General features: G+C 63.8%; 47 protein-coding genes, 1 tRNA gene and 1 pseudogene. 36 read left to right on the top strand and 13 right to left on the bottom strand.

Going from position 1 to position 46,814, the window contains the following annotated elements; translation table 11 throughout:
- A partial coding sequence (locus IVB32_RS10040) for an adenylate/guanylate cyclase domain-containing protein (RefSeq protein ID WP_247410276.1) occupies positions 1-1,001 on the top strand: 1,001 nt, incomplete at its 5' end.
- 114 nt (positions 1,002-1,115) lie between these two features.
- Here the strand turns inward: IVB32_RS10040 and IVB32_RS10045 are convergent.
- Positions 1,116-2,360, bottom strand: a complete 1,245-nt coding sequence (locus IVB32_RS10045; protein ID WP_018458389.1) for an MFS transporter — start codon at positions 2,358-2,360, stop codon at positions 1,116-1,118.
- A 167-nt stretch (positions 2,361-2,527) separates the two neighbouring features.
- Here IVB32_RS10045 and IVB32_RS10050 point away from each other — a divergent pair, with 167 nt between their 5' ends.
- Positions 2,528-3,880, top strand: a complete 1,353-nt coding sequence (locus tag IVB32_RS10050) for an Nramp family divalent metal transporter (protein ID WP_018458388.1) — start codon at positions 2,528-2,530, stop codon at positions 3,878-3,880.
- A gap of 121 nt (positions 3,881-4,001) precedes the next feature.
- Here IVB32_RS10050 and IVB32_RS10055 read toward each other — a convergent pair whose 3' ends face one another.
- The 3 genes from IVB32_RS10055 to hemB form a co-directional block, all read right to left on the bottom strand.
- Complete coding sequence (locus IVB32_RS10055; RefSeq protein ID WP_018458387.1) at positions 4,002-4,778, bottom strand: arginyltransferase; 777 nt, start codon at positions 4,776-4,778, stop codon at positions 4,002-4,004.
- A 163-nt stretch (positions 4,779-4,941) separates the two neighbouring features.
- Positions 4,942-5,481, bottom strand: coding sequence for an RDD family protein (locus IVB32_RS10060; protein ID WP_039800407.1), 540 nt, complete (start codon positions 5,479-5,481; stop codon positions 4,942-4,944).
- A 345-nt stretch (positions 5,482-5,826) separates the two neighbouring features.
- Positions 5,827-6,888: a porphobilinogen synthase gene (gene hemB / locus IVB32_RS10065; RefSeq protein ID WP_018456862.1), complete on the bottom strand. Its 1,062-nt coding sequence runs from the start codon at positions 6,886-6,888 to the stop codon at positions 5,827-5,829.
- Positions 6,889-7,010: 122 nt separating this feature from the next.
- Between hemB and IVB32_RS10070 the strand changes: the two genes are divergently transcribed.
- The 16 genes from IVB32_RS10070 (at position 7,011) to IVB32_RS10145 (ending at position 22,436) form a co-directional block, all read left to right on the top strand.
- On the top strand, positions 7,011-7,508 hold the full coding sequence (locus IVB32_RS10070; RefSeq protein ID WP_247369760.1) for a DUF6163 family protein: 498 nt from the start codon (positions 7,011-7,013) through the stop codon (positions 7,506-7,508).
- Positions 7,509-7,914: 406 nt separating this feature from the next.
- Positions 7,915-8,433, top strand: a complete 519-nt coding sequence (locus IVB32_RS10075) for a MarR family winged helix-turn-helix transcriptional regulator (RefSeq protein WP_018456861.1) — start codon at positions 7,915-7,917, stop codon at positions 8,431-8,433.
- 202 nt (positions 8,434-8,635) lie between these two features.
- A complete protein-coding gene (locus tag IVB32_RS10080; RefSeq protein ID WP_026233256.1) occupies positions 8,636-8,872 on the top strand; it encodes a hypothetical protein in 237 nt (78 codons plus the stop codon).
- Positions 8,873-8,909: 37 nt separating this feature from the next.
- The gene (locus IVB32_RS10085; protein WP_018456859.1) at positions 8,910-9,131 is read left to right on the top strand and encodes a hypothetical protein; all 222 of its coding nucleotides are present in this window, start codon (positions 8,910-8,912) and stop codon (positions 9,129-9,131) included.
- A gap of 247 nt (positions 9,132-9,378) precedes the next feature.
- Entirely contained in the window at positions 9,379-10,677 is a 1,299-nt protein-coding gene (gene glyA / locus IVB32_RS10090; RefSeq protein ID WP_247369763.1) for a serine hydroxymethyltransferase, read from the top strand.
- Positions 10,678-10,707: 30 nt separating this feature from the next.
- Positions 10,708-11,190, top strand: coding sequence for a transcriptional regulator NrdR (nrdR, locus tag IVB32_RS10095; RefSeq protein ID WP_007603426.1), 483 nt, complete (start codon positions 10,708-10,710; stop codon positions 11,188-11,190).
- Entirely contained in the window at positions 11,187-12,335 is a 1,149-nt protein-coding gene (gene ribD, locus IVB32_RS10100) for a bifunctional diaminohydroxyphosphoribosylaminopyrimidine deaminase/5-amino-6-(5-phosphoribosylamino)uracil reductase RibD (protein WP_247369764.1), read from the top strand. The genes nrdR and ribD overlap by 4 nt, the downstream gene beginning before the upstream one ends.
- Entirely contained in the window at positions 12,335-12,958 is a 624-nt protein-coding gene (locus tag IVB32_RS10105) for a riboflavin synthase (RefSeq protein ID WP_018456855.1), read from the top strand. The genes ribD and IVB32_RS10105 overlap by 1 nt, the downstream gene beginning before the upstream one ends.
- Positions 12,959-13,030: 72 nt before the next feature.
- Positions 13,031-13,522, top strand: coding sequence for a 6,7-dimethyl-8-ribityllumazine synthase (ribH, locus tag IVB32_RS10110; protein ID WP_018456854.1), 492 nt, complete (start codon positions 13,031-13,033; stop codon positions 13,520-13,522).
- A 2-nt stretch (positions 13,523-13,524) separates the two neighbouring features.
- Positions 13,525-14,022, top strand: a complete 498-nt coding sequence (gene nusB / locus IVB32_RS10115) for a transcription antitermination factor NusB (protein ID WP_007611091.1) — start codon at positions 13,525-13,527, stop codon at positions 14,020-14,022.
- A 176-nt stretch (positions 14,023-14,198) separates the two neighbouring features.
- On the top strand, positions 14,199-15,197 hold the full coding sequence (gene thiL, locus IVB32_RS10120; RefSeq protein ID WP_247410278.1) for a thiamine-phosphate kinase: 999 nt from the start codon (positions 14,199-14,201) through the stop codon (positions 15,195-15,197).
- 235 nt (positions 15,198-15,432) lie between these two features.
- On the top strand, positions 15,433-17,553 hold the full coding sequence (locus tag IVB32_RS10125; RefSeq protein WP_247369766.1) for a sodium-translocating pyrophosphatase: 2,121 nt from the start codon (positions 15,433-15,435) through the stop codon (positions 17,551-17,553).
- 653 nt (positions 17,554-18,206) lie between these two features.
- Complete coding sequence (locus IVB32_RS10130) at positions 18,207-19,115, top strand: class I SAM-dependent methyltransferase (RefSeq protein WP_247369768.1); 909 nt, start codon at positions 18,207-18,209, stop codon at positions 19,113-19,115.
- Complete coding sequence (locus IVB32_RS10135) at positions 19,112-20,662, top strand: amino acid adenylation domain-containing protein (RefSeq protein WP_247369770.1); 1,551 nt, start codon at positions 19,112-19,114, stop codon at positions 20,660-20,662. Before IVB32_RS10130 ends, IVB32_RS10135 begins: the two co-directional genes overlap by 4 nt.
- Before the next feature lie 35 nt (positions 20,663-20,697).
- Positions 20,698-22,176 carry a hypothetical protein gene (locus IVB32_RS10140; RefSeq protein ID WP_247369772.1) on the top strand — a complete coding sequence of 493 codons (1,479 nt, stop codon included), beginning with the start codon at positions 20,698-20,700 and terminating at the stop codon, positions 22,174-22,176.
- Positions 22,173-22,436: an acyl carrier protein gene (locus tag IVB32_RS10145; protein ID WP_085353407.1), complete on the top strand. Its 264-nt coding sequence runs from the start codon at positions 22,173-22,175 to the stop codon at positions 22,434-22,436. Before IVB32_RS10140 ends, IVB32_RS10145 begins: the two co-directional genes overlap by 4 nt.
- A gap of 79 nt (positions 22,437-22,515) precedes the next feature.
- On the opposite strand, the gene IVB32_RS10150 is transcribed toward IVB32_RS10145, so the two are convergent.
- Together IVB32_RS10150 and bamE are read right to left on the bottom strand one after the other, a co-directional pair.
- Entirely contained in the window at positions 22,516-23,517 is a 1,002-nt protein-coding gene (locus IVB32_RS10150; protein WP_026233252.1) for a tripartite tricarboxylate transporter substrate binding protein, read from the bottom strand.
- A gap of 85 nt (positions 23,518-23,602) precedes the next feature.
- Complete coding sequence (gene bamE / locus IVB32_RS10155) at positions 23,603-24,088, bottom strand: outer membrane protein assembly factor BamE (protein ID WP_085383900.1); 486 nt, start codon at positions 24,086-24,088, stop codon at positions 23,603-23,605.
- Positions 24,089-24,186: 98 nt separating this feature from the next.
- Here bamE and IVB32_RS10160 point away from each other — a divergent pair, with 98 nt between their 5' ends.
- The 10 genes from IVB32_RS10160 (at position 24,187) to IVB32_RS10205 (ending at position 31,595) form a co-directional block, all read left to right on the top strand.
- Positions 24,187-24,738, top strand: coding sequence for a ubiquinol-cytochrome C chaperone family protein (locus IVB32_RS10160; RefSeq protein WP_085383899.1), 552 nt, complete (start codon positions 24,187-24,189; stop codon positions 24,736-24,738).
- Positions 24,735-25,298, top strand: coding sequence for a DUF177 domain-containing protein (locus IVB32_RS10165; protein WP_247410280.1), 564 nt, complete (start codon positions 24,735-24,737; stop codon positions 25,296-25,298). The genes IVB32_RS10160 and IVB32_RS10165 overlap by 4 nt, the downstream gene beginning before the upstream one ends.
- 297 nt (positions 25,299-25,595) lie before the next feature.
- Complete coding sequence (plsX, locus tag IVB32_RS10170; protein ID WP_018456843.1) at positions 25,596-26,657, top strand: phosphate acyltransferase PlsX; 1,062 nt, start codon at positions 25,596-25,598, stop codon at positions 26,655-26,657.
- Complete coding sequence (locus IVB32_RS10175) at positions 26,654-27,634, top strand: beta-ketoacyl-ACP synthase III (protein WP_026233249.1); 981 nt, start codon at positions 26,654-26,656, stop codon at positions 27,632-27,634. Before plsX ends, IVB32_RS10175 begins: the two co-directional genes overlap by 4 nt.
- A 133-nt stretch (positions 27,635-27,767) precedes the next feature.
- Positions 27,768-28,109 carry an integration host factor subunit alpha gene (locus IVB32_RS10180; RefSeq protein ID WP_018456841.1) on the top strand — a complete coding sequence of 114 codons (342 nt, stop codon included), beginning with the start codon at positions 27,768-27,770 and terminating at the stop codon, positions 28,107-28,109.
- Positions 28,110-28,136: 27 nt separating this feature from the next.
- Positions 28,137-28,715, top strand: coding sequence for a MerR family transcriptional regulator (locus IVB32_RS10185; RefSeq protein ID WP_007611070.1), 579 nt, complete (start codon positions 28,137-28,139; stop codon positions 28,713-28,715).
- Positions 28,716-28,826: 111 nt separating this feature from the next.
- A tRNA-Pro gene (locus IVB32_RS10190) sits at positions 28,827-28,904 on the top strand.
- A gap of 164 nt (positions 28,905-29,068) precedes the next feature.
- Positions 29,069-29,731 carry a hypothetical protein gene (locus IVB32_RS10195; RefSeq protein ID WP_247369826.1) on the top strand — a complete coding sequence of 221 codons (663 nt, stop codon included), beginning with the start codon at positions 29,069-29,071 and terminating at the stop codon, positions 29,729-29,731.
- 832 nt (positions 29,732-30,563) lie between these two features.
- A complete protein-coding gene (locus IVB32_RS10200; protein WP_018455146.1) occupies positions 30,564-30,911 on the top strand; it encodes a hypothetical protein in 348 nt (115 codons plus the stop codon).
- Between the two features lie 234 nt (positions 30,912-31,145).
- A complete protein-coding gene (locus tag IVB32_RS10205) occupies positions 31,146-31,595 on the top strand; it encodes a hypothetical protein (RefSeq protein WP_247410283.1) in 450 nt (149 codons plus the stop codon).
- A gap of 284 nt (positions 31,596-31,879) precedes the next feature.
- Here the strand turns inward: IVB32_RS10205 and IVB32_RS10210 are convergent, their stop codons facing one another.
- Positions 31,880-32,119: a hypothetical protein gene (locus IVB32_RS10210; protein ID WP_162496319.1), complete on the bottom strand. Its 240-nt coding sequence runs from the start codon at positions 32,117-32,119 to the stop codon at positions 31,880-31,882.
- A 330-nt stretch (positions 32,120-32,449) separates the two neighbouring features.
- Here IVB32_RS10210 and IVB32_RS10215 point away from each other — a divergent pair, with 330 nt between their 5' ends.
- The 3 genes from IVB32_RS10215 to IVB32_RS10225 all read left to right on the top strand — a co-directional run bounded on the left by IVB32_RS10215 (position 32,450) and on the right by IVB32_RS10225 (position 35,866).
- Positions 32,450-33,358, top strand: a complete 909-nt coding sequence (locus IVB32_RS10215) for a dihydrodipicolinate synthase family protein (RefSeq protein WP_247369828.1) — start codon at positions 32,450-32,452, stop codon at positions 33,356-33,358.
- A gap of 142 nt (positions 33,359-33,500) precedes the next feature.
- A complete protein-coding gene (locus IVB32_RS10220) occupies positions 33,501-34,472 on the top strand; it encodes an SDR family NAD(P)-dependent oxidoreductase (protein WP_247369831.1) in 972 nt (323 codons plus the stop codon).
- Positions 34,473-34,747: 275 nt separating this feature from the next.
- On the top strand, positions 34,748-35,866 hold the full coding sequence (locus IVB32_RS10225) for an alpha/beta hydrolase (RefSeq protein ID WP_247369833.1): 1,119 nt from the start codon (positions 34,748-34,750) through the stop codon (positions 35,864-35,866).
- 10 nt (positions 35,867-35,876) lie between these two features.
- Here IVB32_RS10225 and IVB32_RS10230 read toward each other — a convergent pair whose 3' ends face one another.
- Positions 35,877-36,383 carry a MarR family transcriptional regulator gene (locus IVB32_RS10230; protein ID WP_007611061.1) on the bottom strand — a complete coding sequence of 169 codons (507 nt, stop codon included), beginning with the start codon at positions 36,381-36,383 and terminating at the stop codon, positions 35,877-35,879.
- A gap of 406 nt (positions 36,384-36,789) precedes the next feature.
- Here IVB32_RS10230 and IVB32_RS10235 point away from each other — a divergent pair, with 406 nt between their 5' ends.
- Positions 36,790-38,346: a porin gene (locus tag IVB32_RS10235; RefSeq protein WP_247369835.1), complete on the top strand. Its 1,557-nt coding sequence runs from the start codon at positions 36,790-36,792 to the stop codon at positions 38,344-38,346.
- 302 nt (positions 38,347-38,648) lie between these two features.
- Here the strand turns inward: IVB32_RS10235 and IVB32_RS10240 are convergent.
- The 3 genes and pseudogenes from IVB32_RS10240 to IVB32_RS10250 all read right to left on the bottom strand — a co-directional run bounded on the left by IVB32_RS10240 (position 38,649) and on the right by IVB32_RS10250 (position 40,534).
- Positions 38,649-39,121 (bottom strand): annotated as a pseudogene (locus IVB32_RS10240) (GcrA family cell cycle regulator).
- A gap of 73 nt (positions 39,122-39,194) precedes the next feature.
- Entirely contained in the window at positions 39,195-39,392 is a 198-nt protein-coding gene (locus IVB32_RS10245) for a hypothetical protein (protein WP_007603456.1), read from the bottom strand.
- Between the two features lie 200 nt (positions 39,393-39,592).
- On the bottom strand, positions 39,593-40,534 hold the full coding sequence (locus IVB32_RS10250) for an acetamidase/formamidase family protein (protein WP_018455138.1): 942 nt from the start codon (positions 40,532-40,534) through the stop codon (positions 39,593-39,595).
- Positions 40,535-40,716: 182 nt separating this feature from the next.
- On the opposite strand from IVB32_RS10250, the gene IVB32_RS10255 reads away from it, so the two are divergent.
- Genes IVB32_RS10255 through IVB32_RS10265 form a run of 3 tightly spaced genes read left to right on the top strand, consistent with a single transcriptional unit; the run spans position 40,717 to position 43,496 of the window.
- Positions 40,717-41,466, top strand: a complete 750-nt coding sequence (locus IVB32_RS10255) for a YdcF family protein (RefSeq protein WP_247410286.1) — start codon at positions 40,717-40,719, stop codon at positions 41,464-41,466.
- Between the two features lie 54 nt (positions 41,467-41,520).
- Positions 41,521-42,303, top strand: a complete 783-nt coding sequence (locus IVB32_RS10260; protein ID WP_018455136.1) for a DUF169 domain-containing protein — start codon at positions 41,521-41,523, stop codon at positions 42,301-42,303.
- A 14-nt stretch (positions 42,304-42,317) separates the two neighbouring features.
- Positions 42,318-43,496: a saccharopine dehydrogenase NADP-binding domain-containing protein gene (locus IVB32_RS10265; protein WP_204511369.1), complete on the top strand. Its 1,179-nt coding sequence runs from the start codon at positions 42,318-42,320 to the stop codon at positions 43,494-43,496.
- Between the two features lie 158 nt (positions 43,497-43,654).
- Here IVB32_RS10265 and IVB32_RS10270 read toward each other — a convergent pair whose 3' ends face one another.
- On the bottom strand, positions 43,655-44,851 hold the full coding sequence (locus IVB32_RS10270; protein WP_247410288.1) for an FAD-dependent monooxygenase: 1,197 nt from the start codon (positions 44,849-44,851) through the stop codon (positions 43,655-43,657).
- 146 nt (positions 44,852-44,997) lie between these two features.
- On the opposite strand from IVB32_RS10270, the gene IVB32_RS10275 reads away from it, so the two are divergent.
- Positions 44,998-45,474, top strand: a complete 477-nt coding sequence (locus IVB32_RS10275) for a MarR family transcriptional regulator (protein ID WP_247370030.1) — start codon at positions 44,998-45,000, stop codon at positions 45,472-45,474.
- Here IVB32_RS10275 and IVB32_RS10280 read toward each other — a convergent pair.
- Positions 45,443-46,699, bottom strand: coding sequence for an O-antigen ligase family protein (locus tag IVB32_RS10280; protein WP_247369842.1), 1,257 nt, complete (start codon positions 46,697-46,699; stop codon positions 45,443-45,445). The two genes, IVB32_RS10275 and IVB32_RS10280, sit on opposite strands and share 32 nt — an antisense overlap.
- Positions 46,700-46,814 lie beyond the last annotated feature (115 nt).

A 46,814-nucleotide genomic window follows, 5' to 3' on the forward strand; every position in this document is an offset into this window, starting at 1 on the left:
GGCGCCGGTCGGTTTTCTATCATTTGCTCGAGCACGGTCACGACGAGATGGTGATCGACCTCGCCGACGCGCCCTCGCTCGATTTTTCGCAAATCGGCGAGCTCGCCGAAACCGGTCATCGCCATTTCCTGGCCTTTGTGCACCGCTTCGGGGAGACCGGAGCGCTGGGGCAGATGGACTGCCTCTACTCCTCCTGGACAACGCGACGCGACAGCGGCTTCGCCGACGCCGAACTCGCCGCGCTGCGCGATCTCGTGCCGGTGCTGGGGCTCGCGATCAAGTCGGCGCAGCAGGTCGACATCGCGCGCACGCTCGGCCGCGTCTATCTCGGCCGCGATGCGTCAGAGCAGGTCTTGAGCGGACGTATCTCGCGCGGCGTCACCGAGCGCATCAACGCCGTGCTGTGGTATTCGGATCTGCGCGGCTCGACCGGAATCAGCGAGAGCATCGGCCCCGACGAGATCATCCCGTTCCTCAACGACTATGCGCAGGCCGTGATCGACGCGATCCACGACGCCGGCGGCGACGTGCTGAAGCTGATCGGCGACGGCGTGCTTGCGATGTTCACCGGTGAAGACATGGCGCATGCCCGGCGCGCGGCGCTGCGCGCCGAGCATCTGTTCCGCAAGAACGTCGCTGCGCTGAACCTGAGGCGGGGCGCGGAGGGCCGTCCCACCACGTCCGCCTATATCGGCCTGCATGTCGGCGAGGTCTTCTACGGCAATATTGGCAGCGAGGACCGGCTCGACTTCACCGTGGTCGGTCCGACCGTGAACGAGGTCAGCCGCATCGCCTCGATGAGCCGTTCGGTCGATCGCGAGCTGCTGGCATCGGCAGAATTCTACAAGGGCCTCGACGCCGCCGGCCGCCGCTATCTCGTCTCCACAGGCCGCTACGCGCTGCGTGGCATCGGCCGTGCGCAGGATCTCTACACGCTTGATCCGGAGGTGGACGCGAGCGAGCCGGTGACAGGCAGCTACGAGCGGTATCTGGCGAACTAGGCTGGCTGCTTCAACATACTCCGTCATTGCGAGGAGCTCTTGCGACCAAGCAATCCAGACTGTCTCCGCGGACGGATTCTGGATTGCTTCGCTTCGCTCGCAATGACGGTGCAGCTAACACCGCGCCACCGCCTCATCGCCCACCATGTCCGGCTGCCGGTCCAGCGCCACCGCGGGCGAGAGCCAAATGACCAGCGCCTGCACGCCGAACACGGCGGCGGCGAGATAGAGGCACGCTTCGGCGCTCCACAGGCCGCCGACGATCGCACCCAGCGCCGAGCCGACCGGACGGGCGCCATAGCTCATGATGTTGATGGCGGAGACGCGGCCGAGCAGGCGAGGCGGCGTCACCGACTGGCGCAGCGTCGTGGTCGAGATCACCCACAGGATCGGCCCGACGCCGAGCAGAAAGAAGCTCAAGGCCGCAAGCCAGGGCGAGGGGACCAGCACCGTCAGCGCCATCACCACCGCCGCGACGAAGCCGGTAACGGGGCCGAGGCCGACGACCGTGCCGAACGCGATGCGCTTCATCACCCGCGTCGCGAACAGCGCGCCGATCACCATGCCGACACCGTACATCGTCAGCACGGTGCCGACGCCGACCGCGTTTAGGCCGAGGTGACGTACGGCATAGGGCACGAACACCGCGATCTGCAGGAACCATCCGGTGTTGAAGATGAACTGGGTGATGAACACCGGCCGCAGCAGCGGATGATGAAACACGAAGGCCGCGCCTTCGCGGATGTCCTGAAACGGATGCCGCCGTGGCGCCGGCGTGCGGGCGGGCTCGTAGATGCCGGAGAGCAGCACGACGGCGATCGCGGACAGCGCGGCCGCAAAGCCGAAGGCCGGGCTCGCGCCCCACCACCCGACCAGCGCGCCGCCGAGCGCAGGGCCGCTGGCGAAGGCGATGGTGCGTGCGAGCTCGATCCGCGCATTGGCCGCCGGTAGCAGGTCCGAACTCACCAGCGAGGGCACCAGCGCCGGCGCGGCCACGCTGTAGACGACGGTGCCGCACACGGCGGCAAAGCCGAGCAGCGCCAGCAGCGGCAGATTGAGCGCGCCGAGCGCGAGCAGCAGCACGATTGCTGCAAGGGCCGCGGCCCGCAGCGCCTCGGCGCCCGCCATCAGCGAACGGCGGGAGATGCGGTCGGCCAGCAGGCCGGCGGGGATGGCGAAGAGGACGAAGGGCAGGGTCAGCGCGGTCTGGAGCAGGCCGGTCTGGCCTTCTGCCACGCCGAGCGTCAGCACCGCGACGATGGGGGCCGCGGCCAGCGCGATCTGTTCGGCCGACTGTGCCGCCAAATTGGACCAGGCGAGGCGGTTGAATGTCTCGGGGAGGCGCGGGGGAATTGACATGGCTCGTTTCCTGCAAAGTCGGGTTGGCGCCAGTATCCGCCTCGGGAGGCTCCCAAACCCACCCGCTTCCCGACAGGGGCGACACATAGCGACCGCCGAGGGACCGACGCGGCTAGATGCAGTTGCAAATGAGTTGCAATAAGGCTCGACTTCGGTATTCTCGCCGCATGGATGCTCGCTCTCCCGATCTGACCCGAGATGCTGCCGGCTGGCGCAATGACGCGCCGATGACAAAGAGCCTGGCCGAGGTGAATGCCTCGGTCGCCCTCCCCATCGCGGGGGTGTGGTGGCGGCGCCTGCTCGCCTTCGTCGGCCCGGGCTATCTGGTTTCGGTCGGCTACATGGACCCCGGCAATTGGGCGACGGATCTCGCCGGCGGGTCCAAGTTCGGCTACACGCTGCTCTCCGTCATCCTGCTCTCGAATTTGATGGCGATCCTGCTGCAATCGCTGGCGGCACGGCTCGGCATCGTCACCGACCGCGACCTCGCGCAGGCCTGCCGCGGGACCTATTCGCCGGCCGTGAACTTTCTACTCTGGCTTGCCTGCGAGGCGGCGATCATCGCCTGCGATCTCGCCGAGGTCATCGGCACCGCGATCGCGCTCAAGCTGCTGTTCGGCATTCCCCTGATTGGCGGCGCGCTGATCGCCGCGCTGGATGCCTTTTTGCTGCTCATCCTGATGAATCGGGGCTTCCGTTTCCTCGAAGCCTTCGTCATCGCGCTGCTCGTCGTGATCGCAGTCTGCTTCACCGTCCAGCTTGCCGCGGCAGCCCCGCCGGTCGCCGAGATGCTGAGGGGATTTGTGCCGAAGACCGAGATCTTCACCAACCCCGAAATGCTCTACATCGCGATCGGCATCATCGGCGCCACCGTGATGCCGCATAATCTCTATCTGCACTCCTCGATCGTGCAGACGCGCGCCTATGAGCGCAACGACGAAGGCCGGCGCGAGGCGATCAAATGGGCGACGACGGATTCGACCATCGCCCTGATGCTGGCGCTGTTCATCAATGCCGCGATCCTCGTGGTGGCTGCTGCAACCTTCCACAAGAGCGGCCATTCCGACGTCGCCGAGATCGGCCAGGCCTTCGAGCTGCTGTCTCCGTTGCTCGGCCTCGGCATCGCCTCGACGCTGTTCGCAGTGGCGCTACTCGCCTCGGGCCTGAATTCAACGGTGACGGCGACGCTCGCCGGCCAGATCGTGATGGAGGGCTTTCTCGACCTGCGCCTGCCGAGCTGGGCGCGGCGGTTGCTGACCCGCGGCATCGCGATCATTCCCGTGATCGTCGTCACCGCGATCTATGGCGAGCGCGGCACGGCTGATCTGCTGGTATTCAGCCAGGTCGTGTTGTCGATGCAATTGCCCTTCGCCGTCATCCCGCTGGTCCGCTTCGTCTCCGACCGCCGCAAGATGGGCAAGTTCGTCATACCGGTATGGGTCGCGGCGATCGCGTGGATCGTCGCCGGCATCATCGTGGTTTTGAACTTGAAGCTGCTCGCGGACACGCTGTTCGGGTGACCACACCACGGCTGTCGTCGTCCGGCTTGACCGGACGACCCAGTATTCCAGAGACAGTAGTGACTGAGCCGAGGCGCCGCGGCGTACTGGATGCCCCGCTTTCGCGGGGCATGACGGAGAGCTAATCCTGCGGCTCGGACGTCGCATCGCCTTGCGCGTCGATGCGCAGCCAACCTGACGGCGCGAGGCGCTGCTGCGGCAGGAAGCGGGCCTTGTAGTCCATCTTCTTGGAGCCCTCGATCCAGTAGCCGAGATAGACGTAAGGCAATCCCTGCCGCCGGGCGCGGGCAATGTGGTCGAGGATCATGAAGGTGCCCATCGAGCGGCTGACTTCGCCCGGCTCGAAGAACGAATAGACCATCGACAGGCCGTCGCTGAGCACGTCGGTCAGCGCCACCGCGATCAACTCCTCGCCGCGGCCGGTGATGCCGCTGTCGGGACCGCGCTTGCGGTACTCGATGATACGGGTCTCGACGTGGCTGTCCTCGACCATCATGGCGTAGTCGAGCACGGTCATGTCGGCCATGCCGCCATGGCGGTGACGGGAATCGAGATAGGCGCGGAACACCGAATATTGCTCGGAGGTCGGCACCGCGCTGCGCTGCTCGCCGATGATGTCGGCGTTGCGCGCGATGACTTTGCGGAAGTTGCGGGAGGGGCGGAACTCGTTGGCGATCACCCGGACCGAGACGCAGGCGCGACACTGGTCGCAGGCGGGACGGTAGGCGATCGACTGGCTGCGACGAAAGCCGCCATGGGTCAGGAGGTCGTTGAGGTCACCGGCGCGCTCACCTACGAGGTGCGTAAACACCTTGCGCTCGTGCCGGCCCGGCAGATAGGGGCAGGGGGAGGGCGCCGTGAGGTAAAATTGTGGGGTGTCGCGCGAGTGCTGGGTCAAGGGACGTCGTGGGCCTCCAAAATGTGCATCAGCATCGCGCTACGAAAGCCCCCGGTCAATCGGTCTACTCGGCAGGTCAGATCGGACAGCATAGCGGGTCCAGGTTGATAGGTTCTTGATCCAGGTTGGTTGATCAGTAGGTCCTTGATCGAAAGGTCGCTGATCAGTAGGTCCTGGCGCCCTGGGGCACCGGCGCACGAACGGAATTGTTGATCACGACCGTTCCCAACAAGAAATCCTGCAGCAAGCGCCTGCGGCCGTTGAAGAGGCCGACCAGGACGACGAAAGGCGACAGGAACGAGACGGTCACCCAGAACAGCACGGCGTGGGTGGCCCCGAGCACGAAATAGCCGGGCGCGCCGTACCAGGTGCGCAACTCAAGATCCATCACGCGCATGCCGATCGTCGCGGACGACGGACCGCCGATGCAGGCGCCGTAATAGACGATGGCCCAGATCACGGAGGCCGGCCAGGCCAGCCAGAACAGCGCCCAGCCGATGCCGAGCGTGACCACGCCGAACACCGCGATGAAGAGGTAGCCGAGGATCACCGGCACCGAGATCACAACCATGTCGATCAGGAAGGCGAAGACCCGCCGCGTCGCAACGCCGCGGAACAGTTCCGGGTGCAGATAGGGATCGTAGGCATGTGGCTGCGCCCCACCGTCATTGCGCCAGGCATTGCCCGAGTCCGAGTACGACATGACCATTCTCCCGAGGGAAACTCCCGTGGCAGGACTCCCGTGGAAGGACATGGGAACAGGCCGTCCGCGTGCCAAGGGCGCCGAGATTAACAAGCCGAAATATTCCGGCGATTCGGGGGCGGCGGAGGCGGGAGGAAAGGACGCGGCGCCACACCCTCAGTGTCGTCCTGGCGAAAGCCAGGACCCATTACCCCAGGGACAAGCTTGGCGAAAACTGGAAGTTAGTACGTTCGCCGGTATCGATACCGCGTGCTCTCGCTAGATCACGCGGTATGGGTCCTGGCTTTCGCCAGGACGACGATTAGAGACAGGGGCGCTCGGCCTTCGCCGGGACGACCTTGGGGCCTACCCCTGCGTCCGCAGCTTCTCCGCCGCCTTCGGTGCGAAATAACTCAGCACACCGTCGGCGCCGGCGCGCTTGAAGGCGAGCAGGCTCTCCATCATGGCGCGGTCGCCGTCGAGCCAGCCGTTGTTGGCGGCGGCCGCGATCATCGCGTATTCGCCGGACACCTGATAGGCGAAGGTCGGCATCGCGAACGTGTCCTTCACGCGACGGACGACGTCGAGATAGGGCATGCCGGGCTTGACCATCACCATGTCGGCGCCCTCGGCGATGTCGAGCTCGACCTCGCGGAGCGCCTCGTCGGTGTTGGCGCTGTCCATCTGGTAAGTGCGCTTGTCACCGGTGAGCGTCTTGGCCGAGCCGATGGCGTCTCGGAACGGGCCGTAAAAGGCGGAGGCGTATTTTGCGGCATAGGCCATGATCTGCACGTCGAGCAGGCCGGTGCGATCCAGGCCCTCGCGGATCGCGGCAACGCGGCCGTCCATCATGTCGGAGGGCGCGATGATGTCGCAGCCGGCTTCGGCCTGCACCAGGGCCTGACGCACGAGCACAGCGACCGTCTCGTCGTTCAGGATCTTGCCGTCGGAGATCAGGCCGTCATGGCCGTGGCTGGTGAAGGGATCGAGCGCGACGTCGCAGAGAATGCCGATCTCCGGGAATTCCTTCTTGATCGCGCGCACCGCCTGGCAGACCAGATTGTTCGGGTTGGTGGCTTCCGAGCCCTCCTCGTCGCGCAGGGACGGATCGGTGTAGGGAAACAACGCGAGGCACGGGATGGTGAGCTTCATCGCCCGCTCGGCGTCGCGCACGGCCTGGTCGACACTGAGACGCTCGACACCCGGCATCGAGGCGATCTGCTCGCGCTTGTTGTTGCCGTCGATCAGAAACAGCGGCCAGATCAGATCGTCCGTCGTGAGCACGTTCTCGCGCACCATGCGCCGGGCCCATTCGGCCTTGCGGTTGCGGCGCGGGCGGACGGTCAGATCGAGGGCAGGGGAGGCCCCAGTGCCATCCCGGCGCGAGACCTCGCGCAACTCGATCGGACGTCCGTATTTGATCGCCATTACTTTTCCTCCGGCTGGAATTATTCTTATACCAGCTCGCATGGTTCCCGTCACCGCGGGTTGACCTGTCGCAAAAGATGGCAGCCGATTGATTTTGCGGGGCAAAGCAGCCAGAAGGGGGCATGTCCGAGATCTCCACCCGCGATGCGGCCCGCGACAGCACCAGGGATGCCGTCCGAGACAATGCCAGAGACAGCGCCATGTCGGTGGCGGCGATCTCGTCGGAGCGGGCTGAATCCGACGACAATGTCTGGACGCGCCGGCTCGTGCTGTTCCTGCGGGTGATGGCGCTGCTCTCGATCCTCAAGGGCCTCTATCATTGGGCGCAGGTGACGGGCTTCGTGGGCGGCGAGGACGAGGCCTTCGAGAACCAGTCGATGGCCTGGCAGGCCTCCACCATTTACTTCGCCGTGATCGAACTCGTTGCCGCGGTCGGGCTGTGGCTGGCGACGCCTTGGGGCGCCGTGGTGTGGCTGACGACCGTGGTGTCGATGGCGGTGATCGAGCTGATGTTCCCGGGCATCTACGGCGGCAGCCTGATCGTGGTCGGCGTCGAAGCCTTCATGCTGGCGGCCTATCTCGCGCTCGCCTGGATGGCCGCACGCGAACGACCGCCATAGCAAACTCTCTTGCCCCGACTCTGCGCTCGGCTTCGCTGTGCTGGTCCGGGACACGAGATTGTCGCGCTTGGTTGACGGTTGGTTGCGTAAAATTCGACGTAAGTTTTCGCTAACCAGCGTGTTCCGCCACAGCTCTTACGCGGCCGTTTCGAAACGGGGCGGGGCTGTTCTGGAATGCGACAATCGGGGCGGACGGAGGGTGAACAGGACCTTGCGAGAGTCAACAGACTGTTGCGAAAAGTGCTTGTGGGACAGGCTTAATCCGCAATTCACTGTCTTAAATTCATGATCTCTTTATTCTCTTATTTAAGCCGATCTTCAAACGAGCCCCTTAAGTTGCACCTATCAGACGGGACACAAGTTTCGTCGAATGAGTGTCGATAAAAACGACAACAGGGGAAGTGTCATGATGAAAGCCGTCGCAACTGCGGCAGATACCGCAGAGCGCGTCTCCGGCCAGCAGGGTTCGGTGCAGACGCTCTATCTGGAAGCTTTGACTCTGGTGGAGCGGCTGCATCGCCGGCTGCTCGACGTCATCAAGGACGAGTTCGATCGCCGCGGCCGTGCGGACATCAACTCGGTGCAGGCGCTGCTGCTCTACAACATCGGCGACAAGGAGCTGACCGCGGGCGAACTGCGCACGCGCGGTTATTACCTCGGCTCCAACGTTTCCTACAATCTGAAGAAGCTCGTCGAGCTCGGCTTCCTCGACCATCAGCGCTCGCGCGTCGATCGCCGCTCGGTGCGCATCCGCCTGACGCCGCAGGGCCAGGAAATCCGCCGCATCGTCGACTCGCTCTACCAGAAGCACGTCAAGACGGTCGAACAGGTCGGCGGCATCTCGGGCGAGGAGTTCTCGACCCTGAACAAATCGCTGCACCGCCTCGAGCGGTTCTGGACCGACCAAATCCTGTATCGTCTCTGAGTTCTTTTCGACGGGACAAGGCCAAGCCGGCCCGCAACAAGACCGGCAAGCCTCCCGAACGTGCCTGAGCTTCCCCAAGCGCGCCGGCCCGGCTGTGTCCGGACCGGTGCGTTTTTCCATTTCGCGGTTGCGAAAAAAATCCCCGACACCAGGGAACGAGTTCCCGGTTCGATGCTTATCTCCTCCGGATCGGAGGCTGACGATGCTGGTCGAGCGTGGCGTGGGGGTGATGAACGTGGAACTCGTGAGCGAGGCCTACGCCATCGCCGCGAACTATCTTCGCCGCTCCGGCGCGATCCGGGACACCCTCGTCACCGACGAGCGCCTGCTCGAGATCGTCATCAAGCTGCTCCAGCACGGCGAATTCAACAAGATCAGGCTGGCCAACAAGGCCATTGTCAGGTTCGAGGCGCAGTCCGAGGCCAAAGCGGTTGCCTGATCTCAACTCCCAAACGCGGCAAGAACCAGAGGGTGCCATGGAAGCTGCTATCGACCGGATCATGCATACCTACGATTTGCTCGCCAACCGCACGTCTGCGGCGAGCGCGGAGGCGCGGGAAAAGGTCACGAACTACATCACCACCTTGATGGAAGCCGGCGAGAAGGACACCCACAGGTTGACGGTTTGCGGCCTGACCTATCTGCGGCAGCTCGACGGCAGCGTGGATCCCGTGAAGGCGGGGTATACCGGGCTGTAGAGGCCGGCCCCTCGCACCCGCGCGGCCTTTCGAGCCCAAAGCGGACCTTTCGTGGACATGGACGCCGGATACCACCCCGTCGTCCAAATCCTCCAATCCCACCATATCTTGCATAAATCACAGGTCCGACCCGCAAACCCTTGGCCTGTTGCGGGCGATGTGGTAGATCGCGCTCGCCGCTTCCGATCGCCACACCAGACCCGCCCGTAGCCCGCCAAAAGGCTGCGGCGGTGGAGATATTCGCAAGATGACCTTCGCCAAAACCGCCTCCGCGCCCGATTCGTTTTTCACCGCCTCGCTCGAGCAGGCTGACCCGGAAATCGCAGCCGCCATCAAGGGAGAGCTCGGCCGCCAGCGCCACGAGGTCGAGCTGATCGCCTCCGAGAACATCGTCAGCCGTGCCGTGCTGGAAGCGCAGGGTTCGGTGATGACCAACAAATACGCGGAAGGCTATCCGGGCGCGCGCTACTACGGCGGTTGTGAGTGGGTTGACGTCGCCGAGAACCTCGCGATCGATCGTGCCAAGAAGCTGTTCGGCGCCAACTTCGCCAACGTGCAGCCGAGCTCCGGCAGCCAGATGAACCAGGCGGTGTTTCTGGCGCTGCTTCAGCCCGGCGACACCTTCATGGGCCTCGATCTCGCGGCCGGCGGCCATCTCACCCACGGCTCCCCGGTCAACATGAGCGGCAAGTGGTTCAAGGCCGCGCACTACACCGTGCGCCGCGAGGACCAGATCATCGACATGGACGCGGTCGCCAAGCAGGCCGAGGAGGTCAAGCCGAAGCTGATCGTGGCCGGCGGCTCGGCTTATTCGCGCGCCTGGGACTTCAAGCGCTTCCGCGAGATCGCGGACAGCGTCGGCGCGTATCTCCTGGTCGACATGGCGCACTTCGCCGGTCTCGTCGCCGGCGGCGTGCATGCCTCGCCCGTGCCTCACGCGCACATCACCACCACCACGACCCACAAGTCGCTGCGCGGTCCGCGTGGCGGCCTGATGCTGTGGAATGATGAGGCGCTGACCAAGAAATTCAACTCGGCGATCTTCCCGGGCCTGCAGGGCGGCCCACTGATGCATGTAATCGCGGCCAAGGCGGTCGCCTTCGCCGAGGCGCTGCGGCCGGACTTCAAGGTCTATGCCAAGAACGTCGTCGAGAACGCCAAGGCTCTGGCGGAGGCGATGAAGGGCCACGGGTTCGACATTGTCTCGGGCGGCACCGATAATCATCTGATGCTGGTTGACCTCCGGCCGAAGGGCCTGAAGGGCAACGCCTCGGAGAAGGCGCTGGTTCGCGCCGCCATCACTTGCAACAAGAACGGCATTCCGTTCGATCCCGAGTCACCGTTCGTCACCTCCGGTATTCGTCTGGGCACGCCGGCTGCGACCACCCGCGGCTTTGGTGTCGCTGAATTCCAGCAGGTCGGCGGCATGATCGCCGAAGTCCTCAACGCGATCGCGCAGTCCGACGACGGCAAGGCGCCGCTGGTGGAAGCCGCGATCAAGGAACGGGTCAAGGTGCTCACCGACCGTTTCCCGATCTATCAGTAAGGCTCAAGAAAAACCGGTCAAGGTCAACGGATGCGCTGCCCGAACTGCAACAGTCTCGATACGCAGGTGAAGGACTCGCGTCCGACCGAGGACTCTTCCGTGATACGCAGGCGGCGCGTGTGCGTCGCCTGCAATTTCCGCTTCACCACCTTCGAGCGCGTGCAGCTGCGCGAGCTCACGGTGATCAAGCGCAACGGCCGCCGCGTGCCGTTTGACCGCGACAAGCTGATGCGCTCGGTGTCGATCAGCTTGCGCAAGCGGCAGGTCGAGCCGGAACGGGTGGAGAAGATGGTCTCCACCATCGTGCGCGAGCTCGAGACGGGGGGCGAGGCTGAAATCTCCTCGGAGGTGATCGGCGAGACCGTGATGGAGCATCTGCGCACGCTCGACGACGTCGCCTATGTCCGCTTCGCCTCGGTCTACCGCAATTTCCGCGAGGCCAAGGATTTCGCCGACGTGCTCGGCGAGCTCTCCGGCGAGGAGGAAGCGCGGCTCGCCGCGATCCGCAAATGATCTTCCGCATCCTGGAGGATCAATTCGCGCAGAAGGCGCGCGAGTCCAGGGATGCCGACCGGCGCTTCATGGAGCTTGCGCTGGCGCTCGGCCGGCGCGGGCAGGGAAGTACCTGGCCCAATCCCGCCGTCGGCGCCGTCATCGTCAAGGACGGCGTGATCGTCGGCCGCGGTTGGACCCAACCTGGCGGACGGCCGCATGGCGAGCCTGAAGCGCTGCGGCGCGCAGGCGAGGCCGCGCGAGGCGCCACGCTCTACGTCACGCTGGAGCCGTGCTCGCATTTCGGCAAGTCGCCACCGTGCGCGGACGCCGTGATCGCCGCCGGCATCAAACGCGTGGTGGCCGCGATCGAGGATCCCAATCCGGAAGTCGCCGGTCAGGGCCACGCACGCCTGCGCGCCGCCGGCATCATGGTGGATGTGGGTCTGTGCGCGCGCGAAGCCGCCTTCGATCACGCCGGGCATTTCCGTCGCATCAGGGATCGCCGCCCGCATGTGATCCTGAAGCTCGCGGTCTCGCCCGACGGCAAGATCGGCGCGGCCGGCGGCAAGCCGGTCGCGATCACCGGCGAGGCGGCGCGCAACCGGGTGCATCTCCTCCGCGCGCAAAGCGACGCCATCCTAGTCGGCATCGGCACCGTGCTGGCGGACGATCCGCAGCTCGACTGCCGCCTGCCGGGCATGGCGGTGCGCTCGCCGGTGCGGGTGGTGCTCGACCAGAATCTGCGTATTCCCGGCGCAAGCAGGCTCGTGGGCTCCGCGCGCGAGATTCCGCTATGGGTGGTGGGTTCTGAACTCGCGGAGGCCGCGGCCGCCACGCGGCTCGGTGCGGCCGGTGCGCAGGTGATCCGCGTGCCGCCCGGCAATGCCTCGGGACTCGATCTTGCGGCCGTGCTGCATGCATTGGCCGGCAAGGGCATCACGCGGCTGATGATCGAGGGCGGCAGCCGCGTCGCGGCGTCCTTCATCGCCGCGGACCTCGTTGACGAGATCTGGCTGTTCCACGGCGCGGAAGCGGTGGGCGCCGACGGGGTGGATGCGCTCGCTGCATTGCCCCTGTCGAAAATCACGCAGTCGCAGGCCTACAAGGTTCATGCTAGCGAGACCTTCGATCAGGATACTCTCACCATCTACGAGCGCGCGTGATGTTCACCGGCATTGTCACCGATATCGGCGAGATCGTCGGCTTCACGCCGACGGCGCAGGGCCAGTTGCACCGGCTGCGCATCGCCTGCCGCTACGAGCAGACCACCATTGCGGACGGCGCCTCGATCGCCTGCAACGGCGTCTGCCTGACGGTGGTTGCTTCCGGCGTCGAAGGCGGCAAGGACTCTGCTCAAAGGACCTGGTTCGACGTCGATGCCGCGGCCGAGACGTTGGCGCTGACGACCGCAAAGCATTGGAGGGTCGGCACCAGGCTCAATCTCGAGCGTGCGCTCAAGATCGGCGACGAGCTTGGCGGGCATATCGTCGCCGGCCATGCCGATGGCATCGCGACCCTCGTCAGCCGCGAGGACCTGCCCGACATGGCGCGGTTCGAGCTCTCCACGACGCGGGAGCTGGCGCGGTTCATCGCGACCAAGGGCTCGATCACGCTCGACGGCGTCTCGCTGACGGTTAATACGGTGAAGGACGTGACCTTTTCGGTGCTGATCATCCCGCACACCCTGACGGTCACGACGATCGGCGGCTGGAAGGCGGGAGATGAGGTCAATATCGAGGTCGATCTGATGGCCCGCTACGCGGCGCGGCTGACGGAAATGAAGTGACGGCGTCTTTAAACTTGGCTTACCCGCTGGTGGCGACTACATAGCGCCAACCCCTGTGGAACGGATTTGACGATGGCAGACGCGCGGCGCGCACCCCTGAAGGACCAGACCGACGTTTCCGGCGCACGCGCGCTGATCGTCGAGGCGCGGTTCTATGACGATCTCCAGGACGCGATGCTCGAAGGCGCGGTGGCCGAGCTGAAGGCGGCCGGTCTGACCCACGACGTCATCACGGTTCCCGGTGCACTGGAGATTCCTGCGGCGATCGCCATCGCGGTTGACGCCGCGGCGACCAATGGCAAGCCCTATGATGCCGCGATCGCGCTCGGCTGCGTGATCCGTGGCGACACCATCCATTTCGAGATCGTCTCGCAGGAATCCTCGCGCGCGCTGATGGACCTGGCGGTGGCGCGAAAGCTGCCGCTCGGCAACGGCATCCTCACCGTCAACACCGAGGCGCAGGCCTGGGCGCGGGCGCGCGCCAGCGAGCTGAACAAGGGCGGCGATGCCGCGCGGGCCGCGATTGCGATGCTGCGCATAAAGCGCCGGCTGGCGCGGGCTTGATCATGGCCGATAACAACAAGAAGCCGCCGGCCGGCACGGAGAAGAAGGCGAACCGGCGCGGTGCGGCGCGGCTCGCAGCCGTGCAGGCGCTGTACCAGATGGATATCGGCGGTGCCGGCATCAACGACATTTTTGCCGAGTTCGAGAGCCACTGGCTCGGCAACGAGGTCGAGGGCGACACATATCTCCCGGCGGAAGCGGCGTTCTTCCGCGACGTCGTCTCCGGCGTCGTGCGCGACCAGAAGAAACTCGATCCGCTGATCGACGAGGCGCTGTCGAAGGGCTGGCCATTGAAGCGCATCGAAGCGATCCTGCGCGCGGTGCTGCGGGCAGGGGCCTACGAATTGGAACACCGCAAGGACGTGCCGGGCCGCGTCGTCGTGTCCGAATATGTCGACGTCGCCAATGCCTTCGTCGACCGCGAGGAGACCGGCATGGTCAACGCGGTGCTCGACCAGATCGGCCGCCAGTTTCGCGGTGACGAGTTCGGGCGGGGGTGAATTGAGGCGCAGGGCGGTGAATTGATGCGATGTGGCTGCCCCATATTCCGCCGTCATCACCCGCGAAGGCGGGTGATCCAGTACGCCGCGGCCTATCGATGTCACACGATCGTCTCTGGAATACTGGATCGCCCGGTCAAGCCCGGCGATGACAGCGAAGTGTGTGGCTGACGCTGATGACAAACCCGCACAATCCCTCCGCCGAAGACTCCCTCATCGCGCGCTATTTCAAGCCGCTGGCGACTGATCCCGGCGCCTTGGGGCTGGTGGACGATGCCGCCATCCTGCAGGCGCTCGGCAGCGACATCGTCGTCACCACCGACGCGGTGGTCGAGGGCGTGCATTATCTTGCCACCGATCCTCCCGATACCATCGCGCGCAAGGCGCTGCGGGTGAACCTGTCCGATCTCGCCGCCAAGGGGGCCGTGCCGGCCGGCTTCGTGCTGACATTGGCGCTGCGCAGCAAGGGAGACGCTTGGCTCAGGCCGTTCGCGGACGCGCTCGGCGAGGATGCGAAAACCTTCGTCTGTCCGCTGCTCGGCGGCGACACGGTGTCGACGCCGGGGCCGCAGATGATCTCGATTACCGCCTTTGGCCGCGTGCCGCAGGGGCGGATGGTCGGCCGCACCGGCGCCCAACCGGGCGACCGTATCCTGGTGACGGGGACGATCGGCGACGCCGCGCTTGGCCTTGACGTGCTCAAGGGCGGCGGGGTCGCGAATGCGCTGGCCTCCGATCCACACGCGCGCGAGACGCTGATCTCGCGCTATCGCGTGCCGCAGCCGCGCAATGCTCTCGCGCAGTCCGTGCGTGACCATGCGACGGCTGCGATGGATGTCTCCGACGGCCTTGCTGGAGATCTGACCAAGCTCTGTGCGGCATCAGGCGTCTCGGCCACGATCGACGTGACGAGCGTGCCGCTCTCGGCCGCTGCCGCCGGCCTGATCGCAGGCAAGGTCGTTTCCGTCGAGACGCTGCTGGCCGGAGGGGACGATTACGAGGTGCTGTGCACCGCTCCGCCAGCGCAAGCCAACGCGCTGATTGCCTTGGGGCGTGCGGCAGGCCTTGCCGTCACGGCCATCGGCACGATCGTCGCGGGCCATGAGCGGCCGCGCTTCCTGGACGGGCAGGGCCAGGAGCTGGTCTTGAAGCGGCTCTCCTACAGCCACTTCTAGGAATTGCTCCAAACCGGCGTCCCGGCTGCCAAGACAGGCTAAATACCTGCCGAGATCGGCTTTTCGCCCTTATCTGGCGTTGCACCCTCAATTTGATTTTGGCAAGGTCGTGACCGACTAAGGCCGCGCCTTCGGGCAAGGAGCGGCCTTCTTCAAAATCAAGGCGCCGCACCGCACGACGGAAAACAAAAGGCGCCGGGGGTACGTTCATCAAGGATCTGAGGCAAAAAATCACATGACAGCATTATGGTTGATTGTGCTCTGCGGAGTGCTTTCCGTCGTCTACGCGATCTGGGCGACGTCTTCGGTGTTGAGCGCGGATGCGGGGACTCCGCGCATGCAGGAAATCGCGGCAGCGGTGCGCGAAGGCGCCCAGGCCTACCTGCGGCGTCAATACACCACGATCGGGATGGTCGGCATCGTCATCTTCGTGCTGCTTGCCTATTTCCTGGGACTCTACGTCGCGATCGGTTTTGCCATCGGCGCGATCCTGTCGGGGGCGGCCGGCTTCATCGGCATGAACGTCTCGGTCCGCGCCAATGTGCGCACCGCCCAGGCGGCGACCACGTCGCTCGCGGGTGGTCTCGAGCTCGCCTTCAAGGCGGGCGCCATCACCGGCATGCTGGTGGCGGGTCTCGCGCTGCTTGGCGTGACCCTCTATTTCGGCTTCCTGGTCCATTCGCTGAAGCTTGCGCCTGACAGCCGCGTCGTCATCGACGCCATGGTGGCGCTCGGCTTCGGCGCCTCGCTGATCTCGATCTTCGCTCGTCTCGGCGGCGGCATCTTCACCAAGGGTGCGGACGTCGGCGGCGACCTCGTCGGCAAGGTCGAGGCCGGCATCCCCGAGGACGATCCGCGCAACCCGGCCACCATCGCCGACAACGTGGGCGACAATGTCGGCGACTGCGCCGGCATGGCCGCCGACCTGTTCGAAACCTATGCGGTGACCGCGGTCGCCACCATGGTCCTGGCGGCGATCTTCTTCGCCAAGACGCCGATCCTCGCCGACATGATGACGTTGCCGCTCGCCATCGGCGGCATCTGCATCATCACCTCGATTATCGGCACCTTCTTCGTGAAGCTCGGGCCGAGCCAGTCGATCATGGGCGCGCTTTACAAGGGTCTGATCGCAACCGGCGTCCTCTCGCTGGTCGGCATCGCCGGTGTGATCCATTACCTGATCGGCTTCGGCAAGCTCGCCGGCGTCGACTATACCGGCATGGCGCTGTTCGAGTGCGGCGTGGTCGGCCTTGCCGTCACCGCGCTGATCATCTGGATCACCGAATACTACACCGGCACCGACTATCGTCCGGTGAAGTCGATCGCCCAGGCCTCGGTGACCGGCCACGGCACCAACGTGATCCAGGGCCTCGCCATCTCGATGGAAGCGACCGCGCTGCCCGCGATCGTCATCATCGCCGGCATCCTGGTCACCCACAGCCTCGCCGGCCTGTTCGGCATCGCGATCGCGACCGCCACGATGCTGGCGCTCGCCGGCATGGTCGTCGCGCTCGACGCGTTCGGTCCGGTGACCGACAACGCCGGCGGTATTGCCGAGATGGCAGGCCTGCCGAAGGAGGTTCGCAAGTCGACCGACGCGCTCGATGCAGTCGGCAACACCACCAAGGCGGTGACCAAGGGCTACGCGATCGGCTCCGCCGGTCTCGGCGCCCTGGTGCTGTTCGCGGCCTACAACGAGGATCTCAAGTTCTTCATTGCGGACTCCGCGCACCACGCCTACTTCGCCGGCGTCAAACCGGACTTCTCGCTCAACAATCCCTACGTCGTGGTAGGCCTGTTGTTCGGCGGTCTCTTGCCGTATCTGTTCGGCGCGATGGGCATGACCGCCGTGGGCCGCGCGGCGAGCGCGATCGTCGAGGAGGTCCGCCGACAATTCCGCGAGAAGCCGGGCATTATGCAAGGCACCGACAAGCCGGATTACGGCAAGGCAGTCGACCTTTTGACCAAGGCGGCGATCAAGGAAATGATCATCCCCTCGCTGCTTCCGGTGCTGTCACCGATCTTCGTCTACTTCGTGATCTATGCGATCGCGGGGGGCGGGGCGGCCGGCAAGTCGGCGGCGTTCTCGGCCGTGGGCGCGATGCTGCTCGGCGTGATCGTGACAGGCCTGTTCGTCGCGATCTCCATGACCTCGGGCGGCGGCGCCTGGGACAACGCCAAGAAGTACATCGAGGACGGTCATTTCGGTGGCAAGGGCAGTGACGCCCACAAGGCGGCCGTGACCGGCGACACCGTCGGCGATCCCTACAAGGACACAGCCGGCCCGGCGGTGAACCCGATGATCAAGATCACCAACATCGTGGCGTTGCTGCTGCTGGCAGTCCTGGCGCACTGAGATAGACGTTGCTGAACGAAGACCCCGCGGCGCAGGCCTGCGGGGTCTTTCTTTGCGTGTGTGCTGCCGGAGGCCGGCGCATCATCTGAACATGAAACCCGCCCGGCGGGACGCGGAACGCAACAATCCGGTCATCAGAGCGATCCATCGATGCCGAGGGCGTAAGCCGCCCGAAAATGTGCACCCTACGCGTGCGCACATTTAGGGTTGCTTAACCGGCCGAGTTCTAGAAATACGAGAGACTGTCAGCGGCATCTTAGGGAGCTCCGCAGCACGCGTGTGGTGCTCCGCGCGCGGCGCGCTCTCGACATGCTCAGGGTTCGCTGCCTGCCGTCCGCGAGAGGGAGGTTCCGTTGCCTGCACGGCCTGTGAACGAGATTGAGCGGGCATTGATGGCGCATCCGGGCGTGGCGGATGCTTTCCTCAGCGCCGAGCCTGGCCACGGCGGTCAGTCCGAGGTCGCTTTCGTCGCAATTGACCCCGATCATCTGAGCGCCGGCAAGGCGAAGCGTCTCCAGGCCGAGTCGGATCGCAGAGTTGCGCAATGGCGTCGCGCTTTCGATCAAGCATATCGCCATGACGCCGACGGTGTTGTGCCGTCATTCGTCGGTTGGACCAGCAACTTCACCAACAGGCCCATTCCCGAACCCGATATGGTCGATTGGCTCGATCATACGATCCTGCAAATTCGTGCTCTTGGCGCAAGGCGGGTGTTGGAGATCGGGTGCGGCGTCGGCTTGCTCGTCGAAAAGCTTGCGCCCGGCTGTGACGTATATTGCGGGACCGACCTCTCGCCGGTGGCCGTTCAGCGGCTGCGTGCGTTCGCGCAGTCGAAGCCCGAGCTTCGGCATGTCGAGTTTCTAGAGCGGGAAGCCGCCGATTTGAGCGGCTTGCCGCTGAATTCGTTCGATGCAGTGGTGCTCAATTCCGTCGTGCAATACTTTCCCGGCATCGAATACCTGCACTTAGTCTTGGAGCAAGCCGCAGGCCTGGTGGCTCCTGGGGGGCACATCCTCGTCGGCGACGTTCGTAACCTCGAGCTCCTGCCGGTCTTCCATCGCGAAGTTCAATCCGCGAAAGTTTCGGGAGCCACGGATGCCGCGCTCGCGCGAAAGATCTTCCTGTCGATCGCCCAGGAGCGCGAGTTGGTGATCGACCCCCGCTACTTTCAGGGTATTTTCGGATCCATCCCGCGGATATCGGGTGCGGAAATCCTGCTCAAGCGCGGATCAAGCTACGAACTGACCCGCTATCGCTACGACGTGGTGCTGCGTGTCGATGGCGAAGCTGCTTCAGCTGACAGCGAGAACAGCAGCCTCGTGCCGGACATGAAGCAAGGGGAAAGTGAGGGCAGGCCGCTGGCGACCGATCCGATGGCCGCCGCGTTCCTTCAGCATCTCGGCATGGAGCTGGGGGACGTGTTGCAGGCCCAGTTTCCGGAGGCGAAATTGCCGGCGGCCGTGATCGCGCTCAACCAGCGAGATTTTGCCGAGATCGTACAGGCCTCGTCGAACGCGCCGGGCGATCGCGGCGACAATGAATTGGTCGAGGCGTCGGTATGACCGCCCATAATCTGGCGCTGCATTTCGAAGAGACCGTTGCGTCCTCGCCGGACGCCGTCGCCCTGTTGTGCGAAGGCGACAGCTTTGCCTTTTCGGAGCTCAACCGGTTGGCAAACCGGTTGGCGCGTTGGTTGACATCGCGGGGCGTCAACAAGGGCGCCGTGGTGTGCCTTGAATTGCCGAAAATCGCCGAGGCCTATGCGCTCGCGATCGCCTGCATCAAGATCGGAGCACCCTATGTCTTCCTCGATCCTGCGGCCCCCGAGGAACGTGCCCGGCTGATGCTGGAGCGATGCCGGCCCGCGCTGATCGTCAGCGTGCGCGAGGGAGCTGGGCCGCGGACATTGATCGGCGATGCAATTGCCCGGGCTGCCTTGCATCATGCCCTGTCGCAGCTTGAAGACGACAATCTGCCGCTGACATCCCTGATCACCGGGGCCGATCCGGCCTATGTCATGTTCACCTCGGGATCGACGGGCGAACCGAAGGGCGTGGTCATCCCCCATCAAGGGGTGCTTCACCTGATCGCCTGGGCGAAGAGCGATCTTGGAATTGGACCCGGTGACCGGCTGACGAATGTCAACCCGATCTATTTCGACAATTCGGTCTTCGACATCTATGCCGGCTTCCTGAACGGAGCGGCGGTCGTCGCGCTGGACGCGCAGAAGGGGCGGCCCCCTGCAGAGCTGGTGTCGGAGATCACCAAGCATCAGTGCACGTTCTTCTTCGCCGTGCCGACCCTCTTCATGTTCCTGGACTCCATGCACCTTCTGAGCCCGAATTGGCTGCCGAGCGTCAGCCGGTTCATGTTCGGCGGTGAAGGGTTTCCGCTGGCCCGGCTTCGTCGGTTCCACGACGCGTTTGCCGGCACGGCGAAGCTGATCAATTGCTACGGCCCGACCGAGACGAGCTGCATTTGCAGCGGTTTCGAGATCGTCGAATCCGTTTTTGAGACCAAGGACGGGTTGGCGCCACTGGGGCGGCTCAATCCCAATTTCAGCTACCGGATCCTGGACGAAGAGATGAAGCCGGCGCTTGCGGGCACTGCCGGCGAGTTGTGGCTGGGAGGCCCTGGGGTAGGGCTCGGCTACATCAACAACCCGCAAGAGACCGCCCGCCGTTTCTGTCAGGACCCTCTGATCGACGGCTATCGGTCGATCCTCTATCGGAGCGGCGACCTCGTGGAGGCCGACCTTGAAACCGGCGTCCTGCGTTTCCGCGGTCGCGCGGATAATCAGGTCAAGCTTCGGGGGTATCGGGTCGAGCTGGAGGAGATCGACCACGCGCTGATGGCGTGCAGGGGAATAACCCGTGCGCTCGCCGTGGTGCAGCACGACGCCAGTGGCGCCAGTCGGCTGCTGGCCGCGTATTCGGGTGCAAGAATGGCGGAAAGCGATCTGCGCCAGCACTGCACTGCGCACCTTCCCGCCTACATGGTGCCGGGCCGGTTCATCTGGATGGAAGACATTCCCGTCAATGCCAATGGCAAGGCGGACCGGCGCTCGGTAGCGTCACTGCTCGGCGAAGCTGTTGCAAGGGCCTCGTAGATGCAACAGCTCGTAGTAATCGCGCGCGTTGTCCGATGAGTGTTGAAAGCCAGCCCTACGGCTACGCGCCATCGGGTCTTCCTGCGAAGCCGTCGTGGCGGTTGATCCCCAAGATCGATCGGGACCCGAGGCTCGTGGCGGGGGTCCAGGACATCGGTGGCCGCGTGCTGCTCTGCTGCGCGGTCGGACTGCTCGCGGTTTTGTTTCGGCAGATAGGTATCGATTTTTCAGCGGCGGGACTCGCGCTGGTGTGCGCCTATGCCGGCCGGTACCGGCGCGTCCTGATCCTGCTCGCAACCTTGTTGCTGCTCTATCACAGCGGCTTCCTGATCGACCGCGGTTTTCTCGAACGGCTGACGATCGACGAAGGCGTCGGCGACCGGATCCATCAGCCGCTGCTGGAAGCGGTCATGCTGGTCGTCGTGTTTGCGCTGTTCGCGGGCCTGCTGATCATGCAGGGGCCAGGGACGGTGGTCTTCCGCCGCCCGACGCTCAGCCTGTTGCTGGCGTTCCTGGCACTCGTCGCGCTGACGCAGGCCACGATGATGGCCGGCCTGCCGCGTGTTCTGCTGTGGTCGTTTCTGATGACGTTCCAGCCCTATTTGTGGTTTCTTGCCTATGGTTTGGCCGATGCGGGCAGGAAGCGATCTCCGGTGTGGCGGCACCTGAGCGTTTTCCACCCCTTCTGGGGATCGTCGCTGACGCCGTTCGGGAAGGGGCTGTCTTATCTCGACCGCTTCGAGGCCAAGACACCCGAGGAGCTTGCAGTGACGCAGCTCAAGGGCGTCAAGCTTGCGGTCTGGATCCTTGTGCTCGCCATCGTCAGAGTCTGTCTCGTCGAGATCGTCCACGGGCGTTTGCAGCTTCCAATGTTCGACGACAACCTGCTGCAATATCTCGTGGGCCATCCCTGGCCGCGTTTCGTCGGATGGGCGAGCCTCGTCAGCTTCTTCGTCGAGGACTTGCTGAGCATGACCGTGTTCGGCGGCGTCATCATCGCCACGGCGCGACTTGCCGGCTTTCGCCTGCTGCGCAACACCTACCGGCCTCTGGAGTCAACGACGCTCGCGGAATTCTGGAATCGCTACTATTTCTATTACAAAGAACTGCTCGTCGACCATTTCTTCTACCCCACCTTTGTTCGCTGCCTCCGCGGCCATCGCCGGCTTCGCATGTTCTTCGCCACCTTTGCCGCGGCCTGTGTCGGCAATTTGCTGTTTCACTTCATCCGAGATATTCATTTCGTCGGCGAAATGGGCCTTTGGCGGGCCGTGGTCGGTCAGCAATCGCACGCGTTCTACACGTTTGTCCTGGCCATCAGCGTCGGGCTCTCGCAGATGCGCCGCGCCCCACAACTGGCGCCGCGAGGATGGCTGCGTGGCCGCTTGCTGCCTTGCCTGTGGGTGTCGAGCTTCTTTTGTCTCATTCACGTCTTCGATGCGCCGCTCGACCGCGAGCATTCGCTCGGGCAACGCGCCGAATTCCTGTTCTATCTCCTGGGAGTCTCGACATGACCACGAATGAAGTCAGATCGCAGATGCGACGCTACATCGTGCAGCGGCTGCTGATGAAGGGCGACAGCGCGCCGCTTGGTGACGATGATCTGCTGTTCACCAGCGGCCGCCTCGATTCGCTCGACGCGGTCGAGCTGATCATGAGCATTGAGACCGACCACGGGATCAACTTCTCCGACATCGGCTTCGATTTGACGCGCCTGGACTCGATTTCGGCGATTGCCGCTTTGGTGGGACAGCCGTCGGCCGAGCTTGCGTAGCAACCGATGTGTCGCCACGCGCTCACCGCGAAAGCGCGGCCCGGCGCTGCATGTTGGGCCGCGTCCGCGGATGCGAAAGCTACTGCACGTCCATCTGCAGCCCTTCCTTCTGGATGATGCCGGCGAACTTCTTCGTCTCGGCGTCCACGAAGGCGGCAAACTGGTCGGGCGTGCCGTAGTCGGCGCGGGCCCCCATGGCCAGGATGTTCTTCTTGATGTCGTCGCGCTCGAGCATCGCCTTCACTTGAAGGTTGAGCGCTTCGAGAACGGCGGGCTGCACACCCTTCGGCAGGAACACCGAGAACCACGACGAGACGTCGAAAGCCGCAAGCTCCGGCGCGCTCTCGCGCATGGTCGGTAGGTTCGGCGCGAGGTCGCTGCGCTCCGTCGTGGTGACGCAGAGGCCGGTGAGGGTGCCGTTCTGTACCTGCGGCAGGCTCGGATAGAGGTTGTCGAACAGGATCTGGATGTCGCCGGCGAGCGCCGCCTGGAGCGCGGGACCGGCGCCGCGGAACGGGATGTGCGTCATCTTCAGCCCGGTGAGCTGCAGGAACCAGGCGCCGGTGAGGTGAGGGCTCTGGCCGACGCCTGAGGAGGCGTAGCTGAGCTTGTCCGGATTGGCCTTGAGATAGGCGACCAGCTCGGCGATCGACTTGATGCCGGTCTTGGGATGCGCCGAGACGATGTTCGGGATCCGGATCATGTTGGAGACCGGCTGGAGCTGGTCCGGCTTGTAGGTGAGGTTCTTGAAAATGCTGTAGGCGATCGCGTTCGGGCCGGGATTGCCGATCAGGATGGTGTGGCCGTCCGGCTTGGCGCGGACCACCTCGGCCGTGCCGATCGTACCGCCGCCGCCGGACCGGTTTTCCACCACGGCCGATTGGCCCCAGGCGGCCTGCAGATGCGCCGCCAGAAGCCGACCCATCACGTCGGTCGAACCGCCGGCGGCAGCCGGCACGACGAGGCGGACGTTTTCGGTCGGCTTCCAGTCCGCCAAGCTCGATCGCGGCAGGATCGCTGCGGCCGAGATAGCGGCAGCGCCAGTGAGCACGCGACGGCGGGACAGCAATTGATTGGGCACGAATCCACTCCCTGCATCTTATTTTGCAGGAGCGTATGGAAGCGTATGCGCAACGGCAAGCCGCACGAAGCCGCAGGCTGAAGGCTCAGTTAAAGCTGAGCAGCTTGAAGATCGGCGTGAGGTAGCTCATCTCCTGGCCCGAGGTCGGCGTCGTCCGGCTGATGAAATCGAAGATCTTGCCGTCCTGGAGACCGTAATTCGCAAGCCGGCGCACACGCCGGTTCTTGTCGAAATAGACCGCGATGACGCGCTGGTCGACCACCCTCTGGTTCATGAAGGCGACAATGCGCTCGGAGCGCTGGGAGATGTAATAGAACACCTCGCCGTCGAGGGTTGCGACGGTGGAGGGGGTGCCCATCACGATCAGCACCTGGTCCTGGCTCGCACCGATCGGGATCTGCTCCAGTGCGCCGGGCGGCAGGATGTAACCCTTCTGGAACTGCTCGCCGGTGCAGCCCGCAAGCGCGGCGCCAACCAGGGCCGCGGCCGCGAACAGGCGCAAGCCGCGCCAACGTGCAAGAAGGCCGCGCGGCTTGTCTGCACGCAGGCTGGTCTGGTTCGTTATCGTCATAGCGGAACTGATTCCGTCCCCTTGCGTCGCGCGAGGCGCTGAAGTACCGGGCGGAGGCTCTGAATGCAACACGCGCGCGCCCGCTTGCGGAAACCACAATGCTTTGGCCGTTCAATCACTTCAGGAAACCCCGCCTAGCCTCGCCGGGCACCATTGAAGCCATCTATGGCATGATCGTGACGCAGGCGCGAGAACCCATATTTTACCGCGACTTGGGCGTGCCGGATACCGTTAACGGGCGTTTCGATCTGTTGCTGCTGCACCTCTGGCTGCTGCTGCGCCGCCTGCGCACGGTCCAGAGCGCCACCGAGCTGTCGCAGGCGCTGTTCGACCGCTTCTGCGAGGACATGGACGACAATCTGCGCGAGATGGGGATAGGCGACCAGACCGTGCCGAAGCGGATGCGGGCCTTCGGCGAGGCGTTTTATGGCCGGGTCCAGGCCTACGATCAGGCCATGGAAGGCGGCGGCGAGGCGCTGGCATCCGCGATCTGCAAGAATATCTTGAACGGGGCCGGCATGGACCAGGCGCAGCAGCTCGCGGCCTATGCCAGGGCGGCCGAGGCCAACCTCGCCCAGACCGGCGAGGCCGCACTGCTGGGTGCGTCCTTCAAGTTTCCTCCAGCGCTTCCTGAGGATGTCACGCCATGACCCGACCGATACCAGCATCCGGGCCCGATCCCTGGCGGGTGCCCGTCATCGTTGCACAGATCCCGGATACCGGCCTGCATCGCAAGCTCGAGGCCTCGGCCGCCGAGCGACAGGCTATGGCTGAGACGGCAGGCTTGCGCGAGGTTGTCTCGGTCCAGGCCGATTTCGATGTCGTGCCGAAAAGCGGCAACCGGATCCAGGTCACGGGGCACGTTCGCGCCCGGATCGGCCAGACCTGTGTGGTCACGCTTGATCCGATGGAGAGCGACATCGACGAGGAGGTGGACCTGATATTCGCCCCCGAGGCCGAGGTCCGCCGCTTGGCCGACCTGATGGAGGAGGGGCACGACGATCAGGAGCAGGTCGCCGACCCGCCGGAGGCGATCGTCAATGGCATCATCGACCTTGGGAGACTTGCCACCGATGCCCTGTTCCTGGCGGTCGATCCCTATCCGCGCAAGCCGGGGGTCGTGTTTGAGCCCGAGATTATCGCCCGGGATCCGGAGGACCACCCCTTTGCGGTCCTGAAGGCACTTCAGGACGGGAAGAAAGACAAATAGGTGCCACCTTCTCCAGAGGACCGCTTCGGGACGGGGCGAGATGTTTGCGGCGGTGGTTTGAAAAGCTCGATTATCCGTTTGATTTTGATGTACTTCTTGTGAATTAGTCCGTCCGCAGCCCGATGCTCCCGAATGCAAAAGGCTGGGGGCAAGAGGTTGTTTCGGGATAACAAAACGCTATTGTCGCGCCCCGGTCCGGGTGCGGCGTGGCGCTTGACCGACCGCCATGTTCGTGGCGAACCCATTTGCGGCCCCGCTCGTTCAAGACCGCACCAGACCCAGGTTTCCAGGACTTTTATGCCAAGCAAGGTTCGCATCGCGCTTGACGCCATGGGGGGCGACGCCGGCGCCGCGGTGGTCATCCCAGGCGCCGCCATCTCGCTCCAAAGGCATCGCGAGATCGAATTCCTGCTGATCGGGGACCGCGCCAAGATCGAACCCGAGCTCGACCGCCACCCCGCGCTGAAGGCGGCCTCGAAGATCATCCACACCGATGTCGCGGTCAGCGGCGAGGAAAAGCCGAGCCAGGCGCTGCGGCGCGGCCGCAGGACCTCGTCCATGTGGCTTGCCATCGATGCGGTGAAAAAGGGCGAGGCGGATGTTGCGGTCTCCGCCGGGAATACCGGGGCGCTGATGGCGATGTCGCGCTTCCACCTGCGCACGCTGCCGGGCATCGACCGTCCGGCCATTGCCGGCATGTGGCCGACCAGGCGCGGCGATTCCGTCGTCCTCGACCTCGGCGCCAGCATCGGCGGCGATACGCATCATCTGGTGTCGCTCGCCATCATGGGCGCGGCGATGGCCAGCGTGTTGTTCAACAAAAAGCGTCCCACGGTCGGCCTGCTGAATATCGGGGTCGAGGAGATCAAGGGGCATGAGGAGATTCGCGAGGCCGGCGAAATCCTGCGCGCCAGGAACCTGCCCGAGCTCGACTATCTCGGGTTCGTGGAGGGCGACGGCATCGGCAAGGGGGTGGCGGATGTCATCGTCACCGAGGGCTACAGCGGCAACATCGCGCTGAAGGCCGCGGAGGGAACCGCGCGGCAGATGGCGGAATTGCTCCGGGACGAGATGAAGCGGGGCTGGCTGTCAAAGCTCGGCTATCTCTTTGCGCGCAACGCCTTCCAGGCCCTGCGCAACAAGATGGATCCGAACAAATCCAACGGCGGCGTGTTGCTGGGGTTGAACGGGATCGTGGTCAAGAGCCATGGCGGAATCGCTGCCGAAGGCTTTGCCTATGCGATCGATGTTGGCTATGAGATGGTCAAATTCGATCTCCTCAACAAGATCAATCAGATGCTCAATCGCGAAGGTGGTGCACTCAGTTCCGTGCAGGCCGCGCAGGAGGCTGTTTCGTGACTCAAATTCGTTCGGTCGTGCTGGGCTGCGGCTCTTATTTGCCGGAGCAGGTGGTGACCAACGCCCAATTGGCGGCGCGCATTGACACGTCCGACGAGTGGATCGTGCAACGCACCGGCATTCGCGAGCGGCATATCGCGGCCGAGGGCGAGTTCACCTCGCATCTGGCGCTGAAGGCGGCGCAGGCTGCGCTCGCGGACGCCGGCGTGGACGCGCAGTCGATCGACCTGATCGTGCTCGCGACCTCGACGCCTGACAACACCTTCCCCGCGAGCGCGGTCGCCGTGCAGCACGGGCTCGGCATCAACCATGGCGCGGCCTTCGACCTTCAGGCGGTGTGCTCGGGCTTCGTGTTCGGGCTCGCCACCGCCGATAATTTCCTGCGCACCGGCGCCTTCAAGCGCGCGCTGGTGATCGGCGCGGAAACCTTCTCGCGCATCCTCGACTGGACCGATCGCGGCACCTGCGTGCTGTTCGGCGACGGTGCCGGCGCGGTGGTGCTGGAGGCGCAGGAGCAGCCGGGCAATGCCGCGACCGACCGCGGGATCGTGACCACGCATCTGCGCTCCGACGGCCGTCATAAGGCGAAGCTGTTCGTCGACGGCGGCCCGTCCTCGACCCAGACTGTCGGCCATCTTCGCATGGAGGGCCGCGAGGTCTTCAAGCACGCGGTCGGCATGATCACCGACGTGATCGTCGACGCCTTCAAGGCGACCGGGCTCAATGCCGACAGCATCGACTGGTTCGTGCCGCACCAGGCCAACAAGCGAATCATCGACGCGTCCGCGCACAAGCTCCATATCGCGCCGGAGAAGGTGGTGCTGACGGTGGACCTTCACGGCAACACCTCGGCGGCCTCGATCCCGCTGGCGCTGTCGGTGGCGCGCAAGGACGGCCGCATCAAGCGCGGCGACCTGGTTCTGCTCGAAGCCATGGGCGGCGGCTTCACCTGGGGCTCCGCGCTGGTGCGCTGGTAAGCCACACTCGGTAAAATTTTGCCCGAATCAGCGCGGATTATCGATGCGCCTGCATTGATGAGCGCTGTTGACCGCTGTATCGTAAGCTCATAATTTCAGACAACAATTGTTCGCCGTGATGTGGGGCAGGGCGATGACCGATCAAAGTAAAACCGTAACGCGTGTCGATCTGTGCGAGGCCGTCTACCAGAAGGTGGGGCTGTCGCGCACGGAATCGTCCGCCTTCGTGGAACTCGTGCTGAAGGAGATCACCGATTGCCTTGAGAAAGGCGAGACGGTGAAGCTGTCCTCGTTCGGCTCCTTCATGGTCCGCAAGAAGGGTCAGCGCATCGGTCGCAACCCGAAGACCGGCACCGAGGTGCCGATCTCGCCGCGCCGGGTCATGGTGTTCAAGCCGTCGGCGATCCTGAAGCAGCGGATCAACGCCCAGCACCGCACCAATGGCGACGCCAGCAAGGCGCAACCCGAGGCGTAATCCGCCCTCTGGATAAGGATTTGGCATTTGGACAAGGCGCCGGATGCGTTCCGAACCATCAGCGAAGTAGCGCAGGAACTCGACATTCCGCAGCACGTGCTGCGGTTCTGGGAGACCCGATTCTCCCAGATCAAGCCGATGAAGCGCAGCGGCGGCCGCCGCTATTACCGCCCCGACGACGTCGACCTGCTCAAAGGCATCCGCCGTCTGCTCTACGGGGAGGGCTACACCATCCGCGGGGTGCAGCGGATCCTGAAAGAGCACGGCGTCAAATCGGTGCAGGGCCTCGCCGACAGCGCGGCCGCGGTCTCGTTCGGCGCCATCGAGGACGCCGTCGGCGCCAGCCTGATGGAGCCCGAGGAGGAGACCGGCGTCCGCGGCGCCCGCGACAGCGACGATGACGACTACCAGGGCGAGGAGGAGGAGGGCATCGACTTCCGCTTCTCCGAGACCGACGACGAGGAAATCCTCACCACCTTCCGCAAGGGCGGCACCCCCGCCGCGCCCGCCGGCCCCAGCGCCATCGACCGGGAGCGCCTCGGACGGGTGCTCGCCGAGCTCATCGCCTGCCGCGAAATGCTGGATCAGGCGCTGAAGGACGCCTGATGCCGGACTCCCTTGGCTTTGGGCAAGTTCCGGGGGCGTTTCGGCAGAGGCAGCAAAATGGTGTGACCTCGCCTTGCGCAAACCGGCGATCCTAGCTAATGGAACGACGTTCGGAGCGTGGCGCAGCCCGGTTAGCGCACTAGTCTGGGAGACTAGGGGTCGGAGGTTCAAATCCTCTCGCTCCGACCAAAACTTAGCCGGATTTCAGGGCGTCCGGATTTTCTCAAAGGTAACGGATAGGGTAACGGGCTTATGTCGCCGGGATGTGAATAGCCCGGATAACCAACGACAGCTTGCCCGCGTGTACGTGGGGCGTACCACCATCGCGCGTTGATTCGCCCGGAGCCAGGCACATGGGCACCTCGGATCGTAGATCGCTGACCTTTGAACAAGCCGAGGGTTTGGCACCTCTCCCGGCGCAGCTCGACCGCAAGGAACTTAGTCGAGAACTTCGGGCGAAGCTTTGGGCCTGCATTCATGCAAGGCTTGATCGAGCCTACACCGACATTCTCCATTATCGTGGAAACTGGTCCAGAATTCTGAAGGATCTGCATGTCGACCACCACCACGTTCGCATCGACAAATTCAATCCGAACGGGATCGTCACCAAGATCGGTGACTTGTTCGAAAAAGCCGAATGCCAGGTGTACGGTTGGCTTCAGGCTGTTCTTCGGCACCCAAATTGTCCGCCTGATCTCGGTCCAGCAGTTCAGTTGGTATTAGAGAACTGCCGCGCGGCTTACCGCATTGAAGACGGTGTGTTCTGGCCGACTGCCTCAACAGAGGAAGCCGACGCGCTTATCCAGGCGAACGCAGCATTATCTGCTTCGCAATTCGGTGGCGCAAAAACTCACTTAAAAAATGCTGCTTCGAAACTCACCGAAGGAGATTACCCAGCAAGCGTTCGTGAAAGTATCAGCGCAGCGGAGTCAGTTGCGCGCGTGCTCGAACCTACTGGCGATCTTTCGAAGGCATTGTCGGGATTAGAACAGAGGATTGCTCCATCCGGCGCTTAAAAAGGCGTTCCTATCACTCTATGGATATACGAGCGATGAGAAGGGCATCCGACATGCGCTCTTAAGTGAGGCTGAAGCGGACGTTGATGAAGCTGACGCGATCTTCTTTATCGGAGCATGCGCATCGTTCCTCACCTATCTGATTTCCAAGTCGCACACCAGGCGGTAGGGCAATCGGAGTAATCGACGACGTCCGTAAGTGGCTAAACGACGTACCGCTATGGAAGGAACTCGGGACGATACCTGATCGGACGAAGGCGCTTGAGGAAAAGGTTGCCGCATTGGAGGCGGCCCTAAACGGCAAACGGCCAGGCGACGTATGCCCTTCTGCGGTGCGCAAGGCGGTTCCGATGGCGACGATTTACGCAACTCTGGAAGCCCTCGAAAAGAAGGGGTTCGAATCCATGAAAAAGTGCTGCAATTAGCGTAACGCAGCGTAACGGAGCACTAGTCAGCAGAACTAACGCGCTGCAATCCAGCGCGCGAGGGCGCTGCGATTCGGTGCGAACGAGCGCGCGGATTAATGGACGGCTTCGAGGGCTTCGAGCGGATTGAAGAACGGCTTCGGTTGGCCGCAATACAATTCTTGCCTGCGCTTGAACTTAGCAGCAACAATGAAGACACAGTACGGGCTTTGATCTGGGGATCATGCTGTCGGGAATGAGGGTATCAGATGGTCACGTATCGTCTATCGAAACCCCGAATTGTAAAGCAACCATCGGTAGGAACTGGCGACGACGAAGTTTCACTGCCCGTGTGTTGGGCTTGCGCCCTTAGCTCCTGGCTTGAAGCCACTCGCGGGGTCAGTTGGTCATATAGCTCAATCATCCAAATGTTTCAGATGTACTGCAATGGAAATGCGCTCGATCTTGCGTACTTTGGTGAGATTGCAAACAGCCTCTCGATCAACATGGATTACGAGGAAATCGACAGAGCCGACCTCACGTTCGACTATGTATACGAAAAGATGTTTCCTCTGGCGGGGACGTCCGGGAACCATCTCTACATAGTAATGGAAGGGAAAAACCCAGCTCATGTAGTCGTCGCTTATGGGATTCAGCGGGACAACACCGACTACATCGCGATTATGGATCCGCTTCGGGGTGTGCTCGCTGCTCCTACCCTTTCTACCTTCAGAAACAAGGCCACTGGCTTCTTGATAGGCTGGCCCAGGCGATAACGATTGTGAAGCCTACGTCGGGCGGCGCAGCGATTTCTTTCTATTTGTTGCGTTGTAGCCCCGCCCTTACCATTTACCACCGTCGCCGTACCCCGGGCAGTTGGGCGCGGTCTCTCTTGTGCTCTATTTTCTCTCTCTTTTTCCTGTCTACACATTAGTGTCCTGTCCATTTCAATTCACTTCCAAGTTGACTCATGTCGTTGGTTCACTGGTTCACCTATAGGGATAACCAAAGTGAAATCAAAACGATTGGAGCCTTCAACCATAGAAGTCGCGCTGGAGCTTGAACGGATCGCTGCTGTGTTGCGGAATAGCCAAGCCATTGCGGACCAATCTCGGAAGCAAATAGCTGAGATGGGAAAGAGCGCTTCACCTTGGCAAAGGATCAAAGAAGACGGGTATCGAGGATTTGCCGATTCAGATTTGATCAATGCCTTCGAGAAGATATGTGTTGCGTCGCAGGCCATAGGTCTTCTGATCTTAAGGGAGGGAGAGCTAGAAGGCTTTTGCAGGAGCTTTTCCCCCAGAAACAAGGCCGAATGGTTAGCGTCAGTCTTACAGCTGGACCTTGAACAAGACGAAAGACTGGTCGAGGCTCGAATCTTTGCGACTAGCATGCTGAGCGTCGTCGCTCGAGTAATTGATGGGCTCCCTCGACTCAAACCTGGATCAGCCACTCTGTAGTTTGATGCCGGGGCGCGGGCGGCGGGCGTGCCGGTCGAGCTGCATCTGCTCCGTGACCAGCCGCACAATTACGCGCTGATGCCGACGCCGGAGGGGCGAGGCGCGCGTGCGATCATTCTGCGGGCGGTGGCTTAAGGGGAAGGTGTGATCGTTGTCACAAAGCGCGCCGCCGCAATGGGGGCTGGCGCTGTCGATGCCCGCACGGAAAGACCAGTCGGCCTCCGGGGCGTTTCCTCGTTTTTAGTCTTGGTCCGTCGTCTTGGTGTCGGTAGTTTTGCGGGGCCTTAGGCGTGGCCCTTGACCTCGTAGCGACCCGGAACGCATTTGTAGCGATCGAGCCGCCAGTTGGCGTGGTAGATCGGATGCTCGCCCATCCATTTCGCCAATGGAGCCTGTGCGCCGATCGCACACTGCATCATCGACATCTCGGGCGTCATGTTGCTGTCGGTCACGATTTCCTCGATGCAACTGCCTGAGCTGGCTGCACTCAGCCGGCAGAGCACGGCAACGACGGTCACGAACATTCCAGTCACCTCATCGGTAGTTTCTGACCACGAAGAGGATGCAAGCGGAGTGCCAGAGCCTGTGACGCAAACAACACGCTGACCTGGCCGTCTCGACCCAGCGTCCGGACTCCATTTAACGATTCGGATTGTAAAAAAATTGCCCCTAAACCGAAGCCGGGTAAATACGGGGAACCGGGTCAATAATAACCGCAGGGATGTCGAATGCTGGGAGCAGCGCCGCGCCGGTGGCGCTTCACAGGCCGCTTGTAGCCGCTAGGCTTTCAGACCGCGGCCACCCGCCAAAAGAGCGGGACCGCCACAAGGGATATGGAAACGCGAGGGCACACCATGAAGACACGACCGACCGGCGTAATCCCGCCGATGACGACGCCGTTCCGGAAGGATGGCGAAATCGACTACACCCTCGTAGCAGCCCAGGTCGACTGGATGATCGGCGCCGGCGCGCATGGCGTCGCGGCCGGCGGCTCGACCGGCGAGGGGCATACGCTCGATCACGAGGAATATCGCGACCTGATGGAAGCGACGGTCGCCGCGGTGAAGGGGCGCATTCCCGTCATCGCCGGCATCATCGTCGACTCCACCCGCGATGCGATCCGCCGCGGCAAGCTGGTGCGCGACATGAATGTCGCGGCGCTCCAGGTCACGCCGGTGCATTATCTGTTCAAGCCGGACGACGAGGCGATGGTGGCGCATTTCCGCGCCATGGCGGATGAGACCGGCATGCCCATCATCATCTACAACGTGGTGCCGTGGTCGTACCTGTCGCCGGCGCTGCTGACGCGGATCATGACCGAGGTGCCGCTGGTGGTTGGCGTCAAGCAGAGCGCAGGCGACCTGAAGCTGTTCGCGGACCTCATGATGATGGCGCCGGACAAGCTGATCTACAGTGCGGTCGATGCCCTGATGTATCCGTCCTACACATTGGGGGCCCATGGCTCGATCGCCGCGATCCTGACCGCCGCGCCGCATGCCTCCGTCGCGCTGTGGGATGCGGTGAAGGCGGGTGATCATCCGCGCGCGCTCGATCTGCACAAGAAGCTGCTGACGCTGTGGAACGCTGTCATCGCCGACAATCTGCCGGCCTGCACGCGCCATGCGCAGACGCTGCAGGGCCTGCCCATGACTTATCCGCGCGCGCCGATGCCGGAGCCCTCAAGCGCGCAGCAGGCGGCGATCCGCAAGGCGCTGGACGGCCTCGGCGCGTTGAACGGGCGGCGGGTCGAGGCGGCCGAATAGTCCGCGCCCAGAAATTCCTGATGAGCACGGCAGCGCCGATCCGCTTTTACCTGCGGATGCGGCGCTGCTACATTTTGCGCGCGCTCCGATGCGTGGCGTAGCCATGAAGAAACATACCGACAAGGGAGGGGCCGAAAGTCCCATGAATGATTTTGCAGGAAAGATCGCCGTCATCACCGGCGGCGGTACGGGAATGGGACGCGAGCTCGCGCGGCAGCTCGTCGCCGAGGGCTGCAATGTCGCGATGTGCGACGTCTCGGAAGCCGCGATGGCCGAAACCAAGCAGCTGTGCGAGCTCGAAAAGCTGCCGCAGGGCCTGCGCGTCACCACCCATGTCGCCGACGTCTCGATCGAGGATCATCTCAAGCGATTCCGCGACGAGCTCGCCGAGCAGCAGAAGACCGACCGGATCCACCTCCTGTTCAACAACGCCGGCATCGGCGGCGGCGGCAGCCTGTTCACCAACACGCGCGAGCAGTGGGAGCGCACCTTCAACATCTGCTGGGGCGGCGTCTATCTCGGCGTCCGCACCTTCCTGCCGATGCTGGTCGCGGCCGACGAGGCCCACATCGTCAACACCGCGAGCGTCAACGGCTTCTGGGCCTCGATCGGCATGAACCAGTCGCACACCGCCTACAGCTCGGCGAAGTTCGCCGTGAAGGGATTTACCGAAGCGCTCATCAACGACCTTCGCCTGCACGCGCCGCACGTCAAATGCTCGGTGGTGATGCCCGGCCATATCGGCACCTCGATCGTCTCCAATTCGCGCAAGGTGCAGAGCGCCGACGGCTCGGAGCGGCTCAACGCCGACGAGGTCGCGCTGACCCGCAAGCGCATGGTCGCGGCCGGCGTGCCGGATGCCGACAAGATGTCGGACGAGGACATCCAGGCGGCGTTCGCCGAGCGCGCCCGCAGCTTCCTCGAGGATGCGCCGACGACGGCGGCTCAGGCCGCCAGGATCATCCTCGACGGGGTCAAGGCGGAGCAATGGCGCATTCTCGTGGGCGAGGATGCAAAGCGCCTTGACGAGCGCGTTCGTGCTACGCCGGAGCAGGCCTACGACCGCGCCTTCTACGAAAGTTTTACGCAGGAGGTCGGCTGGCGGCTCGGCTGACGCAGGCGACGAGCGCGCGCCGATATAGGTATGATGCGCATCATGGCAAGAGGCGCGCAGGCAATTTCACGTGCCACCTCTTGCCAGTTCGCTGCCGACGTTTCTTGGCCGTGTCGGCCACTCCTGACGCATTGGAATGTCACGCATGCGACACATCCCTGCGTTCAAGCGATGGTGATCTCGAACGGCTCTCATTGGGCGCGCCGCAGCTTGGTCAGGGAACCAAAATAGTTTATTCAGTCACGTGTAAGGCGATGACCAGAGCGTAGCTCCCGATGATACCCGCATGCCTCTCCGACGACTGGATCCTTTGCCCGGAGCGAGAGGACATCTCCGCTGAGTTCACGCGGCTCCTCACCGCGGCCCAGGACGGCGGCGCCACGATCGCCGAATGCCTGATGATCGCGCGGCAGCTGAAGCGGGGCGACGACCAGTCCTGGCATCGCGAGTGGAAGAAGCTGGCGCAGGCCAATCGCCATCGTGCCGAGGCCGCGTTCGCGGAAGGTCACAGGGCGACCGCGCAGCGCAATTGGCTGCGCGCCATGAATTACTACAGCGCGGCCGCAATGCCGCTCGATCCGGCGGACGAGCGCCGCTGGGTCGCGGTCCTCGCGATGCAGGATTGCGCCCGCCGCTTCCTCGCCGCGCGCGACCCTGCCGGGGAAGTCGTGACGATACCCTGGCTCGACGGACATTCGTTGCAGGGCTATTTCCTGCCCGCGCACGCGCCGTTGGGACGCGTGCGAGCCCCGACCGTGATCTGCATCGGCGAGCCCGGCCATCGCAAGGAAGAGTTTCTGTTCAAGCTCGCGCCGCACGCGCGCGAGCGCGGCTTTTCGCTGCTGGCGCTGGACCTGTTCGGCGACCAGCGCGACGATTATCTCGACGCGCTGTTGCGGCGCCGGGATCTCGAGAGTGCGATTCCGTGCGTCATGGACTATCTGGAGACGTGCAGCGAGGTCGACTTCGAGCGCGTCGCGATCGTCGCCGATGGCTGGGGCTCTTCCTTCGTGGCGCGCGCGGTGCTGCAGGAGCCGCGGCTTGCCGCCGCCGTCTGCGATGGCGGCCTGTGGGACCTGCACGAGCGGGCCTTCTTTGCCAGCCGATTCGCGATGAGCGACGTCAGCATCGTTCCGGTGCCGCACGCTCCGCTGATGGCCTCCAGCGCCGACTGTCCGGTGCTGATCACGCTCGGCGAGGGCGGCTGGCTCAAGGCCGATCGGGCGCGTCAGATCGTCCAGACCTCCCGGCTCGGCAGTTCGGATGTCATGTTGAAGGTGTTCACCGCGGCCGAAACTGGCGCGGCGCAGGCCCATGCGGACAATCCGAGCCTTGCCAATGAATACATCTTCGATTGGCTGGAATCGCGGCTCGGCGCCGCGGGGCGCATCTGAGAACGTCGCCTCAGAAGTCGAGGGTCAGGCGGACGCAGGCTTTTTCGAGACGGGTCTTCAACATCGCGAGCTTGGTGGTGAATTCCGTCAGCTCTTTCTCGTCGAACTCCTGGAAGACGAATTCCTTGATCGTCTTGTACTGCTCGTTGAGGCTCGCCAGGTGCTTTTGCGTCTTCTCGGTCAGTGATAGTCGGACCACCCTTGCGTCGGTCGGCGAGGGGCGGCGGCGCAACAGGCCCTTCTTCTCGAGCAGCTTGGACTGGGTGGTGACGAACGACGGATCCACGTGGAGCAGTTTCGAGACGACGTTGACCGGAATGCCGTCGTCCTTGTCGAGGTCGGAGATCGCCATCAGGATCAGCCATTGCGGGCCGCTGATGCCGAGCGTTCTCGCCCAGAACTGACGCAGCTCCTCCAGATACATGTTGATCGACGATATCTCCCAGGTGAAGCGCCTGATGATATCCAGATTGCCGATGGTGCGGAGGCGCGCCCCTTCTTTCCTCGTCGCTGACACAGCGTCACTCCCGTGATCTGATTTGTATGCGGCCGGTGTCGTGCAAGCCATAGTCCACGCAAGCCTGCTCTGACGCAAGTGCAGAGCAGGGTAATTTTGTCAGTAAAACTACAAAGATGATCAGCTCACGGAATCGGTTCGCAATGGTGTTGCGAACGGGGCACAGGTTTAGCAAAACCAACAAAGCTGACTAAATAAGGTATTTTGATTACCGAAAGGCGCAGGCATATTGCTTCGTGGCGGTGGGGGGTACTCGATCGTCCCGTTGCAGGTGGTTTGCTCACGTCCCTCGCGTCGAAAGAGGGTGTGTCCGAAGCGCAAAGCGGCCGAGCGGATTTCAAAGACGGGGATGTTGGGGGGCCTCACGGTCCGGTCTTCGTAAAATGAGCAACTTGGAGGTTTTAATATGAAAGTGGTGAAGAGCCTTTTGCTCGGCACTGCGGCGGGTCTGATCGCCGTCGGTGGAGCTCAGGCGGCTGATCTTCCGGTCAAGGCCAAGGCGGTCGAGTATGTGAAGGTCTGCTCGCTCTACGGCGCGGGTTTCTATTACATCCCGGGCAGCGACACCTGCATCAAGCTGGGCGGCTATCTGCGTGCCGAAGTGGCGCTCAATGCCGGCGGCAATTACAGCGCCCAGTACAACAACGTCTTCGCGGCCAACAACCGCCTGACCAACTATTACTCGATGCGCGCTCGTGAAGATCTCAACATCGACACCCGCACCGCAACCGAATACGGCGTGGTCCGCACCTATTTCGATGCGGTCTTCACCTGGACGACCGGCAACTATGTCGGCGCCGGTTCGGGAACGGGTGCGACCCAGTACAGCGGTACGCTCGGCCTCAACGCCGCAGGCACGAGCCTGATCGGCTCCAGCGGCGGCGCCGTCAACGGCACCGACGGCACGATCTCGGGCGGCGCGCTCGGCGTCTACTACGCCTTCATCCAGTTCGCCGGCTTCACCATGGGTAAGGCCGTGTCGCAGTTCGACGCGCCCTGGATCAACTATCCCGGCAACAACTTCGACCAGCTCGTCGGCGGCAGCGGCACCACCAACGGTGTTGCCCAGTTCACCTACACTGCCGATCTCGGCCAGGGCGTGACGGCGATCGTCTCGGCCCAGGACCAGACGCAGGTGTTCCAGACCGCGCTCTGGAATACGGCCGGCATGTCCACCGCCGGCGTCCTCGGCGGTGCCTACGGCTCCAACGATCTCGGCGGCACCCGCTCCCCCGATCTCGTCGGCACGCTCCGCGTCGACCAGGCCTGGGGCCTGTTCCAGGCCTCGGTCGCTGCGCACGACAACCACGTCGGCTATTACGGCGCGAGCGAAGTTACCGGTCATCCTGAAGACAAGTGGGGCTGGGCCGTCCAGCTGGCGCTGTCGATCAAGAACATCCCGACCGGTGCAGGCGACGTGATCAACATCTCGGGCGTCTACACCGACGGCGCGAGCCGCTACAACTTCCAGGAGCTGGCAGCGACCAGCTACTCGATGTTCGGCGGTTCGGGCGGCGCGTATCAGAGCATCGGCTTCGCCGGCGTGTCTGACGCGGTGTTCGCACCCGGCAGCGGTCTCGAGCTGACCAAGACCTACGGCTTCCGTGGTGCCTACACTCACAACTGGAGCCCGTATTGGAATTCGGCGCTTTATGGTGCGTGGGCTGCCGTCAACTACAGCGGCACCGCCAAGGGCATGATCTGCGGCAGCGCCGCGTTCGCGACCCTGACCGGCGCCTGCAACCCGGACTTCAACATCGGCCAGATCGGTGTCATCACCCGCTGGACCCCGATCAAGAACCTGACCTTCTCGGCTGACTTCACCTACAGCCATCTTGACCAGAAGTACTCGGGCGTGATCACCACGCCGGCGCTCACCAGCGTTGCCAAGCCCGCGGCGACCTATGAGCTGAAGGACCAGGACACCTACAGCCTGTTGGTTCGCGCCCAGCGCAACTGGTAAGCTCAAGACCTTCGGATAGGACGCAGCCCCGGCGGGACACCGCCGGGGCTTTTTTATGAGGTGGGCTTCTTTGCGAGCGGGCCTTCGGAAAATCCGGCGCGTGCGGGCGGCGAAGACGTGCCATGCGAATCGATGGGCCCAAATTTATTTACTTACCTGAGCTACTAAGCTATATTACTTCCAGCCGATGACGAAAGTTGCGGCTCTGACTTGATGCTAAACCTCCAGAAACCTCCGGCAATGCCCTGCCGGAGGTTTTTCGTTTTGGGCATGGCTCCAGGACTCGCCTCCAGGACTTGGCTCTAGCCGCGCATGACGCGCGCGCGGGAATTCGGCCGGTAGGCGAGGCGGCTGTGGCCGGCGCAATAGGACTGGCCGTCGGGTGCGGAGTTGCCGCAGAAGCAGAAATCGTCCGCGCCAGGCGTCGAGATCGGCCAGCGGCAGCGGTTCTCGGCAAGCTCGAGCAGCGATTGGCGTCGTCGATCGGACCGGTGACCATCGGCGCACCGGTCTCGCCGTAGATCGTGGCGAGCATCTCATATTGCAGCCGCGGCACGGTCCGCGGCGCGCGCGCCGGCGCCAGGCCCCTGTCGTGAACCTTGCGATCGTCGATGGTTCGGCCGCGCGTGAGATTGAGGCGAGACAGCTTGCCGATCACGGCGTTGCGGCTGACGCCAATGTCGGCGGCGATCTCGCGGCAGGAGAGCCCGGCCTCGAAATGCTGCCTCAGAAGTTCGATGCGTTCGTCGGTCCAGGTGGGTGAGAGAACAGGCATGTGTAACGGTCCCAGGTTGCAGATGTCGGCCATCCGCCTCTCGAGATCCGTCCGCCTCACGTTCGGCGCGCGCTCACGTCCTGCCATTGTCGCGAATCGACAAAAGCCCGTCCTTGATGGCGAGACGGATGCCTTCCTCGATCAAGGTACGTGCGACGCCGGGAACGCTGGTGCCGTGGGTGCCCTGTCTCACCAGCTTCTCCAGATAGGTGATGGTCGAGAGCGCCAAGGTTACGGGAATGCGGTCAGTCTCGGCTTTTTCGGTGGCCATGGCCGAACGCTAGCCTCTTACTCGGGTACATAAAAGTTACGATTAAGACTCTATTTAGGTTTGGAGGCAGAAGTCAAATGCAGGCTGCGGCGCCTGGTCAGCCCGTTGGAATCGCGAGGGAAATTTAGGCATGACAAGGCACGCCGCGCGGCAGGCCGGCGGCGGCGTGGCTTCGACCGGTCAGGAGTGGGCCGGTCGGCTCAGCCGTGCACGATCGTCTTTTCGATCATGCAATGGATGCCCTTGGAGCCGTTGACGGTCTGGGTCACCCGCAGATCGGCCGCCAGGCTGCACAGCGTATAGGCGTCCTCGCGCGACAAATTGCGCCTCTCGCCGAGCAGCACGATCATGTCGCGCAGCGCCCGCACCACGCACTGGTCCAGATCGGGGTCCATCGCCATGGTCATGTAATGCGTCGCCGTCTCGCCACGGGGATAATCGAGCCTGAGGTCCTTGCGCAGCGTCAGGCGAAAGCGGCCCTGAAGCGCGGTCTCGATCGCGGTGACGCAAACCTCGCCGTCGCCCTGCACGCCATGGCCGTCACCGCAGGAGAACAGCGCGCCCGGGACGAACACCGGCAGATACAGCGTCGCCCCGGCGCCAAGCTCCTTGTTGTCGAGATTGCCGCCCATGGCGCGAGGAACGAGCGAGGAGATGCGGCCCCAGGCCGGCGGCGGCGAAACGCCCATCACGCCGAAGAACGGCTTGAGCGGCAGGTCCAGCCCCCACGGCATGCGGGCGACCATCCGGGAACGGTCGAGCGGGATGTTCAGAATGCGCGTCTCGTGGAAATCGTCGGGCAGGGTGCCGGACAGCGGCTTGATCATGTTCCAGCCCCAATCCTGCCGGAGCTGGACGTCGAGGATCTCGACCGCGAGCACGTCGCCGGGCTCGGCGCCCTCGAGCGCGATCGGGCCGGTGAGGATGTGGCCGGGCAGCATGCGCTCGTTCTGGGCATGAACCTCGTGCATCTCGGGCGGAATGTGAAATTTGCTGCGGTCGGGCAGCATGTCCGGACCGCCACTGATGGTGTCGACCGTGACCTCGTCACCGCTCGCGATGGTGAGGACGGGCTTGAGCGCAGCCTCGAAGAACCCCCAATGGCAGGTCTCGGGGCTGGAATGCAGGTGGTGATGGGTCATGTGGCGTCCGTCCGTTTCACAGGCCCGGGCTTGACCAGGCAATCGATCCTCTTCCAAGAAGCTTTCTGAAGATCGACGGGCGGGTCAAGCCCGCGCGCAACAGGCACGATCATTCCAGCGAGGCTCCCCTGCTTTTTGTCCTGTCCAAGACCCTCGGCGCAGCGGTGCTGCCGATCAACTTGATGATCGAGCTCGGAATCGTCTCGGTCGTCCTGATGGCGACGCGCTTTGCCGCCTTCGGCCGCAAGCTCGCCGCGGCCACGCTGATCCTGCTGGCGCTCGCCGCGTTTTCGCCGCTCGGCAACCTCTTGCTCTATCCGCTGGAGTCGCGTTTTCCGCCGTGGGATCCGTCGCGCGGTGCGCCCGATGGCATCATCGTGCTCGGCGGCTCGATCGACACCGATCTGTCGGCGGCGCACCGCACGCCGGTCGTCGCGCACGCGGCCGATCGCCTGTTTGCGCCGGCCGAGCTCGCGCGCCGCTATCCGAACACGCGCATTGTCTTCACCGGGGGCACCGCGAACCTGGTTTCGACGGACTCCCGGGAGGCCGACTACTCCGCGCCCATCCTGGAGAATCTGGGCATCGCGAAGCAGCGCCTGATCCTCGAGCGGGACTCCCGCAACACCTACGAGAATGCCATCTTCACCAAACAATTGGTGGCGCCCAAACCGGGCGAACGCTGGCTCCTGGTCACGTCGGCCTTTCACATGCCGCGTTCGATGGGGATCTTTCGCAAGGCGGGATTTGACGTCGAAGCCTATCCGGTTGACTGGCGAATGGGCGGGCGTGACGATCTCTTCTCTTTCACCAATGTCGGCACGGACGGGCTCGGCCGAACCGAGGTCGCCGTGCGCGAATGGATCGGGCTCATCGCCTACCGCCTGATGGGCCGGACTGGCGAGTTGCTCCCGGGACCGGCGAAGGACTAGAACCGTTCAAGAAGCAATAACAGCCGGCGCGCCACTGCCGGCCGGGAGGACGCCATGCAACAGCAGAGTGCAGACAGCATCGATCTTGCCGGCCTCGTCGCCGATCTCAACAGCCTGTTGCGACTGAAGACCACGGTGATCGGCATGAAGCTGTTCGCGCGGACCGCGGACATGGAGGCAATCCCGAAAGTCCGGCGGCCGAACGCGGTCCACACCACCGACCAGATCGTCAGCATGGCCGCGCGTCTGGGCTGGACCGTGGGCATCACGGCCGATGATCTCGTCGGCGCGCAATGCCGCGCGGTGATCGGCCTTGCACCGCAGGACGAGAAATGGCTCGCCGGCGAAAACTATGTCGGGGTCTGGCACGGCACGGCGGAGGACGCACGCAAGCGCCAGGAGGCGCTGGACGTGGTTCCGTTCGGGCAATATCAGGCGCTCGCGGTCAGTCCGCTGGCGAGCGGCCGGCTCGATCCGCCGGACATTTGTCTCGTCTATGCCACGCCGGGGCAGATGATCATCCTAATCAACGGGCTGCAATACACCGGCTACAAGAAGTTCGAATGGGGCGTGGTCGGCGAGACCGCTTGCGCCGATTCCTGGGGCAGGGCGCTCAAGAGCGGTGAGCCCAGCCTGTCCTTGCCATGCTACGCCGAACGGCGCTATGGCGGCGTGCCGGACGAGGAGATGCTGATGGCCCTGAAGCCGGAACATCTCGCCAAGGCGGTTGTGGGCATGAAGGCGCTGGCCAAGAACGGCCTGCGTTATCCGATCCCGCCCTATGGTATTCAAAGCGACGTCCGTGCCGGCATGGGCGTGAGCTACGCGAAGAAGTAAAGCAAAGGCGGATCATGAGCTCTGCGAAATTCGACATCGTCGTTTATGGCGCGACCGGTTTTACCGGCCAGCTCGTCGCCGAATACCTGACCCAGCGTTACAAGAGCGACCACGCGCTCAAATGGGCGATGGCAGGCCGCAGCCTCGGCAAGCTGAAATCGGTCCGCGATGCGATCGGCGCGCCCGGGAATACGGCGTTGATTGTCGCGGATGCCTCGGATGCGGCTTCGCTGAAGGCGATGGCGGAGCAGACGATGTCGGTGATCACCACCGTCGGCCCGTACCAGCTCTACGGCGAGGAGTTGCTCGCGGCCTGCGTGGCCACGGGCACGGATTATTTCGATCTCTGCGGCGAGCCGATCTGGATGCGCCAGATGATCGACAAGTACGAGGCGGCTGCAAAAGAGAGCGGCGCGCGGATCGTGTTGTCGTGCGGCTACGATTCCGTGCCGTTCGAGCTCGGTACGTTCTTCGTCCAGGAAGAGGCCAAACGTGTCTTCGGCGCGCCGGCCCCGCGGGTGAAAGGGCGTGTGCGCGACATGCGGGGCACGCTCTCGGGCGGCACCGCCGCCAGCGCTAAGGCGACCTTCGATGCGGTGGCCAAGGATCTCAGCCTTGTCGCGATTCTCAACGATCATTTTGCGCTGACGCCCGGCTTCACCGGCCCGAAGCAGCCGAAAGGCAACAGGGCCGCCTTCGAGGAGGATCTGCAATCCTGGGCCGCGCCGTTCACGATGGCGCTGATCAACACGCGCAACGTTCACCGCTCCAACATGCTGATGGGATTCCCCTACGGCCAGGACTTCGTCTACGATGAGATGGTCCTGACCGGTCCCGGCGAGAAGGGGGAGGCCAACGCCAAGCTCGTAATGGCTGCCAATGCAGGCAAGACCGGCCCCGACGCACCGAAGCCGGGCGAGGGGCCGTCGAAGGAAGAGCGTGAAAACGGTCTGTTCGATCTGCTCTATGTCGCGATCGCACCCGATGGCCGCATGGTTCGCGCCGGCGTCACCGGCGACCGCGATCCCGGCTACGGCTCGACCTCGAAGATGATCTCCGAATGCGCCATCTGCATGCTGCGGGACACGACTGACGTCGCAGCCGGCTTCTGGACCCCGGGCGCGGCGATGCAGCACAAGCTGATCAAGCGGCTGGTCGAGAATGCCGGGCTGACGTTCGCGGTGGAGAAGTAGAGGCGGTCACTTGCCGCAATCACGGTGTCATCGTCCGGCTCGACCGGACGATCCAGTATTCCAGAGACGGCACCGATTGAATCGAGAGGCCGCGGCGTACTGGATGCCCGCCGCAGTGCGCAAGTGCGCACAAGGCGGGGATGACAGCGTTCGTGCCACTACACCGCCCGCGCGTCGTAGGCGTACATGAACTCCATGCTTTTCGCGCCCAGCGGCAGCAGCCATTTCATCATCTGATTGCGAATCCACGCGCCGGTGGCGCTGAACTCGCGCTTGTTGTTGCCGTTGCGGCGGGCCATGGCGACGATCTTTTCCGTGCGCGGGCGCCGTTCGGCCTCGAAGGCCTGGAAGGTGGCGCCGAGCTCCCGGCCTTGCTGCATCAACCGGGCGAGGCGCATCGCATCCTCCAGCGCGAGCGAGGCGCCCTGGCCGGCATGGGGGCTGGTCGCATGGGCGGCATCGCCGATCAGCAGCGAGCGCTTGCGCGACCAGGTCGGCAGGGTGGCGACGTCGAGCGTGTCGGTGACCACGATGTTCTCGGCTGCCTCGATGATGCCAGGGATCGGATCGTGCCAGCCGCGGTGGAAGCCGCGCAGGTGCTGCTTCAGCGTTGCATGGTCGAGCGCGCGAAACATCGCCGCGTCCATGCCGTGCGCGGGTTGCGTGCTCCACCACATCACGCCGTCGTTCGGATCGGGGCTGCAATAGCCGTAGCCGAAGAAGCCGCTCTGTCCGAACGTGGTTTCGACGTGCCGGCCGATCGGCCGGCCATCGAGGACGGCGTGCGGTACGAAGCCGCCGAAGCCGATCAGTCCGGTATCGAACGGCTGCGGCCCGTCCGGGACGACTTGGCGCCGCGTCACCGAGTGCACGCCGTCGGCGCCGATCACGAAGTCGCCTTCGGCCGTGGTACCGTCGGCGAAGTAGGCGATGATCGGCTGGTCGGCGCGATCCTCGATCTTGATCAGGCGCTTCTCGAAATAGAGCGAAACGCATGCGCACCAGGCCTTGTCGATCAGCATCTCGTTCAGCGTGGCGCGGCAGACATTGACCGCGGGCTGGCCGAAACGTCGCGCCATGTCGCGGTTGATCGATCCGAGCCTCTCTCCGCCTTGCGAATAGAAGTCGAAGGATTCCGCGATCGAGCCGCGGCTGATCAGCTCATTCGAAAGGCCAATCTCGTCCATGACTTGCATGCCGTTCGGCGCGATCTGAAGGCCGCCGCCGATGCCTTTCGAATAGGGCCAGCCTTCGTAGATCGCGGACTCGATGCCGGCGCGGCGCAGCAGGACCGCCGCGACGGGGCCGGCGATGCCGGCGCCGATGATCAGGGCCTTGCGAGGACGATAGGACATGGCTTGCTCCCGACGTTTCCGTGGTGCTAGGAGAATTACAGTCGCTAAATCTCTTAGTGACTAAGATATATATCGACTAAGATACGAGGTTTGCCTTGTCAAGGACGAAGGCGCGCGCCGCGCTGTTGCAGGAGCTCGAGGAGGCGATGCGCAGGTCGTCCGCGCAGGGCGTGCTTTATGGCCAGACCGTTGCGAACGTTGCCGGAATCGCCAATTCCGACCTCGAATGCATGGACATCCTGTACCTCGAAGGCCGCGTCACCGCCGGCCGGCTCGCCGAAGTCACGGGGCTCACGACCGGCGCCATCACCGGCGTGGTCGACCGGCTCGAAAAGGCGGGCCTGGTCCGTCGTGAGCGCGACGATGCCGATCGTCGCAAGGTCTTCATTGCCGTCGTGCCGGAGGCGATCGAAAGGCTCGGCCAGTTCTACGTGCCGATGCAGCAGGCGATGGAGAAGGTTTTTGGCGGCTATTCCGACCAGGAATTGTGCCTGCTGCTGCGCTTCGCCAATGAGGGCTACAAGGGCGTGCTGGCGGCGACCGCGGCGCTGAAAGGCCTGCTCGACACGCCGCCCGAGAAACGCCCCGATCTCAAGCTGAAGAAGCTTCGTCGCCAGCCCTGATCTTGTAGATCTGCGCAGCCGCGATCATGCCCCACATCGCGCCCAGCATCATCCAGAAATGCCGCCAGTGGTCGGTGTCGATCACGAAACTTTCTCCGACGGTGCCGACGAAGGCGGAGAACACCGCCAGATAAGCGCGCTGCCAGGGCACCGGCACGAAGATGTGCCTGACGCCCATGATGACGGTCGTGAAGACCAGCGCGGGGTAGCAGATGCCGGACAGCCAGCCGCCCGACATGAAGGCGTTGAGATAAGAGTTGTGGGTGTCCTCGGGGAAGAAGCGGTGGAATTGCAGCGGGCCGATGCCGAACGGCAGGTCGAGCGCCATCTCCGCTCCCAGGATGTGCCGGCCGAACCGGCCGAACCTGCCTTCGTCGTAGCTCTGGTCGAAGCTCGCGCGCTGCTTGAACATTTCGGCGGTGGAATCGAACGACATCAACACCGCGATCAGCGCGAGGCCCAGCACCGCGGCCAAAATCGCCATGACGATGATGCGCGAGCGCTGCGCGTTGGTGCGGCTGGTCAGCACCATCAGCGCCAGCATGAAGGCGGATGTCAGCACCAGCCCGCCCCAGGCGGCCCGGGAGAACGCGAGCAGGATCGCGAGCGACATGATGCCGAAGGCGATGACGTTGCGGAGGGCCTTGCCGAACTTGTCGGAGACGACGCTCTGCAGCGAGAACAGCGCCGGCAGGATCAGGAAGGCGCCGAGCACGTTCGGATCCTTGAAGGTGCCGCGCGCGCGTCCGTACAGTGTGAGGAGGTCGTCGCCGCCGGGAACCAGGTGGAAGTAGCCGGCGACCGCCGACAGCGAGGCGACCATCGCGCCGATCACGAGCCCGCGGCGGAGCATGTCGAGCCGGGCAGCGGTGTCCTCCGACGTGACCATGGCGAAGAACACGACCGTCACCGCCATGTACCAGGAGGTCGCAATCCAGCTCACCACCTCGGACTGCTCGAACAGCGGGATCGCGCTGATCGTATAGCCGATATTGAGCAGGACCAGCATCAGCACCAGCGGCATCAAAGCGAGCCGCAGACGCAGTCCGGTGGCGAAGAAGGTGACGGTGGCCAGCAGCGTCACGATCTCGTAGGGGCTCGGCTCGATGAACACGATCGCGCCGGAGGCGCCGACCAGCCATACCAGCGCGCGCTGGAGCGCCAACACGCCGGGCGCGGCCCGAACCGCTGCATTCATCTCCCCGGCTGTTGCCGCATACGCCATCACACGCTCATACGTTTACGCAACTGGTACGCCACAAATACCGCTGTCATCGCCCGGCTTGACCGGGCGATCCAGTACTCCGCGGCGTCTATTGCGGAAGCGGCCGGCGCCGCGG

It is taken from the genome of Bradyrhizobium sp. 23 (assembly GCF_023073295.1).
GTDB classification, from domain to species: domain Bacteria; phylum Pseudomonadota; class Alphaproteobacteria; order Rhizobiales; family Xanthobacteraceae; genus Bradyrhizobium; species Bradyrhizobium canariense_D.

Coding starts and splice junctions, on each gene's coding strand:
- IVB32_RS10045 (WP_018458389.1), bottom strand. CDS start 2,360: ATGTCAATTCCCCCGCGCCTCCCCGAGACATTCAACCGCCTCGCCTGG.
- IVB32_RS10050 (WP_018458388.1), top strand. CDS start 2,528: ATGGATGCTCGCTCTCCCGATCTGACCCGAGATGCTGCCGGCTGGCGC.
- IVB32_RS10060 (WP_039800407.1), bottom strand. CDS start 5,481: ATGTCGTACTCGGACTCGGGCAATGCCTGGCGCAATGACGGTGGGGCG.
- hemB (WP_018456862.1), bottom strand. CDS start 6,888: ATGGCGATCAAATACGGACGTCCGATCGAGTTGCGCGAGGTCTCGCGC.
- IVB32_RS10070 (WP_247369760.1), top strand. CDS start 7,011: ATGTCCGAGATCTCCACCCGCGATGCGGCCCGCGACAGCACCAGGGAT.
- IVB32_RS10075 (WP_018456861.1), top strand. CDS start 7,915: ATGATGAAAGCCGTCGCAACTGCGGCAGATACCGCAGAGCGCGTCTCC.
- IVB32_RS10080 (WP_026233256.1), top strand. CDS start 8,636: ATGCTGGTCGAGCGTGGCGTGGGGGTGATGAACGTGGAACTCGTGAGC.
- IVB32_RS10085 (WP_018456859.1), top strand. CDS start 8,910: ATGGAAGCTGCTATCGACCGGATCATGCATACCTACGATTTGCTCGCC.
- glyA (WP_247369763.1), top strand. CDS start 9,379: ATGACCTTCGCCAAAACCGCCTCCGCGCCCGATTCGTTTTTCACCGCC.
- nrdR (WP_007603426.1), top strand. CDS start 10,708: ATGCGCTGCCCGAACTGCAACAGTCTCGATACGCAGGTGAAGGACTCG.
- ribD (WP_247369764.1), top strand. CDS start 11,187: ATGATCTTCCGCATCCTGGAGGATCAATTCGCGCAGAAGGCGCGCGAG.
- IVB32_RS10105 (WP_018456855.1), top strand. CDS start 12,335: ATGTTCACCGGCATTGTCACCGATATCGGCGAGATCGTCGGCTTCACG.
- ribH (WP_018456854.1), top strand. CDS start 13,031: ATGGCAGACGCGCGGCGCGCACCCCTGAAGGACCAGACCGACGTTTCC.
- nusB (WP_007611091.1), top strand. CDS start 13,525: ATGGCCGATAACAACAAGAAGCCGCCGGCCGGCACGGAGAAGAAGGCG.
- thiL (WP_247410278.1), top strand. CDS start 14,199: ATGACAAACCCGCACAATCCCTCCGCCGAAGACTCCCTCATCGCGCGC.
- IVB32_RS10125 (WP_247369766.1), top strand. CDS start 15,433: ATGACAGCATTATGGTTGATTGTGCTCTGCGGAGTGCTTTCCGTCGTC.
- IVB32_RS10130 (WP_247369768.1), top strand. CDS start 18,207: ATGGTCGATTGGCTCGATCATACGATCCTGCAAATTCGTGCTCTTGGC.
- IVB32_RS10135 (WP_247369770.1), top strand. CDS start 19,112: ATGACCGCCCATAATCTGGCGCTGCATTTCGAAGAGACCGTTGCGTCC.
- IVB32_RS10140 (WP_247369772.1), top strand. CDS start 20,698: ATGAGTGTTGAAAGCCAGCCCTACGGCTACGCGCCATCGGGTCTTCCT.
- IVB32_RS10145 (WP_085353407.1), top strand. CDS start 22,173: ATGACCACGAATGAAGTCAGATCGCAGATGCGACGCTACATCGTGCAG.
- bamE (WP_085383900.1), bottom strand. CDS start 24,088: ATGACGATAACGAACCAGACCAGCCTGCGTGCAGACAAGCCGCGCGGC.
- IVB32_RS10160 (WP_085383899.1), top strand. CDS start 24,187: ATGCTTTGGCCGTTCAATCACTTCAGGAAACCCCGCCTAGCCTCGCCG.
- IVB32_RS10165 (WP_247410280.1), top strand. CDS start 24,735: ATGACCCGACCGATACCAGCATCCGGGCCCGATCCCTGGCGGGTGCCC.
- plsX (WP_018456843.1), top strand. CDS start 25,596: ATGCCAAGCAAGGTTCGCATCGCGCTTGACGCCATGGGGGGCGACGCC.
- IVB32_RS10180 (WP_018456841.1), top strand. CDS start 27,768: ATGACCGATCAAAGTAAAACCGTAACGCGTGTCGATCTGTGCGAGGCC.
- IVB32_RS10195 (WP_247369826.1), top strand. CDS start 29,069: ATGGGCACCTCGGATCGTAGATCGCTGACCTTTGAACAAGCCGAGGGT.
- IVB32_RS10200 (WP_018455146.1), top strand. CDS start 30,564: ATGTTTCAGATGTACTGCAATGGAAATGCGCTCGATCTTGCGTACTTT.
- IVB32_RS10210 (WP_162496319.1), bottom strand. CDS start 32,119: ATGTTCGTGACCGTCGTTGCCGTGCTCTGCCGGCTGAGTGCAGCCAGC.
- IVB32_RS10215 (WP_247369828.1), top strand. CDS start 32,450: ATGAAGACACGACCGACCGGCGTAATCCCGCCGATGACGACGCCGTTC.
- IVB32_RS10220 (WP_247369831.1), top strand. CDS start 33,501: ATGAATGATTTTGCAGGAAAGATCGCCGTCATCACCGGCGGCGGTACG.
- IVB32_RS10225 (WP_247369833.1), top strand. CDS start 34,748: ATGATACCCGCATGCCTCTCCGACGACTGGATCCTTTGCCCGGAGCGA.
- IVB32_RS10235 (WP_247369835.1), top strand. CDS start 36,790: ATGAAAGTGGTGAAGAGCCTTTTGCTCGGCACTGCGGCGGGTCTGATC.
- IVB32_RS10245 (WP_007603456.1), bottom strand. CDS start 39,392: ATGGCCACCGAAAAAGCCGAGACTGACCGCATTCCCGTAACCTTGGCG.
- IVB32_RS10250 (WP_018455138.1), bottom strand. CDS start 40,534: ATGACCCATCACCACCTGCATTCCAGCCCCGAGACCTGCCATTGGGGG.
- IVB32_RS10255 (WP_247410286.1), top strand. CDS start 40,717: ATGATCGAGCTCGGAATCGTCTCGGTCGTCCTGATGGCGACGCGCTTT.
- IVB32_RS10260 (WP_018455136.1), top strand. CDS start 41,521: ATGCAACAGCAGAGTGCAGACAGCATCGATCTTGCCGGCCTCGTCGCC.
- IVB32_RS10265 (WP_204511369.1), top strand. CDS start 42,318: ATGAGCTCTGCGAAATTCGACATCGTCGTTTATGGCGCGACCGGTTTT.
- IVB32_RS10270 (WP_247410288.1), bottom strand. CDS start 44,851: ATGTCCTATCGTCCTCGCAAGGCCCTGATCATCGGCGCCGGCATCGCC.
- IVB32_RS10275 (WP_247370030.1), top strand. CDS start 44,998: ATGCGCAGGTCGTCCGCGCAGGGCGTGCTTTATGGCCAGACCGTTGCG.
- IVB32_RS10280 (WP_247369842.1), bottom strand. CDS start 46,699: ATGGCGTATGCGGCAACAGCCGGGGAGATGAATGCAGCGGTTCGGGCC.